This window comes from Johannesbaptistia floridana, assembly GCF_057440575.1.
In genome coordinates this window covers 1-57,671 of the sequence record NZ_JALKVM010000280.1, presented here as the reverse complement: position 1 = coordinate 57,671, position 57,671 = coordinate 1, and the positions used below count along the sequence as shown (strand labels likewise).

Annotated in this window: 44 protein-coding genes and 1 pseudogene (1 of these 45 running past the window's edge); 37 read left to right on the top strand and 8 right to left on the bottom strand. The window is 35.5% G+C overall.

The window, feature by feature from the left end; translation table 11 throughout:
* Together nifH and MW688_RS17350 are read right to left on the bottom strand one after the other, a co-directional pair.
* A protein-coding gene (nifH, locus tag MW688_RS17355; protein ID WP_486737272.1) for a nitrogenase iron protein crosses the window boundary here: on the bottom strand, positions 1-717 show its 5' portion. Its footprint begins 162 nt before the window's first position; only the first 717 of its 879 coding nucleotides appear in the window; the start codon lies at positions 715-717; the stop codon falls past the left edge of the window.
* A gap of 1,140 nt (positions 718-1,857) precedes the next feature.
* The gene (locus tag MW688_RS17350; RefSeq protein WP_486737271.1) at positions 1,858-2,784 is read right to left on the bottom strand and encodes a cation diffusion facilitator family transporter; all 927 of its coding nucleotides are present in this window, start codon (positions 2,782-2,784) and stop codon (positions 1,858-1,860) included.
* 186 nt (positions 2,785-2,970) lie between these two features.
* On the opposite strand from MW688_RS17350, the gene leuS reads away from it, so the two are divergent.
* Both leuS and MW688_RS17340 read left to right on the top strand, forming a co-directional pair.
* Entirely contained in the window at positions 2,971-5,568 is a 2,598-nt protein-coding gene (gene leuS, locus MW688_RS17345) for a leucine--tRNA ligase (protein WP_486737270.1), read from the top strand.
* Between the two features lie 684 nt (positions 5,569-6,252).
* The gene (locus MW688_RS17340) at positions 6,253-10,365 is read left to right on the top strand and encodes a CHAT domain-containing protein (RefSeq protein ID WP_486737269.1); all 4,113 of its coding nucleotides are present in this window, start codon (positions 6,253-6,255) and stop codon (positions 10,363-10,365) included.
* Here the strand turns inward: MW688_RS17340 and MW688_RS17335 are convergent.
* Positions 10,362-11,663: a DUF1822 family protein gene (locus tag MW688_RS17335; RefSeq protein ID WP_486737268.1), complete on the bottom strand. Its 1,302-nt coding sequence runs from the start codon at positions 11,661-11,663 to the stop codon at positions 10,362-10,364. The genes MW688_RS17340 and MW688_RS17335 overlap by 4 nt on opposite strands.
* Before the next feature lie 327 nt (positions 11,664-11,990).
* Here MW688_RS17335 and MW688_RS17330 point away from each other — a divergent pair, with 327 nt between their 5' ends.
* Together MW688_RS17330 and MW688_RS17325 are read left to right on the top strand one after the other, a co-directional pair.
* A complete protein-coding gene (locus MW688_RS17330) occupies positions 11,991-12,404 on the top strand; it encodes a glycine-rich domain-containing protein (protein ID WP_486737267.1) in 414 nt (137 codons plus the stop codon).
* A 90-nt stretch (positions 12,405-12,494) separates the two neighbouring features.
* Positions 12,495-12,653 carry a hypothetical protein gene (locus tag MW688_RS17325; protein WP_486737266.1) on the top strand — a complete coding sequence of 53 codons (159 nt, stop codon included), beginning with the start codon at positions 12,495-12,497 and terminating at the stop codon, positions 12,651-12,653.
* Between the two features lie 63 nt (positions 12,654-12,716).
* Here MW688_RS17325 and MW688_RS17320 read toward each other — a convergent pair whose 3' ends face one another.
* On the bottom strand, positions 12,717-15,167 hold the full coding sequence (locus MW688_RS17320) for an NB-ARC domain-containing protein (RefSeq protein WP_486737265.1): 2,451 nt from the start codon (positions 15,165-15,167) through the stop codon (positions 12,717-12,719).
* A gap of 427 nt (positions 15,168-15,594) precedes the next feature.
* On the opposite strand from MW688_RS17320, the gene MW688_RS17315 reads away from it, so the two are divergent.
* From MW688_RS17315 to MW688_RS17235, 17 genes are all read left to right on the top strand, one after another.
* Positions 15,595-16,203, top strand: a complete 609-nt coding sequence (locus MW688_RS17315) for an RNA polymerase sigma factor (RefSeq protein ID WP_486737264.1) — start codon at positions 15,595-15,597, stop codon at positions 16,201-16,203.
* Positions 16,196-16,435: a hypothetical protein gene (locus MW688_RS17310; protein ID WP_486737263.1), complete on the top strand. Its 240-nt coding sequence runs from the start codon at positions 16,196-16,198 to the stop codon at positions 16,433-16,435. The genes MW688_RS17315 and MW688_RS17310 overlap by 8 nt, the downstream gene beginning before the upstream one ends.
* Before the next feature lie 353 nt (positions 16,436-16,788).
* A complete protein-coding gene (locus MW688_RS17305) occupies positions 16,789-18,939 on the top strand; it encodes an AAA family ATPase (protein ID WP_486737262.1) in 2,151 nt (716 codons plus the stop codon).
* 34 nt (positions 18,940-18,973) lie between these two features.
* Positions 18,974-19,651, top strand: coding sequence for a hypothetical protein (locus MW688_RS17300; protein WP_486737261.1), 678 nt, complete (start codon positions 18,974-18,976; stop codon positions 19,649-19,651).
* 12 nt (positions 19,652-19,663) lie between these two features.
* On the top strand, positions 19,664-19,984 hold the full coding sequence (locus MW688_RS17295; RefSeq protein ID WP_486737260.1) for a hypothetical protein: 321 nt from the start codon (positions 19,664-19,666) through the stop codon (positions 19,982-19,984).
* 43 nt (positions 19,985-20,027) lie between these two features.
* Positions 20,028-20,351, top strand: a complete 324-nt coding sequence (locus MW688_RS17290; protein ID WP_486737259.1) for a hypothetical protein — start codon at positions 20,028-20,030, stop codon at positions 20,349-20,351.
* Between the two features lie 3 nt (positions 20,352-20,354).
* Positions 20,355-20,951, top strand: coding sequence for a hypothetical protein (locus MW688_RS17285; protein WP_486737258.1), 597 nt, complete (start codon positions 20,355-20,357; stop codon positions 20,949-20,951).
* Between the two features lie 284 nt (positions 20,952-21,235).
* The gene (locus MW688_RS17280) at positions 21,236-21,619 is read left to right on the top strand and encodes a hypothetical protein (RefSeq protein ID WP_486737257.1); all 384 of its coding nucleotides are present in this window, start codon (positions 21,236-21,238) and stop codon (positions 21,617-21,619) included.
* Positions 21,620-21,767: 148 nt separating this feature from the next.
* Positions 21,768-23,522, top strand: a complete 1,755-nt coding sequence (locus tag MW688_RS17275) for an Hsp70 family protein (RefSeq protein ID WP_486737256.1) — start codon at positions 21,768-21,770, stop codon at positions 23,520-23,522.
* Between the two features lie 49 nt (positions 23,523-23,571).
* Positions 23,572-23,898: a hypothetical protein gene (locus MW688_RS17270; protein ID WP_486737255.1), complete on the top strand. Its 327-nt coding sequence runs from the start codon at positions 23,572-23,574 to the stop codon at positions 23,896-23,898.
* Positions 23,899-24,020: 122 nt separating this feature from the next.
* Positions 24,021-25,121, top strand: coding sequence for an ATP-binding protein (locus MW688_RS17265; RefSeq protein ID WP_486737254.1), 1,101 nt, complete (start codon positions 24,021-24,023; stop codon positions 25,119-25,121).
* A gap of 141 nt (positions 25,122-25,262) precedes the next feature.
* Positions 25,263-26,333 carry a C39 family peptidase gene (locus MW688_RS17260; RefSeq protein WP_486737253.1) on the top strand — a complete coding sequence of 357 codons (1,071 nt, stop codon included), beginning with the start codon at positions 25,263-25,265 and terminating at the stop codon, positions 26,331-26,333.
* 404 nt (positions 26,334-26,737) lie between these two features.
* Positions 26,738-27,289, top strand: a complete 552-nt coding sequence (locus tag MW688_RS17255) for a hypothetical protein (RefSeq protein ID WP_486737252.1) — start codon at positions 26,738-26,740, stop codon at positions 27,287-27,289.
* A 360-nt stretch (positions 27,290-27,649) separates the two neighbouring features.
* Positions 27,650-29,653 (top strand): dynamin family protein, encoded by a 2,004-nt coding sequence (locus MW688_RS17250; RefSeq protein WP_486737251.1) that lies wholly within the window; start codon positions 27,650-27,652, stop codon positions 29,651-29,653.
* Entirely contained in the window at positions 29,646-31,193 is a 1,548-nt protein-coding gene (locus MW688_RS17245; RefSeq protein WP_486737250.1) for a dynamin family protein, read from the top strand. Before MW688_RS17250 ends, MW688_RS17245 begins: the two co-directional genes overlap by 8 nt.
* A gap of 214 nt (positions 31,194-31,407) precedes the next feature.
* Positions 31,408-31,656, top strand: a complete 249-nt coding sequence (locus tag MW688_RS17240; RefSeq protein ID WP_486737249.1) for a DUF1902 domain-containing protein — start codon at positions 31,408-31,410, stop codon at positions 31,654-31,656.
* 2 nt (positions 31,657-31,658) lie between these two features.
* The gene (locus tag MW688_RS17235) at positions 31,659-31,856 is read left to right on the top strand and encodes a type II toxin-antitoxin system HicA family toxin (RefSeq protein WP_486737248.1); all 198 of its coding nucleotides are present in this window, start codon (positions 31,659-31,661) and stop codon (positions 31,854-31,856) included.
* 78 nt (positions 31,857-31,934) lie between these two features.
* Here MW688_RS17235 and MW688_RS17230 read toward each other — a convergent pair whose 3' ends face one another.
* Positions 31,935-33,650, bottom strand: a complete 1,716-nt coding sequence (locus tag MW688_RS17230; protein WP_486737283.1) for a peptide ABC transporter substrate-binding protein — start codon at positions 33,648-33,650, stop codon at positions 31,935-31,937.
* Positions 33,651-33,713: 63 nt separating this feature from the next.
* Between MW688_RS17230 and MW688_RS17225 the strand changes: the two genes are divergently transcribed.
* From MW688_RS17225 to MW688_RS17210, 4 genes and pseudogenes are all read left to right on the top strand, one after another.
* Positions 33,714-34,388, top strand: coding sequence for a DUF1449 domain-containing protein (locus MW688_RS17225; RefSeq protein ID WP_486737247.1), 675 nt, complete (start codon positions 33,714-33,716; stop codon positions 34,386-34,388).
* 27 nt (positions 34,389-34,415) lie between these two features.
* A complete protein-coding gene (locus tag MW688_RS17220; protein ID WP_486737246.1) occupies positions 34,416-36,521 on the top strand; it encodes a flotillin family protein in 2,106 nt (701 codons plus the stop codon).
* A gap of 253 nt (positions 36,522-36,774) precedes the next feature.
* Entirely contained in the window at positions 36,775-37,488 is a 714-nt protein-coding gene (locus MW688_RS17215) for a hypothetical protein (protein WP_486737245.1), read from the top strand.
* Between the two features lie 501 nt (positions 37,489-37,989).
* Positions 37,990-38,090: pseudogene (locus MW688_RS17210) on the top strand (IS6 family transposase); the annotation flags it as partial.
* Positions 38,091-38,099: 9 nt separating this feature from the next.
* Here the strand turns inward: MW688_RS17210 and MW688_RS17205 are convergent.
* Entirely contained in the window at positions 38,100-38,348 is a 249-nt protein-coding gene (locus MW688_RS17205) for a type II toxin-antitoxin system HigB family toxin (RefSeq protein ID WP_486737244.1), read from the bottom strand.
* An 828-nt stretch (positions 38,349-39,176) separates the two neighbouring features.
* On the opposite strand from MW688_RS17205, the gene MW688_RS17200 reads away from it, so the two are divergent.
* The 6 genes from MW688_RS17200 to MW688_RS17175 all read left to right on the top strand — a co-directional run bounded on the left by MW688_RS17200 (position 39,177) and on the right by MW688_RS17175 (position 44,908).
* Entirely contained in the window at positions 39,177-39,464 is a 288-nt protein-coding gene (locus tag MW688_RS17200; protein WP_486737243.1) for an HU family DNA-binding protein, read from the top strand.
* Between the two features lie 14 nt (positions 39,465-39,478).
* Positions 39,479-40,549: a threonine-phosphate decarboxylase CobD gene (gene cobD / locus MW688_RS17195; RefSeq protein WP_486737242.1), complete on the top strand. Its 1,071-nt coding sequence runs from the start codon at positions 39,479-39,481 to the stop codon at positions 40,547-40,549.
* Positions 40,533-41,888, top strand: a complete 1,356-nt coding sequence (locus MW688_RS17190) for an FAD-dependent oxidoreductase (protein WP_486737241.1) — start codon at positions 40,533-40,535, stop codon at positions 41,886-41,888. Before cobD ends, MW688_RS17190 begins: the two co-directional genes overlap by 17 nt.
* A 20-nt stretch (positions 41,889-41,908) precedes the next feature.
* A complete protein-coding gene (gene tmk, locus MW688_RS17185; RefSeq protein WP_486737240.1) occupies positions 41,909-42,556 on the top strand; it encodes a dTMP kinase in 648 nt (215 codons plus the stop codon).
* A gap of 725 nt (positions 42,557-43,281) precedes the next feature.
* Entirely contained in the window at positions 43,282-44,112 is an 831-nt protein-coding gene (locus MW688_RS17180; protein WP_486737239.1) for a sulfotransferase family protein, read from the top strand.
* The gene (locus MW688_RS17175; protein WP_486737238.1) at positions 44,105-44,908 is read left to right on the top strand and encodes a hypothetical protein; all 804 of its coding nucleotides are present in this window, start codon (positions 44,105-44,107) and stop codon (positions 44,906-44,908) included. Before MW688_RS17180 ends, MW688_RS17175 begins: the two co-directional genes overlap by 8 nt.
* 48 nt (positions 44,909-44,956) lie before the next feature.
* Here MW688_RS17175 and MW688_RS17170 read toward each other — a convergent pair whose 3' ends face one another.
* Positions 44,957-47,008, bottom strand: a complete 2,052-nt coding sequence (locus MW688_RS17170; RefSeq protein ID WP_486737237.1) for an EAL domain-containing protein — start codon at positions 47,006-47,008, stop codon at positions 44,957-44,959.
* Between the two features lie 95 nt (positions 47,009-47,103).
* Between MW688_RS17170 and MW688_RS17165 the strand changes: the two genes are divergently transcribed.
* The gene (locus MW688_RS17165) at positions 47,104-48,585 is read left to right on the top strand and encodes a TldD/PmbA family protein (protein ID WP_486737236.1); all 1,482 of its coding nucleotides are present in this window, start codon (positions 47,104-47,106) and stop codon (positions 48,583-48,585) included.
* Between the two features lie 63 nt (positions 48,586-48,648).
* On the opposite strand, the gene MW688_RS17160 is transcribed toward MW688_RS17165, so the two are convergent.
* Complete coding sequence (locus MW688_RS17160) at positions 48,649-49,518, bottom strand: FG-GAP repeat domain-containing protein (protein WP_486737235.1); 870 nt, start codon at positions 49,516-49,518, stop codon at positions 48,649-48,651.
* Positions 49,519-49,766: 248 nt separating this feature from the next.
* Here MW688_RS17160 and MW688_RS17155 point away from each other — a divergent pair, with 248 nt between their 5' ends.
* The 5 genes from MW688_RS17155 to MW688_RS17135 all read left to right on the top strand — a co-directional run bounded on the left by MW688_RS17155 (position 49,767) and on the right by MW688_RS17135 (position 57,570).
* Complete coding sequence (locus tag MW688_RS17155) at positions 49,767-50,741, top strand: phytanoyl-CoA dioxygenase family protein (RefSeq protein ID WP_486737234.1); 975 nt, start codon at positions 49,767-49,769, stop codon at positions 50,739-50,741.
* Between the two features lie 46 nt (positions 50,742-50,787).
* Positions 50,788-51,807, top strand: a complete 1,020-nt coding sequence (locus tag MW688_RS17150) for an NAD(P)-dependent alcohol dehydrogenase (protein ID WP_486737233.1) — start codon at positions 50,788-50,790, stop codon at positions 51,805-51,807.
* Positions 51,808-51,844: 37 nt separating this feature from the next.
* On the top strand, positions 51,845-53,350 hold the full coding sequence (locus MW688_RS17145) for a hypothetical protein (protein WP_486737232.1): 1,506 nt from the start codon (positions 51,845-51,847) through the stop codon (positions 53,348-53,350).
* A gap of 152 nt (positions 53,351-53,502) precedes the next feature.
* Positions 53,503-54,000, top strand: coding sequence for a cytochrome b6-f complex iron-sulfur subunit (gene petC / locus MW688_RS17140; RefSeq protein WP_486737231.1), 498 nt, complete (start codon positions 53,503-53,505; stop codon positions 53,998-54,000).
* 120 nt (positions 54,001-54,120) lie between these two features.
* Positions 54,121-57,570: a helicase-related protein gene (locus MW688_RS17135; RefSeq protein ID WP_486737230.1), complete on the top strand. Its 3,450-nt coding sequence runs from the start codon at positions 54,121-54,123 to the stop codon at positions 57,568-57,570.
* The last annotated feature ends 101 nt before the right edge of the window (positions 57,571-57,671 follow it).

The window sequence follows — 57,671 nt, the reverse complement described above, 5'->3', positions numbered from 1 at the left end:
AGTACGATATTCTTCAGCTTGAGGATGATCTGGTTCGTACTCAATCACAGTCATACGACGCAATTCTGCCCGTTGCACAACGTTGTCGCGAGGAATGAAGTGAATCATTTTAGTTCCGAGTTTTTCTGCTAAAGCCTCGATTAATTCCACTTCACGGTCAACTTTACGGCTGTTACAGATTAAACCGCCTAGGCGAACACCACCAGAGTGAGCATATTTGAGAATACCACGAGCAATGTTGTTAGCCGCATACATGGCCATCATTTCCCCAGAAGTAACAATGTAGATTTCTTGAGCTTTTCCTTCACGGATAGGCATAGCGAAACCACCGCAAACAACGTCACCTAATACGTCGTAGGAAACTAACTCAATATCGTCGTAGGCACCTTCTTCTTCTAGGAAGTTAATCGCAGTAATAATACCGCGACCTGCACAACCTACTCCTGGTTCTGGACCACCGGATTCAACGCAACGAACGTTATTATATCCAGTTAGTAACACTTCTTCTAGTTCTAGGTCTTCTACTGAACCTCTTTCTGCTGCTAAGTGCAGAATAGTAGTTTGGGCTTTACAGTGAAGCATGAGGCGAGTAGAGTCAGCTTTGGGGTCACAACCTACAATCATTACTTTTTGAGTTTCTGAAAGGGCAGCAATAGTGTTTTGAGAAGTAGTGGATTTACCGATACCGCCTTTTCCGTAAAATGCAATCTGTCTCATAGTTTTTTCTCGTTTTTAATTACTTGTGTTTAGAAGTTAATGGAATCTAATTTGATTTTTATTTTTGAAGTGTTTTACTCTAAAAATGTAAAACCAAAGATGAGATGTTTGAGTTGTTATTAAATTTATATCACCAAGATTTTTACCCTAAATAAAATGTGTACTCGGTTAGTTTGATTAAATTAATTTAAAGAGTACTCAATCCCTGAAACTCCTAATTTATCTAGTAATTGATGAAGAGAAAAAATTTTTAGGGGTATGGGTTCTAGTATTTTTAGGATGGGTTGTTAGTATTTATTTCCTGAGACTCTGGTATTTAACTATTAGACCTAAACTTCCTCAAAGCCTTAGTATATATAGATTATAATCATTAATCAGCTCTAGAATCGAGTGCATTCAAATTGAATTTTGCTTTTCTTTTTAGGTTTGTTACAATAATAACAATTAACTCCACAAATGTATTTATTATTGCTTTTTAAAAAGCCTTTAATTGCTTTTAGTAAAAAATTATACAAAAGATGTTGTGAAAAACATCTTTATTTTTTTATTTCTAATTTGAAAATACTAAATTCCCTTCATGTGGAGTTTGGACCTGTCTATTGCTATACAACGCAAAAACTATAGTATATGGTCATAAAATTAATGTTAATGTTGGGTTTCGTGACAAGGGCCCAACCTACAGATGGCTTTTGAAGTAACCGGAACTAGTATTATGGTTATCTCATATCTTGCACCAGTACTTATGTACTAAATTAACCTCAGAAAAAGTTCATTTCTCTTTACCCTAAGATCTTGCACTCGGTCAACCAATTTTTAAGGGTTGAGCATTAATTCTTTAACTCATTACTTCAAAACTTCAAAACTTCCTCAGTCATTACTTCTTATTTCAAGACTTCAAGACTTCTTACTCATTACTCATTACTCATTACTCATTACTCATAATTCATCCACAACCAATAACTTTGGGTAAAGATGCGAGGGTCTGAGTTATGGAGTCGGCGATCGCCCCGCCAACAGTAAAAATCTTTTTCACCAATCTGGGAAGGTGCTATAAAAGTGTTGATGCAGAATTTTAGCTTAACGCAAGTTTTTATCAAGATTTTTGCTGCACTCCAGACCGCTTGCTTGAAAAGGCAATTATCAACTGTCGTATTCACAAGTGATGGAGCGGGCCTCAATAAAGATACGTTTGACATCACTATGAGCAGCACGAATGGTGTCTTCAATTCGACGGATAGCTAATTCGATTTGATCAGAAGATAAATCATCTTGAAACTCAATATTTAAAGCTAATAAAATATCCCTTGGCCCGAGTTGAAATGTGATCGGGGATTCTACCTTAAGGACAGCTTTATCTTCTGTCACTAACTTCGTGATACTTTGTCTTATTTGAGGATCAGCACTTTCTCCTACTAATAATCCTCTGGTTTTAGCCACCAGCATAATAGCAACAATGGTGAGAATAACTCCAATAAAAATAGAGGCTAAGCCATCATAAAAAATGTTCCCTGTAAACTCACTCAAGAATACACCCAACAGAGCCACTGCAATACCTAGTAAGGCGGCGCTATCTTCAAAAATCACCACGAAATTAGCGGGATTTTTACTGCGCTTAAGAGCTTGCCAGAAACTGATGTCTTTGTCAGAACGTTCTTTTTTAAACTCTCTCAAGGAAATCAAAAGGGCTGTTCCTTCAAACAGGGCAGCAACACAGAGAACTCCATAACTCACCATAACGTTAGTTGATTCTCTAGGATGCTCAAAAGACGTAAATCCCTCATAGATTGAGATCCCACCTCCTAAACCGAAAATTAACACGGCTACAATCAGAGACCAGAAGTAAATCTCTTGGCCATGTCCTAGGGGGTGGTCCTCATCAGGCTCTTTTTTGCTTTGTTTGAGACCGTAAAGCAATAAGACCTCATTAATCGAATCAACAACTGAATGAATTCCCTCAGATAACATGGCTGAACTACCGCTAATTCCAGCCCCAATAAATTTGGCTACCCCAATAGCAATATTGGCAATCATAGCGGCATAAATTGAGCGGGACGAACCTTCTGACATATTAGCAATAAGAAATTTGAAACTCTTTGGATTTTACAAAATAAACTTTCTTAACTCTCAACATTATACCGAATTGTCATTTTTTGCGGGGTCTGTTGCCAAAACTCCCCGTGGTCACGTACCGATGTTAGAATATAAAAGGCAAAATTGAGTTAAAATAAATAAAAATAATTGAGAGAATAGGCAGTGGAGTCCCGATACCAAGCAGCAAAAATTGAGGCAAAATGGCAAGAAAACTGGAAAGAATCAGGGTTAGACGAAACACCCCTGGCATCTACAAATAAGCCGAAATTCTACGCCTTATCTATGTTTCCCTACCCTTCAGGAAGCCTACACATGGGCCATGTGCGTAACTATGTAATAACAGATGTAATTGCTAGGGTAAAACGGATGCAGGGTTATCGAGTTCTCCATCCCATGGGTTGGGATGCCTTTGGATTGCCCGCAGAAAACGCAGCGATTGACCGTGGTGTGGCACCAGCAGCATGGACAAAACAAAACATAGCCCAAATGAGGCAGCAATTGCAGCAGCTAGGTTTATCCTTAGATTGGAATCGAGAAGTGGCTACCTGTACACCAGAATACTATCGCTGGACTCAGTGGTTATTTTTACAATTTTATGAGATGGGATTGGCCTATCAAAAGGAAGCAGCAGTAAATTGGGACCCCATTGACCAAACGGTATTAGCTAATGAACAAGTAGATAGTAATGGATACTCCTGGCGCAGTGGTGCAAAAGTAGAACGCAAACTACTAAAACAATGGTTTCTAAAAATTACTGACTACGCAGAAGAATTACTACAAGATTTAGACAAACTAAAGGGTTGGCCAGAAAGAGTAAAACTAATGCAGGCTAACTGGATTGGTAAATCAGTAGGAGCATATTTGGAATTTCCGGTAGTGAATCAAGAAGAAAAAATAGCAGTATTTACTACTCGTCCTGATACAGTCTACGGAGTAACTTATGTGGTGTTAGCGCCAGAACACCCCCTAACCCTAAAACTAACTACCCCAGAACGCCAAGAAGTGGTAAAAGCGTTTATCGAAGAAATGAAAAACAAGGGCGAAGTAGAGAGAACCGCAGAAGATAAACCAAAACAAGGGGTATTAACCGGGGGAATGGCAATTAATCCCTTTAATGGGCAACAGGTACCTATTCTAATCGCCGATTATGTACTGTATGAATACGGTACAGGTGCAGTTATGGGAGTACCAGCTCATGATAGTAGAGATTTTAAATTTGCTACAGAAAAGAAGCTAGAGATTAAACAGGTAATTGTACCTTCTGGTACAGAGGCAGGGACAGAGGCAGGGACAGAAGCAGGTACAGAGGCAGGTACAGAGGCAGGAGAGTTAAAAGAAGCTTATACAGACCCAGGTATACTGATAAATTCAGATCAATTTGATGGTATGCCTTCAACAGAAGCTAAAGAAGCGATAATCGCCTACGCAGAATCGGAAAAGTTCGGCAAAAAACGCATACAATACCGTCTACGAGACTGGTTAATCTCCCGTCAACGCTACTGGGGTGCGCCTATACCGATTATTCATTGTGATGACTGTGGCAGTGTACCAGCTACAGATTTACCTGTAACTCTACCAGAAAACGTAAAATTTACCGGACGTGGTCCCTCTCCTCTAGTTCAATTGTCAGAATGGGTAAATGTAGATTGTCCTCAATGTGGGAAGGCCGCTAGACGCGAAACCGATACCATGGATACTTTTATTGATTCCTCTTGGTATTTCCTCCGCTACACCGACGCAGGAAACAGTGAATCAGCTTTTAGTAAAGACAAGGTAAATGATTGGATGCCCGTAAATCAGTATGTGGGGGGAATAGAACACGCGATTCTACACCTACTATACTCCCGTTTCTTTACTAAAGTGTTGCGCGATCGCCAACTGTTAGATTTTGATGAACCCTTTGAACGTCTCTTAACCCAAGGCATGGTTCAAGGTATAACTTATAAAAATCCCGTAACAGGTAAATATATACCAAAGACTCAAGTAAATTCAGAAAATCCCACAGACCCTAATACCGGAGACTCTCTAGAGGTATTCTATGAGAAGATGTCTAAATCTAAGTACAATGGTGTAGATCCTCAACAGGTAATTAGTAAATACGGCGCTGATACAGCCAGAATGTTTATCTTGTTTAAAGCACCCCCAGAAAAAGATTTAGAATGGGATGATGCAGATGTAGAGGGACAATTCCGCTTTCTTAATCGGGTTTGGCGTTTAGTAGATGATTATAGTAGCCAAAATCAGCAACCAAGCCAGAAAACTGATCAAAAGGCAGAAAAAAACCTGAAACGCAGTATTCACACCGCAATCAAAGAAATATCTGAAGATTTAGAGGGTGAGTATCAATTTAATACCGCAGTTTCAGAATTGATGAAGTTGAGTAATGCCTTAGGTGAATTTAAATCCCCCACAACAAAAGTGTATAAAGAGGGGATTGAAACCTTAGTTAAGTTAATTGCACCTTTTGCACCTCATTTAGCAGAAGAATTGTGGCAAAAACTAGGCTACAGTGAATCCATACATCAACAAGAGTGGCCCCAATTGGACCCTCAAGCCTTAGTGGTAGATGAAATTACCCTAGTGATTCAAATTATGGGTAAAACTCGCGGGACAATCCAAGTACCAGCAAAAAGCGATCGCGCTACCCTAGAAAAATACGCTAGAGAATCTGAACCCGGACAACGTTATCTAGAAGGTAAAACAGTGAAAAAGGTCATTGTTGTTCCTGATAAGTTAGTTAATTTTGTAGTAACAGGGTAATGAGTAATGAGTAATGAGTAATGAGTTAAAGAATTAATGCGATCGCGCTTAAAAATTGATTCTCGCCTGTTGGCCAATTTCTGTACTTTTTTAGGAGTGCAAGATATGAGTAGGTGTTTCAATAAAGCAAACATTAGTTTAACTTTAATCATGATTTCTCAACTGTAGTTATAAAACCCAGTGATTATCATTCGATAAGTTTGTAGTAGGGCTTTAGCCCCAATACTGTTCGGTTAAGAGAAAATTATTGATTAGAGTAAGGTTGAAAGGAGATTAGGTACAAAGCCAAAAACCCCTCTGTTGAAGCTCCCGTGCTCCGGTGCTCCCTGCTTTCTCAGAAGGAATATGTTTGATTCAAAACCTACGCAGTATTGGCTTTAGCCCTATCAAACTCAGAAATCTTACCGCGCCGATGGGGTCATTTAATCTTTTCTGTATATTTACAGACCTTTAGTTCAGACCAAAGCATCTTTTCCACTCATTTACTGGTGATGATTGAGTCTTGAAGTTTTGAAGTCTTGAAGTTTTGAAGTAATGAGTTAAAGAATTAATGCGATCGCGCTTAAAAATTGATTCTCGCCTGTTGGCCAATTTCTGTACTTTTTTGGGAGTGCAAGATATGATTCTAGTAGTATATACTGGAAAAGAAAAAGAAATTTAAGTATGTAAGAACGGCCAATTATTTTGAATAAAGACGTAGTTTATCAAGGCAATCAAAAACCTCAAATTGAGCTAAAACAAGGGACTTCACTAACATTTCGTCAGATTGATTCCCTTTTTCAATCGGGACTATGGAGATTCAAGGGGAAAAACCAAATAATTTTTCAACCAACAACTTCACTTTTTCAGAGACTATTTCCCTTAACATCTACCTATACAAAATTTGACACAATTTTTAAATTTCGATCTGAAAAAATTATTGAGTTTGAACAAGTTTTTTTCGATGGAATTATACAACAAGAAGATAAATTCTTAATTCTCGATGGGATTTATAGTTTATCAACTCCTTGGGAACCTCTACAAATTGCTAGAATTATTCAAAAGCTAGAACCTACATCTCTGACAATGGATGAATTTGAGAAATGTGGGAAATTAGCCACCAATTCCTCCCTAAAATCAGATGAATCTTTAGCTACTCTTAAAGATGCGGAGCAATTTAAATTAGAAATAGATCCCTTACCAATAATTAAAAACTATCGCGTTCTGTTGGAAGCAAAGATAAACAACAATTCTTTTAATTCTTTAGAAGCTATTTTATTTATTACTTTTCCCCTAGAAAGTGAAAAACCTAATAGTATTCAATTATCTCCCAGAAATTTATCCGAGGGGTTACAACCTGGCCAGGTAAGTTTGAATTGTGAATCATTAGAACAATTTTCAGAGGGTGATTGGTATTCCATAACAGAAACAAAAGAAACTAATTCTAAATTAATTAATATTAACTTAGACTATCAACAGAAATTACCTAAAACTAATTGTACTTGGTTTAGTAAAACAGAAAATGATTTAGAATCACAGATTCTTCTGGTAATGGGAGAACATATAGCTGTTAATTTAACAATTAATGGGGAGATGGTTACGGGTAGTATCAATGCTTCTGGATATGATCTTAAAAATATCAACCCTAGTAATTATCAAGCAACAATAGTTGGTGAAATAGAAAAAAGTCCAGTAGTAGAACAATTACGCCAATATCTTGAGGCAGAAAACTCAAAATTTACTGGATGTTGGTCAACTGATATAGCAAACATAGGGGAGATAAAATTACAACAAAATAGTAATAAAGTCTTAGGAACTTATCATCCTCAAGGAGAAGCTTTAGGAGGAGAGATTATCGGAACTGCTGAGGGGAATTTTTTAGAATTTAACTGGACTAACAGCGAACAAAAAGGATGGGGATATTTTCGCTCTCTCAATCAAGGTGGTATGTTATCTGGAATGTGGGCATCAAGTGATTTTCCCAATAAATCCCAAGGAGTTGTTGCTATTTGGCAGTTACCTATCAATGTTGAAACTGCATCTCAAAATGATGACATATTTTTAAGAGAGTTGCGCTGGTTAGGACATCGATTAGCTGTTGAAAATCGATTTGAACAAGCAGTTACTGTATTAGAAGAAGTTTTAAGTTTATATCGTCATCAACGACATCAACTAGATATATCGTCTCAAGATGAATTGTCCTATTTACAGGCTGAGGCTTTTACCCTAGTATTTTGTCTGCTACAGTGCAATATTTACTCTGGTAAATATAATAAATTAATTGGCAATTTAGATCATCTTATTAAAGTAATACAATTATTAGGCCCGGAAGAAAGTGCCAGTAGATTATTTAAAGAACGTACAACTTCTATTAGACAAAATTTAATTAATTTTCAACAAAATTGTCAACTTTATATTGAAGATTTAAAAATAAATAAATTTTTACTAGATAATGAAAACAGTCGAGGTTTTATTGGAATAAATTGTATACGAAAAAACGAGGATAGCGATATTATTATTAATAAAGTTTTCCAAGACAGTCCCGCAGAATTAGCAGGAATTGTCCCAGGAGACATCTTAATTCAAATAGGAGAAATTGAACTTAAAGAGATTTCTAATCAAGAATTTTATCAGCTATTATTAGGTCCAGCTAATACCGAGATTAATATTATTATTCAAAGAAAAGATAGAAGAATTGCCTTTAACTTAACCCGCAAGCCATCTCCAACAAATCCTTTGGTTCAAAAACCGGAATTTGACTATTTTATTAATAATTTTGAAAAATACTATCATAATTTAATCACTGCAACAAAAAAAGAATTAAATAATTTAGAAATATTAAGTGAGAAAATCGCTAAAGCAGAAATAGATTTTATTGAAGCTTGGATTATTTTACGTAATTATCTGGATATATTTGGAGAACAAATTAATTTAAATATTCAACAGTTTTTAGAGTGCAAAGAAAAAATATTTGCTGAATATCCAAATTTTTTAGAAGATGTTAATTTATCAATCACTTTCATTAGACAATTAGGAGAAAATCTCAAAAACAAAAATAATTATAACCATACTGGTCAAGAATTAGACAGTAGAGAAATTCTAGAATTAGACCGAAGAATTGAAAAATTTTTATTAGATAATCCCGATTTATCTAAGATAGAAACTAATTTATTTCGTCACTACTTACACTCTTTTCACATACTGAATAACCTTAGCTTTGAAATCGACCTTCAACATAACTTTATGTCAAGAATAGATATAGTCAAAAGTTTTGAAGAAAATCAACAAAACTCTCGAACAATGCTATCAAATCTAACTCATCACCTTGAAAGATGGCGCAGTAAATTAGTCAATGATTTAGAAAAAATTGATGCTTTAGAACAAGCACAGCCTTTGTTTGCTAAAGTTCTGGAGATATCAGTTGCTTTAGGAGATACTAATGAAGCACTAATTCTTTCGGAAAAATCTAGAGCGAGAGCTTTTGCCGACCTTTTAGCAACACGCTTTAATCGAGATGTTAGTCAAGATTTAATTAATTTTCCTCTTACTAGCCCAGAAATTAATTTTGAGCAAATTCAACAATTAGCTCTAACTTATTCGGCGACGATTGTTGAATATTTTGTCGTTAAGCAAGAAAAAAGCGAAGCAAAAGTTTATATTTGGGCAGTACAGACGAATGGTTCTACTATTTTGAAAACCATTGAATTAAATTCTGAGCCCCAACAGCCAAATTTTTGTTTATCAAATTTGATTATTAGACTTAGAGAAAGTTTTAGTAATAACTTAGATAGCTCTTTTGACAATTCATTTAACTCTGCTTCCTCAAGGGAATTAGAAAAGAGTCGAACCTTATTAACCGAACTATATCAACTGTTAATTGAACCAATAGAATCTTTTTTAAACACATCTTTGACAAAACAAGTCATCTTAATTCCTCATGAAACTTTATTTTTAGTTCCTTTTGCTACCCTGCTCGACCCCAAAACTAATAAATATTTAATCGAGGAGTATTCAATAATTTTATCCCCCTCGATTCAAACCCTCAATTTAACTCAGCAAAATTTTATGATTACGAAGGAAGTACAAAATGTTTTAGTAGTAGGAAATCCCGAAATGCCCTCTTTTGGTTCACCACCCCAACCATTACCACAACTTCCATATTCAGAAACTGCGGCTAAAGCAATATCAAATTTATTTAAAATAGAACCACTTTTGGGAAAACAAGCCACAGTCAGAGAGATTCTCACTCAACTTCCGAAGGCGAGAATAATCCACTTTGGGACTCATGGTGAATTTAATGACCTGCAACCCTTAGACAGTGGAATTGCCCTAGCCGCTGAAGGAGAAGAACAAGGCTTTCTCACGGTAGGAGATATTTTAGCTCGGTTCGCACCTCCTCAAACCTTGTCTTTAAATGCAGAATTAGTGGTTTTGAGTGCTTGTTCCACAGGATTAGGAAAAATTACAGGAGACGGGGTAATTGGTTTAGCTCGTGGTTTGATGGCGGCTGGAGTTAAAGCTGTGTTGGTATCTCTGTGGGAAGTGCAAGACTTTCCTACTGCTTGTTTGATGTTGCAGTTTTATAAGTATCTTCACACTGGAAATACTCCCAATGCGGCCTTAAAACAAGCACAAGTATGGCTGAAAAATTTAACTAACAAGGAATTAAGTACATGGATGCGTCAAGAGAAATTACCTCTTAAGTCAATGGAGAAACAAAAACTAAGAAATTGGCTACAACAAGAACAAACACAAGGAAACTCATATCCATTTCAACATCCCTATTATTGGGGGGCTTTTTATTTAATTGGGTCTTAAACCTGAAAATTTTTCTGTAGCATTGTATTTTCTAAACTGATTTGTAAGATAAATCTGTCTCCTGGTACTCCCCAAAAACTAAAGTAAATATAGCTTTGTTCGTCGTTGACCTGTCGAGTAAAATCAATATCGTCCTGCCAAAAATCTGCTCCCGATTCTTCCAGGATTTTAGCTTCTAAACCTATAGGTAAATAATCATCCCAATCAGGTCTTATTTCTACTAAAATATCAACGAAATCATCTTCACCATTTTTAGTGGCGATAATTAGTTCTAAAGAAGCATCCCCTAATTCTATAGTTTGTTTTTGTGCTTTAGCTTGAGGGGATTCTTCAGGGGCAATTTGGGACAAACTTAAAGCAAGTTGCCATTGAGTTTCAATATCTTCTGTTGTCTTTAGTTTTTCTTGTAAACTATTGATTACTTCAGGAGTATTTACTTTAATTTCGCCTAATTTTTGGGCAGATAAACGCACTATATTGATATCTTCACTATTGAGACTGGTTAATAATTCAGGAATTAATCTATTTAACTCTTCTTGGTTACTAGTATTCATTACCGAACCTAAAGCAGAAGTGGCAAAAAAATCGGGATTGGTTTTTAAAGCGGCAATCGTTCCACCAACTATTTCTTCTAAATCCCAGTCAGGGGGGATGTTAGATTGTATCCAACTTCTTAAATTAGTCCAAATATTATCTTGTGTTATTATTTCTACTGAAGAAACATCTGTAATAGGTATATCTAATATTTCTGTCAATTCCCCAGCATCAAATTGAGATTTAATCCTTTGACAACCTTCTAATGAACCAGTTATTGTTAATTTGATACTACCATCCTCTATTCTAATTTTTATACCATCTTTGCCAAAAAACTTTGTAATTGTTCTCAAAATATTTAACATAAAATTAAAGTTTAATTTTAATGGGTCAATCTGTAGAGTAATAATAATTTTTCCTTGCTCTTTATTTGGAAAGTACGGCCTATAGTTTCCTTGCCAAGATAAAATTTGCGCAAATTGATCTATGAGTATATCGTATATATATTTATTTAATAGTCTTTTTAGTTCTTGACTTATTTCTTTAGCATTCAAATCATTAGGCAATACATTGTGCTTTTTGAGTTCTTTACAGACTTTGGTTATATGTTGGGAAACTGTATTTGGCTTCATGCCAAGCTTTTTGCCAATTTCTTGGTAATTATCTGCACACATAAACTCTTTTAGTACCTCTTGAGTACGAGGTGTTTGGTTTAAAAAAACTTTAATAATTGCCCATCTTTCTGGATTGCTTATATTGTTCATTTTTATAGGTAAAGTTAATAAAAAAATTAGCTACTTAATCAACATAAATAATAGATTTGTATTGATTATTTATGTTTTAGTTTTTTGCATAATCGCCATTTTATACTTTAAATAATGTGCCAATTTATAAATAATCTATTTTTATACATAATGACTGTCTCTTTTTGTGTGAGTTTGATTTAATATTTTTGTTTTTTACATAATCTTCATTTTAGACTTTAACTAATGTGCAAGTTGATAAAGAATCTATTGTTATACATAATATATGGCCCTTTTTTTCTGAGTTTGATTCAATTGGTTTAGTGACGAAATTAAAAACGAACTCTGATGAATTCCAATACCTTAACAACCCCATCTAAACAAAAACAGCAGGAGTTTATAAGTCGTTTAAACCAAATTGACTTCGGCTGTATAGCTTTTAAACTCATGAACCCTGAAGAGGGTACTGCTTGGACTTTAGAACAAGCAACACAAGCTATAGAACAGTATCGACTGTTTCTCATCCTTAATTACCTTTACCCCAATGAAACAATTGTTCCTTCTAGGGTAATAGATCGCGTATGGCATACACACATACTTGATACTTATAAGTATAGAGCAGATTGTCAAACTTTATTCGGTGATTTTCTAGATCACTTTCCATATTTTGGAGTTAGAGATGAAAGCGATCGCCACTCTCTAGAAGGCGCATTCAATAAAACCCAAGCCCTTTGGGTGAGGCATTTTGGGGTAGAAATGTAGTTCATCGGGGGTTGTTAAGGTAAAATCATTTGTCACTCGTGAGTTGTTTAAGTTAGTCATTTAGTACACTACCATTTTAGGAGTAATTTCATGAATAGCACAAGAATGAATCAAAACAATCAAGCTGCCTTTTGCTTTTTAGTTCAGAAATCTGCCTTTTGTTTTCTTTCTCAGGAAGATAGCCAAAAATTACAACGTCCTAGTGTCAAGTTACACTTGAGTGATTTAACTAAATCTGTTCAGTTGTAATTGGAGTAGGTAAATAGAGTGGGCATTAATTGCCCACTTTTTTGTATATTTATTCAGCAAGTCCTAGTTAGATATTGCTGAAAATTTCTCCATCTTAGCGGCTTCTGCTTCCATTCCTAAGTTACTAAATCCTTCTTTCGCTAAACTAGCATAACCCATTGCTGATTCTACATCTTCTTGCTGTTTGGCGACTATCGCTAAATACTGATAACAAAAAGCTTCAGAACGTCTATCTCCGTGTTGTTTTGTAAGCTTTAAAAGCGAGAGTAATTCTTGTTTTGCTTCTGCCAACTTATTTTGCTTAATTAAAATTACCGAAATTCGCGAACGAACATAAGCAATACCTCTTTGATAATCGCTAGTTTTGGCAATCTCTAAAGCTGTTTGATAAGTGTCTAAAGCTGTGTCGAGTTGTTGAGATTGGGTATAAATTTCGCCTTGATAATAAAATAGTTGACATTTTTTTTCTGAGTAGGTGGGAATCGTTTCTGGTAAAGTATCAAATAATTTTTGGCTGCTATTGAGCCATGTTTTCACTGTTTTCCTATAATTGGGTTTTTGTTTACGAATATGAAGAGCGGTAATATATAATGATAAGTCTAATTGCCAATCAGCAGCACAATATTCTTTTAAATTCCAGGCTTCGAGAGCAAGTTTCATTGCTTCGCCACTAGCATCGCTTTGATCAATTCGAGCTAAGGTTTGGCTTTGATGAAATTTGGCTTCAGCTATCATTAGTTTATCTTCTTTGTCTTGGGCCTTTTCTAATAACCAAACTAACCAGATTTTTCTTTCCCTCCAATATCCTAATATACTAGTAAATCCTTTTAAACCTTGCCAAAAGTTCTTAACATCTAAATAGCGATCGCTTACAATACACCACTCAACCACTGAACGCAAATTAATCCATTCTGTTTCTAACTCTTTGTAATCATGCCATTCATTGGCAGAAAGAGAACGATAGGGTTCCACTAATTGTAAATACCATTGTACTTGGCGATCGCGCACTTGGGTTTGATAGTCAGGTTGTTGGTTTAATTCTAGTTGTAAATATTCTTGAGTGAGAGAATGAAGGCTATATTGTTCTGTTTTTTCAGGAAATAATAGATATAAGTTGGTTAGGTGTTCTAGATGAACAGAAGTTATCTTTTCCGTGGTTTGATTAATATAGGCGATCGCTTTTGTACTAGCAAATTGAGTAAATAGAGAGGCAATCAATAGACATTGATAGGCGGGAGTTTGAGAGAGAGATTTAACTAAATCGGCAAAACAAAATTTTAGTAATTCATCGGGTGTTTTATTGATCACCATGGGAATTAGCTCGTTAGGAACTCCTGTGGTGATAATTTGTGCTACTAAATAGGTAATAGCTAAAGGTAATCCTCCCGTCTGCTTATAAATTGAGCTGATTTGGTTTGGAGACAGGATTCTTTGGCACTTTTTTGCTAAATCATCGATTAATTCTGCACCTGGCTTGGGTTTTAAGTGAGTTAGAGAAATCGAACAACTGTTTGGTTGAGCAAAAGGTATGCGACTGGTAATAATAATTTTAACGGTTTCAGGAAAATTAGAAATAAGGTTGGCGATCGCATCTCGATCTCTCACTGTTTCCAAGTTATCAATAATTAAAAGAACGAGTTTATGATTGAGATGATTGATTAAAAGTTGTAATTGTTTGATAAAGTCTAAAGAGGGTTCGAGAGGAAATTTTAAAGTGTCGCTCATCGTCCGCAGGATATCACTTAAACATTGGTCTGCCCCCAATAATTTAGGCATGATACTACTTCCTACTATATGAGTAGTTTGAGCCGAAGTAAAAATTAGTGCATCAAAAGAAAGAGGATGAGTACGATCTTTACTCACTTCTAGACAATAATGAGCTACTTCTAAAGCCAGAGAAGTTTTACCACTTCCTCCCATTCCTTCAAGACAAATTATCTGTTCTCTGCATTTAGGGGATAGTAATTTCAAGAGACGATTAAATTCCTTTTCATAGCCACGTAGTTTTGTATAACGACGAGAAGGAAGATTATGAAAAATAAGTTCTTGTGTCGGTTTAGTTTTATATATTTTCTGCCAATGTTGGTCAAAAGCTCTTAAATTCCTGTCAATATAGGCCAATTCTTCTGGTGAGAACCAAAGTTTTAGGGTAAATCTCCAGTATCGAATTCCTCTAACGTTCTTTACGTTCTTTATTTTGTTTTTAACTCGATTATCTTCTAAAAGTTTTAGGTTTTCTTTGAGTATCCTGTTTAGAAGATATCTCAAGTGATCTTTAGACTTATCTTTAGATTGAGAGGCAGGGGAAGTTGATAATGTTTCCTTAGGTTCAAATATTTTTGTAATTAATAAGTCCTCTAAAGTTGTATATACTTCAAGATTAGTTTGAGACCATTTAGTTTCTAGATTGAGTGACGATTCTGAGGACGGATTTTGTTGCCTGTCATAAGTGAGCAGGTTTTCTAATAGTTTACGTATTTTTTGTTTAAGTAGTTCTGATTTTGAGCTAGGCATTGTAAGGCGATTAAGACAATCAGTTGGTTTGATTATACTTAATCGCCTAAGTTTTTATGTATCAAAGGTTTCACTCAGACCAAAGCATATTTACTCAAAGTTACTGGTTGGGGTTGAGTAATGAGTTTTGAAGTAATGAGTTAATGCTAAACGCTTAAAAATTGATTCTCGCCTGTTGGCCTATTTAGTACTTTTTTAGGAGTGCTTTGGTCTAAACCTATTTTCTAATAGTTTATTTCTTAATCGCCTGAACTCTTTATGTATCTAAGGTTTCAGCGAAAGGTCGAAAAGTTTGACAGATTCTGTTCGTTCTCTCATGATCGCAGTGTGACCAAAACCATAAGTTATGGACACCAAGAGTAAAACCAATATTTACTCCTCAACTCCTAATCTTAGTAACCGAATAGAAATACTGTGAAAAGTTAGAATGAATAATAGATATAAAAAATACGAACTAAAAAGCGATCAGGAAATTGTTCGCCAAATTATTGAAGGAGATGAATGGGCAGTAGCCTATCTCTTAATAGTAAGATGTGGTTCTCGTCTGAGTTTTCTAGCAAAAAGAAAGTTTCAAACTTTAGGAATTGAGTTCGATGATCTTGTTAATGAGCTTTTTATTCAGCTTAAAAAAAATGATTGGAAAGCTCTCCGGGATTTTCGAGGACAAAGCCAGTCAGGAAAAGCTTGTAAACTTGAAAACTACATAAGCTTAATCGCTTCTCGACTTCTTTTGAAGAAAATGGATCGGGCTGTGAAAGATATTGATTGGATTGTTTCTCTACATGAGGTAGAGGGTTGGCTAATTCCCGAGGAATCAGCTAAGCGTCGCCAACTAGTGGAATCTATCAGGGAAGCGATCATGTCTTTAGAAAATAGTGTCGAACGGGAAGTGCTTCTACTTTACAAAATCGAAGGACATAGCGTGCAGGAAGTGGCACAAATATTGAAGATTAGCACTGGGAATGTCTATACCAGATGCAGTCGTGCTTTGAAAAACCTTCGTACATTGCTGGAGGAAGCATGTCTTTATGTGTAGTTGTCCCAACGAACAAAAACTAGCTCTCTTAATTGAGGGAAAGCTAAGTGATACGGAAGGGAGAAAAATTCTTCAACACATAGCCGAATGCCAGCAATGTGCTCATTTGTTAATATCTTTTATTGAACTTAAAGATTTAGAAGTAAATGGTTTGTTACCTAAAATTACTCAACAAACCCAAAACAAAGCTTTTCAGGCACTGGAAAAACTGATCGGAAGGTCTCTATTTTAAGATTTTGCTAAAGATACAAGATATTAAAGAAGGGAAAAGAATAAAAAAAATATTCGAGCTTTGTAAGAAATAACAATCTAAACTCCTCTTAATTATCAGAGAACGATAATTCAGTAAATACATAGTTTGAACAGGAGGTTAAAAGTAATAAATTGTTTGGACTGAGATCTTGCCCTGGATGAAACAAAAATGAAATTGGTAGAAATAATTAAATGTGGCTACGGTAAATGCTCTGCTTCTGAGTGTAATTGCAAGGCTTATGAGAGAAGTGGTAAAACTTGTGGCAATTGTAAACATAATTACGACCGTCATTGGTAAATTATCGTTATTTAAAAATACTAAGAGATAAAATAATGATACAAGAAACGAAAATAAATAAAGAGCAAATATTCTCTGTTTTTCCTTATAAACCTAAGCATATTGGTCAAAACATGGTTATCATGTCTCAATCAATATATGAGCAATTACAGAAAACCAGTGATAGCGAATATTTCTTTGTAGAAGTTAGTTCTATTGATGGGGAAAATAAGGGTTATGGTTTTGCTTGGCATGAGGAAGAACACGATAAGTTTCAAGGTGATTCTGAGTCCAATTACCTTGGTTTGGAATCTCCGTTAATGGATACTTGTTTATTAAGTCCTGATGACTCGGTAAAAATTAGAGTTTTACCCTCTGATGATATTCAAACTGCTACCAGTATTCAATTACAAGTAGTAGGAGATGATGTTAACAAACTTCAGACAGAAGATGACTTACGAAAACTCAAAAATAGAATTTCGGGTGGAGATGTTGTCTTAGGAGAAAATACTCGTTTTGTTGTTCCCTTTTCTGCTGATAGTACAACTTATTGGATTACCTTACGAGTTGTTAAAGCTGAACCTGCAAAAGTACCTGTTAGATGTAATGAAAAAACAAGCATTACCTTTGATGGAGTCTCACTGAAACCAAGACAAACAGATGTTAGTTTTGCGGATGTTGGTGGTTTAAAAAGACAAATTAGCTTACTTCGTGAGGTGATTCAATTACCGTTAGAACATCCTGAAATTTTTAGACAATTAGGAGTTAATCCCCCTAGAGGAATTTTACTTTATGGTCCACCGGGCAATGGTAAAACCATGTTAGCAAGAGCTTTAGCTAATGCGATCGACGCTAACTTTTATATCATCAATGGACCTGAATTAATGTCTAAATTTGTCGGAGAAGGTGAACGCAAATTAAGAGAGGTATTTGAAAAAGCCAAGCAAAACGCCCCTAGTATTATTTTCTTTGATGAGATTGATTCATTTGCGGGGAAAAGAGACTCTTTTACGGCTGAATTTGAAGTCAGAATTGTTGGTCAATTATTGTCAATGATGGATGGATTGGCAGATCGGGGCAATGTGGTTATTATTGCCGCTACTAATCGCCCCAATGCGATCGATCCTGCCTTAAGAAGACCAGGAAGATTTGATCGAGAAATTGAAGTCAGTTTACCTTCAGAGTCAGATCGCTTAGAAATTCTTTCTATCTATGTCAAAAACATGGATTTAGCCTCTGATGTTGATTTAGCAGTTTGGGCGAAAAAAACATCGGGATATGTGGGAGCAGATTTAGCAGCCTTAGCAAGGGAAGCGGTTATTCGTTGTTTAAGACGTATTTTTCATCTTTCATCAGAGGGAAAATATGAACAATCTGAGCCTCTTGTTGTCTCCAATGATGATTTTTATCAAGCATTTAAGGAGTTACAACCAACTACCTTAAGAGATTTACCTCATCAATTTAATTCTCTAAGTTGGGATCAACTCTTAGCAGTGGATACCGTTAAACAAAGATTAGTTAATTTGATTGAGCCTTCCCTAAAATCCCCGGAGCAATTAAAAGCAATGGGTTTAACACCACCCACAGGAATTATTTTAGTAGGTGCATCACAATCAGGGAAAAAATCCTTAGCTTCTGCTTTAGCCCGAAAACTGGGAGTACAGTGTATTTTTGTTAGGGCTTTAGATTTTATTTATCAGGAATCAAATCGAGGAGGTAAAACCTTAGCAGAAATTTTCCGCAAAGCAAGATTGTCTTCTCCTTCAATTCTTTTAATTGACAAAATTGATTTAGCCTTTTCATCTCAGATTAAAGAAACAAGGGAAAGTTTTTTATTTGCTGAAAATCTAATTGATGAAATTCGACGCAACCGACTTTATGACAATATTTTTGTCATTGCCACTGCGAGAAGTCTTGATGATTTACCACTAACTTTGCTTGATTCTTCAGTGTTTGGGCATTTAATTGATATTCCTATCCCTTCAATTCAAGATTATGAATTGATCATTCAATCTCAACTAAAAAATTACTTAAGTTCGGAGACTAATTATCAAGAACTGGCTAATTCTTTACAAGGTTTATCCATTGGAGAAGTGTTTTATGTTTGTGAAGAATGTCTGAGAATGTTTCTCCTTCACGGCTCAATTCAACTTAACCATTTTCAACAAGCATTAGCCACTGTTAAAAGTGGAAAAATTCTTAATTAATGATTGTAATTCAATAAAATAAGGAGTAAATTTCATGAATAACCAAGGACAAAAACAAGAACAGTTACAATTTAACTTACAAATATGTGATGATACTTGGGAGCGTTTGCTTTGTGCTTTAGAGCGACTAGAATATGTAGCTGAATATCAGAAAAATTATGATATTCCTCCTGCTGTGGCTACTCGTTTAGATCGTCATAAAGACAAAGGAAATATCCAAGAATCTGCAATTGAAGTTGAATTAGAGGTTCAGCTACAGATTCAATCTTTCAAATTTATTGTCAAAACAGTTCAAAGTGAAACCGAAGCATGGTTATTACAAGACTTTATTTCTTGGTTAGCAGGAAGGGAACGCAAAGAAATGAGACGTGATCCTTTACCTGTAAATATTGTGGATGAGTATGCCATTCCTATCTTGCAATGTATTTTAGGTGAAAAGTTTAATTTACCTAAAATTCCTGACATAGCTTCTGCTCCTCGAACTGAAAAAGATATTACAAAAACAATGGAAGTTTTAGGAGCAGCCACCCAAGAAACAGATCAAATTGAAAAAGGATTTCAAGATGATCCTAATGCGAAAGCCTCTCAGCATAAACATCCGCGGGGTGAATTCCAAGATGGGATGGAACGTTTAGAAGCGATCGCTAAATCATTTAGAGAAGACCGTTGGTTTGAGCGTTTTGTTCAAGAAAAACGTTGGCAAAATCGTTAGAGATTCTAAATCATGACAACCTATTACACATTAAAAATTTCATGTCCTGCCTGTATTTATCAGGGTAAGACAGGAGGTGTTCCTTCCTATTGGTATCACAGTGATTGTGGCGGAAGGCTAGAGGTTGGTGATAACGGTTATTATCGCTGTTCTAAATGTGGCTATAAAAGCCATATAAAAAATTGGCGCTATGCTTGTCAATCCCATCAAGGTAGTTATCAAGATACAGATGCTACTCACTTCGCTGCTGCAACTACTATAGCTGCCCAAGTAATGAATATTGGCGGACGACAATGGCTTCTTAATCTCCTTTCTAACTTGGGGGATTGGTAATTATTTTTTTCAACACATTAAACACATTAAAGAGGAATTAAAAATGGCAACTTACTTTGATCTTAAAATTCGCTGTCCTGCTTGTATTGCTCTGGGAGAAGCTGGAGGAGCAGAGGCTCAATGGTATCACAATAATTGTGGTGGTAAACTTCAGATTGGTGATGACGCTAATTATAAGTGTCTTAGTTGCGGTGAATCCTCTCATATCAAGAATTGGCGCTATGCTTGTAAAGTTCATACTACTGATTTTCGACCAACTACAACTGCTCATTTTGCTAGTGCTATTTCTACCGCAGGTCAAGTAACAAGTTTTGCTGGTAAACAATGGCTGATAACTTTACTGAACAATTTAGGAGATGACTGGTAAAGGATGAATTTAATAATTAGTATTTTTTTACTGATTTTTCTTGTTTTCTTTTTCAGAAAGTATATTGCGATGATGATTCCTAATGCCAAAAATTGGGTGATATTTTTTCCTTTGGAATATGTCAAGATTGAAGACGATAATATCACTGATAATGATACGGACATTATCGATATAACTTCTAAAAAGACTAAACTAAATCAGTCTAATAACACAAAACTGAACACAAACATATCAAAGAAACAAAACAGCCGAAATAAAGCAAGGAGAATTATTAACATTATGAGTGAAGAACAAAACAGACAAACTTACGATTTAATCGTTAGTCACCCCGATCAGTTATCATCGCCACCTTATCAATGGTTACACTATCAATGTGAAGGTAATCTACAAATCAGTGACGACGGCACAATTAGCTGTGCAAAATGCGGTGTCCAACAACCTGCTTTAAACTGGTATATTTCAGATGATAATCATTTACTAGAAAAACTACCAGAAGTCAAACCTCTTGATTTTTCTACTTTATCAGCATTAGCAGGACAGTTAGCAAGTACAGCAGGTCCTAAATGGTTGCAAAAATTCCTCAGTAATATTGAGGATTAATTATTAGATAAACAATGAAGGTAGTGAGGTAAATCTGTGGAAAGATAGATAAATTATGAGGAAACAATAAAAAAAATTCTTCGAGCTTTGTAAGAAATGACGAGCTAAACTCCTCTTAATAATTAGAGAATGATAATTCAGTAAACACAAAAATAATGACAGAAGAGTGTTGATAGGATGGCAACACTGTAAAAACATATTAGTGACATAAAGCCTTTTCAGTAGACTCTAATTTCTATCAACATTCTTGCTGCACTACTAAAAAAATGCAATGAGGAAAAAACATGAATACAAAATTGAAAAATACCAAAAAATATTATTTATCCTTGGCAGTAGCTATCAGTTCAGCCCTATGCTTCTCAAATGCTTCTCTAGCTAATACTTCTGATTTAGTCAAAATAAATGCCGGACCAGAAGAAACATATCAATTAGCGGAAAAAAGCCTAAATAACTTGCCAGTTCAAAATCAACCCTGTTTGCCGGCTAATGATATTACTACAACATCTGAACTATTATTAGCAGGAGAAATTATTATTGATAGCCGCCCATCCTTTGATTCAAGATGTGGTGATTATTACACTACTCAGAAAAATGGTGATTGGTACGAATGTATTCAATGTGAATATAATAGGTACCCTTATTGCTGGAAAATACATGGCGGAAACTAATAATAGGCTAAATTCGTGACCATTTAAAGCTGTTAGTAAATATACAAAAAGTCTTGATTTAGACCAAGCTTCTTAGCATAATACCTACAACAACAGCGAAAAAATGGAATGAATTTATTTTATAAATAAAATTACCTTTTGATGATTCATGCCTCTAGGAATAGACTTTGGAACTTGTAACTCTAGTGCTGCTCTAATCATAGATGATGATTTACGCTTAGTCAAAGAACCTGCTAAACAGGGTTACTCTTTTCCTTCTAGTGTTTATCTAGCTGAAACCGGAAAATTTCTCGTTGGTCAGTTAGCCGAAAGCAGGAAGTTTAAAGATATTACTCGATACCGTCGAGAGTTTAAACGTGACTTATTACAAAACTACCCCTACATTCTAGGCAGTCAGGGAGAATATCAATTTACCCCTCAACAATTAGTAACGGAGGTATTAAAAGCATTAAAACAAGAAGCAGAAAAAATTACACTGGCTTTAGATAAAGGGACAATTACTGATGTCGTTATCACTGTTCCTGCTACTTACAAAAAAAACAAAAAGGATTTAATGAAAGAAGCAGGAGAGAAAGCTGGATTTACTTCAGTAGAACTCTTAGAAGAACCTGTAGCCGCTGCTAATTATTATAATCATCAGAATCCTAATAGTTTTCAAGAAGGAGATATTATTTTAGTTTATGATTTGGGAGGAGGAACATTTGATGCAACTTTAATCCAAAAAAGAGATAAAAGTTTTCAAGTTTTAGGGCAACCTGTAGGGGAAGAAAATTGTGGAGGAATTGATTTTGACCGTGCTATTTTTGAAGATTTAAAAAATAATTGTGATGAACAATTAAAAGAGAGTTTAAAAACGAAAGGTAACTCTCCTGAGAAAAATTCTGTTATTAATTTTTGTCGAGAGATAAAACATCAACTTAGTGGAGTTTCGGAAGCTGTTGGTCACATTCCAGTTAATCATCAACTTTATGAATTAAGTCGTAATGATTTTAATAACATGATTTATCCTTATGTGGAAAAAAGTATTGTTCTTTGTGAAGATTTAATTAAGAGTACTGGTTTGACTAATAAAGATATTACTAAAGTCCTCATGGTAGGCGGTAGTTGTAGAATTCCTTATGTTTCAGAAAGTCTCGGAAATCGGTTACAATCTTCAGTTTTATTAATTGATGAACCTGAGTTAGCGGTATGTCAAGGGGCAGCGATTATCGAAAACAACTTAAGGGGAAAACGAAGTAAAGATATTAGGAAAGAAACTATGGAAAATACAGGAAACAAAGATTTTTTAAAAAGAGCAAATGAATGCTTAAAAAAAGGAGATTTTGAACAAGCCGTTTTTTTTTATGAAAAACAACTCAAACTAAATAGAGACGATTATGAAGCTTTATTTAACTTAGGATTAGCTTATTTTTACCAAAAAAACGATTCAAAATCTAAGAAAAACTGGCAAAAACTTTTTAAAAAAAATAAAGATTATTTCGAGTATCGTATGTCAAAAATTAAAGTGAATTTGGAGGGAAACCAAAATATGCATTTGTCACAAAACTTATTAGAAATTTTACAGCAAATATTTAATTCATTGAATCCTGCCAATGTTTTTAAAGATTGGTTCAGTAGTTCATCACACTCTGATTTACCTATAGAGGATAAGATTGTAAATACTTACACCTATGAAGAATTTATAGGTTATTTTCGCTATAGTCGTCCTAAAGATGATAGGGTAAAGAAGGGAGCTATTATTAGCAAAGATGGATTAATAACTTTACTGTTCTTAGATGAATTAAATCAGATAGTTTATGATAGTAATAAACACCCTTATGGACGTCGTTTTCGCATTTCAGAATTAGATGATAAATTAGAGTATTTACTTAAAGATAACGAAGTTTATTATATTGAATATTGATTATTACTAAAAATTTTGATTCTGAGAAAACTATTGAGGAAAATTTACTATGGATCCTATTACTATTGGGTTGATTGCTTTTGGACTACTTGCTGGTGGATCATTAATTGTAGCATTGGCTAGTATTACCATAAGATATATTGTTGATTGGTTTAAAAATAGGAAATCTAAGCGAGCACTGGTTTTCGATGGAGGATTAGTGGATACGATAAGAAAAAATCCACAAACAAAAAAAAATACTGTGGTATGCGCTGAATTAGATGAGAATGCAAATCCTGTAAAAGATACTATTAAGATAGTTACTTCAGATGAGATAGAATCATCTCTTGAATCAAAACTAAAAGAAAACGATGGAGTTATTTATCTTGAAAATTAAAACTTTCTAATACAGTAGATGTATCTTCAAGCATCTCTTTCTTCAAAAAAATTTTGGTTTTTTATTAAGGTGCCATTATGACCACTCAAAACATTTATCACATAGAGGGAATACCATCTGTATTGCAAAAAAAAGAAATACAAGATGATTTAATAATTTTAGAAAAAATTATTAGAGAAATTCATGAAAAAAGTCAGGTAAAAGAAATTGCCATAACCATTAGCAATAAAAAACTTAATCGTCAAAACATCAAATCAAATCAAACAGAAAATACGGAAAAGAATCGAGATGATATTAGTTTTGAAAAAAGATCTGAACAGTATCAAGCTAAACCATCTTTATTTTCTTTAGATCAATTAATTGTTCCTGAAAACGTTAAAGAAAATATTTTATCTGCAATAGAAACTTTAAAAGTTAAAGATAAAGTTTTCAAAGAATGGAATCTACAATTAATTGAGCCTTTCCCTCGCACAGCTTTAAACTTTTATGGTAAACCAGGAACAGGAAAAACATTAGCGGCACAAGGAATTGCTAAAGAGTTAGGTAAACCGATTATTGTTGCTAGTTACGCTCAGATTGAAAGCAAGTTTCATGGAGATGGACCTAAAAATGTAGAAGCCTTATTTTATGCTGCTCAAAGAGATAATGCCGTTTTATTTATTGATGAAGCAGATTCTTTACTATCAAAAAGATTGACAGATGTTAATCAAGGTTCAGAAAGAGCGGCTAATTCTATGACAAGTCAACTTTTGATTTGTCTAGAAAAATTTGAAGGAGTAGTAATTTTTGCTACAAACTTAGTAGAAAATTATGACACAGCATTTGAAACGAGAATCAAGCACATTCAGTTTCCTATGCCAGATGAAAACGCTAGAAAACATATCTGGCAAAAACATTTACCTTCTGAATTACCAACAAAAGATGTATCTATTGACAATTTAGCAAAAGTTGATGATGTTTGCGGAAGAGATATTAAAAATGCTGTTATTGATACCGCAGTTAGAGCAGCAAGAAAAAATCAAGATTACATTGAGGAACAGGAATTTATAGAAGCAATTAATCGAATAAAATTAGAACGAACTTCTACAAAAGGCATTAGTAAATCATTAACAGAAGAGGAGAAAACCAAAGCAGAAGAGCAAATCAAAAAGGCTTTGCTAAACAAAGACAACTCATCTAATAGTGACAATAATAAAAATCATCATCATCAAGAACAATCTTAAAAAGTCAAGATAAATTCTGGAGAAGAGGGGCTTGATAGTATCAAGCCTTAAATTAATTATTTTAAATAAGTAGTTTTACTTAGAAATGTCAAATAAGCTAAAAGCAAAAATTATTACACCCCGCACTCCATAATCTAAACCATGCTCTACAACAATATATATAACGACTTATCACACGATTTAAATGAAAATGGTATTTCCGATCAGATTGAAATTGAAACGTATCTTGACGGCGATAATATTTCCGATGATTTGTCAATAGACTTTGATGAAACCGAACTTCAATTTATAGACAGCGATTTAGATATTTTTGACCCAAATCCAGATGATGAATATATTGACAACCTTTCAGAATCAGATGCTTTAGAGTCAATAAATATCGAGACTGTAGATATTGCCAATGATCTCGAACATTGGCATCAGCAAAGCTATAATGATACTTGTGCCATTGTTGCTCAAGAATTTGTCTTAGACGACATTGGGGAAGCCTATGGTATTGACTTCACTGAAAATGAATTAGTAAATACTGCTGTAGCTTCTGGAACTTATATCCCTGGTTGTGGAACTCCAATGTTACAATTAGGAGATTTGTTAGAAGCTTATGGTATTGATGTGCAGAAAACTATCCATGCTAGTTTAGAAGATATTAATCTACAACTCGAAGCAGGAAACAAAGTCTTAGTATCTATTGATGCAGACGAAATTTGGTATCCTGACGACATTGATGAGGATGATTTAGTCGCTAATTTACAAGGAATGCCAGGGCAAGAACCTAATCATACAGTACAAGTAATTGGTATTGATAACAGCGATCCTGATAATCCAATGATTATTCTCAATGATCCCGGTACACCAGATGGTAAAGGTTTAAGAGTTTCTGCAAACGATTTTCTTAATGCTTGGGAAGATAGTAACAATTTTATGGTGTCAACTACTGGTCGTAGTGTTGAGTCAAATCCTACTCAGTTTGTTTTCAATAATACTGTTGATATGAATAATGTTTTTGTAGGCAGCGTAGCAGAAGGAGATTCCAAAAAATCTTGGGGTGATTCTTATCAAGATGATGCTGATGGTGCCAGAGGTTGGGCAGAAAGCTACGCTAATAGTGGAAATATTGATAAGGCTTTAGAATTTGAGAAAAAAGCAGCAGAAGCTCAAGAAAAAGCTAATGAATATTATAGTGACGCAAAAGATGCCTATGGTAGTGTATAAAAGCGAAAAACAAATTTGCTTATATTGTTTGAAAACTTTGTCAGACTTTTCTGAGTATTAACCCAAAACACAAAGAGGTCTTTCTCACATCTTGCATCTTTACCTAATGTTACTGGTGGATGAGTAATGAGTAATGAGTAATGAGTAATGAGTTTTGAAGTCTTGAAGTCTTGAAGTTTTGAAGTCTTGAAGTAAGGAGTAATGAGTAATGAGTTAAAGAATTAATGCGATCGCGCTTAAAAATTGCTTGACCGAGCCAGATCTTAGGCTAAAGAGAAATGAACTTTTTCTGAGATTAATTTAGTACATAAGTACTGGTAAAAGATGTGAGTCTTTTAAATATACTGACTCTTTGTAACTCATAACATAAATCACTAATTACAAATAGGACAATCTTTGTTCCCATGACTACCCAACTAGAAACACAACAATTATCTAATACAGAAAAACTGCTAAAAAATATCCGTAAAACTCCCTTATTTATGCAGTTAATCCCTCAAGAAGCAGGTATAGGTTTACCTATTCCATTACGCAGAGATAAAAAAGCCTACGCTATCTTACTTTGCTTTGGGTTTAAACCAATAGAAAAAGGCAAAACTGTTTTATCTCCTCCCATTGCTAAGATTACAGTCCAATGGTCTAATCAAATCCCTGTAGAATACATTAATCTAAAATTTAATAACCCTGCACCAGAATTACAATGGTCTAAACCAATTGGTACATATCCTCATGATGCCATAGCAGGAATGACAAAAAGAGAATATTTAGAAACACGCAGTAAATTGTTAATGATGTATGATGAGATGTTTACCGAACTGGAAAATGGAAATGGTTTATCACCAGAATGGAAAGAGGAATTTAGCCATTTATTCTCAACTTTAATTGAACCTCCTTTAATTCCCTATTATCGAATTTTCGGGAGCAAGTTTTGCGATCGCTTTTTAACTCGACACTGATTAAAACAATAACAATAATTGAAAATAAGGAGAAAATAATGAACTTCTGTGAAAAATTTATTAATACCTCAATCTTAACTTCCATATTAATATTCTGATGGAAGCTATAGCGAACCTTATTATTGCTAAGAATAAAAATACACTGTAAACAATTATTGAAGAGTATTAAACCAAATATAGCCTTTTTAAGGCTGGTGAGGTACAGAGGTTATCCTTTTGAGGCAGAAGGCAGGAGGCAGGAGGCAGGAGGCTCCGAGTTAGGTACAACCTCATGAGTCCGAAAAATGCTATGGTGAAAACCTATTTATCTGGTTATCATTATTGTTTCTGCTCTTCATTATTAATTAGTTTTGTAAAACCATGGAAAATTATCAACAACAAAGACACAAAATCATTCAACTTTTTCAACAAACTCAAGCTCTTGTAACCCAAAGTAAGAGACAAGATATTGCTAAAACTTTACAAGAATCAGGGGAAAGATTTACTAATGGTAAACTATTCGTCGTCATTGCTGGAGAATTTAAACAAGGAAAATCCAGCTTGATTAATGCTTTAATAAATGAACAAGATTTATTTCCTGTTGATATTGACATTACCACTAACTTAGTTTCTAGCATTACCTATGGTAAAGAAGAAAAAATTACTGTAGTTTTAGGTGAACAGGGAAAAGGAAGAACCAAAAATATTAGCAGGGAAGAAATTTCCGACTACGTTACAGAACAAAAAAACAGTAATAACCAGAAGAAAGCACAAATGCTCATTATTGAGTCTCCTAACCCTCAATTAAAAGAAGGATTAGTGTTAGTTGATACTCCAGGTGTCGGGGGATTAAATACAGAACATACTGCTATTTCCTATGCGTTTATCCCCAATGCAGATATAGTTATCTTTGTCAGTGATAATCAAAAGCCATATACGGTTAAAGAGTTAGAATTTGTGGAGATGATTAACCGCCACTGTCAAAACTTTCTTTTTGCTATTACCAAAAAAGACTTAGGTAACTATCAAGAAATCATCAACAGTAATCGAGAAAAACTCACAAAAACCCTTAACTGTAAACCAGAAGCAATTAACCTAATTCCTGTCTCTAGTAAAGCTAAATTAGCTTATTTAAAATCTCAAGATGAGGAAGATTTAGAAGATAGTAATTTTACTGCTTTAGAAACTGAAATTTGGCAGATTCTCGAACAACAAAGAGGCTATATTTTAAGTTTACGAGCTTTAGCGGATTTAGAAAAAGCATTGAGTCAAATCAAAACGCCTTTAGAAGCTGAATGGGAAGCTTGTCAACAATCTCCTGATCAATTAGCTACAATTAAGGAAGAATTTGAGGAAATTGAACAAAGACTACAAACTTTACTCAAAAATAACAGCAATTGGCACAATAAACTAAACGATGGTTTACAGGATATTAGAGAGCAAATTGTAAATACCTATCGACAAGAAATGACCAAAATATATAGTCAAGCAGAACAAGAATTAGACAACCCGAAAATTTTATCTAATCCTGAACAACTCATCAATCAAATTGAGTTAAAAATTAACTCTCTTGTTGTTGATTTGACTGACACTATCAGTGAATTAGCAAGTGACTTAGAACAAGAAATCAAACAAAACACTCAATTGAATATTAATCCTTTTTCTAGTTCATCTTTGGCCACTATAGATAACAATCTATATGAATTTCAAGAGAATAAAATACAACGTAGTAACTTATGGGAAAAAACCCTAAATATAGGTGGAAATGCAAGCTATAAAAGCATGATAGGGGGACTTCTTGGTAATATTGTTGGTGGTTTTGTAGGTGGTGCTATTGGAACATTATTCGGGGGTGTAGGTGCTGCACCTGGAGCTGTAATAGGTTCTCAATTAGGAGCATTTTTAGGTGGCATGGGAGGGGTAGTAACAGGAACTCAAGAGGCTTTATCAAGGGAAAAAGATAAAACTAAGCGTCAAATTTTAGTAGAGGTCAAAAAATTTATCGACCAAATTCAACAACAATATTTCAATAACTTAAATTCCAGTATTAAAGAGTTACAGCGTACTATGCGAGATGAATTAACCATCCAAATACAACAAGAAAAAGAAACCTGTGAGCGCACCCTACGTTCTCTGAAAGAATCTCAAAAACTAACTCAACAACAAACCCAACGTAAAATTGCTGAACTCAAACCTATACTACAAAGAATTAACTACTTAGAGCAACAAATTACTAAACTAGCAGAAAACATAATCGCACAGAAAGAAACAAAACCCTCTAATCAGAGGGGAACTCAAACATCTACTAGAAAAGAAAAAGATCAAAAACCTCCTACTCCTACTGTAACTGTAGCATCTGAAGATGAAGATTGGGCTGATGGATAATCATAACTTACTAGAAACTGTAGAATCTATCTTTAATTCGGCTCTCGCTCAAACAGCTAATCAACCAAACCTAAAAGATTTTCATCACATTTTACAACTATCATATCAAAGACTTCATGAACCAATGCGGGTAGCTATAGTTGGTTTAATCAAAGCAGGAAAATCAACCCTAATGAATGCTTTGTTGGGAGAACAAGTAGTAGCAACAGGTACGGTAGAAGCCACTTTTAATGTTAATTGGCTCAAATATGCTTCTACCCCTTCCCTCATCGTTCATTTTAAAGATGGTAGCTCTCCAGAAACTAAATCTCTAGAAGAATTACAAGCATTGACTGTACGCCCTCAAGAAAATCAAGATTATCTTCTAAGTATTAAATATATTGAAGTCAGATACCCTAACGATATTTTAAAGACCCTTAATCTAATTGATACACCAGGATTAGATTCTTTTTATCAAGATGACTCAGACAATACTAAAGATTTTCTGCAACTTCATGGGCAAGAATTAACTGAAGTTACTCAGCAAGAAGCCAGCAACGCAGATGCAGTAATGTATTTGTTTAGTCAGAGTATTTCTACTACAGACAAATACATTATGGAAACCTTTGCTGGTTCTACTTTGAATCAAGCTACCCCTATTAATGCTATTGGTGTAATGACAAAGGTAGATACTTGTTGGTCAGATTATGATAATCCTATGACAGGAGTAGAAAAGATAGTCACTAGACTATCAGAACATCCTCAAATTAAACGATTATTTTTTAATATTTCGCCTATTTGTGGACTTCTTGCTTTAGGGGCACAAACATTAACCTTTGAAGAATTTGAAATATTAAAAAATTTAGCTCAGGTATCACCTAATTTTCTCGAAAGCAAGTTAAGAGTACAAGAACGATTTACTCAAAGAGAATACCCTGAAATTCCTGTTTCTCCAGAAAGAAGAAGATTAGTTTGGAATAAACTTGGACAATACGGAGTTTGGTTAGCTTGTTCTCTTATTCTTTCAGGAATTGATAATCTAGAAACTCTAAAAATAGAACTACTAAAATCTAGTGGTCTTCTAGAATTAAAAAAGATAATTACTTCTCATTTTGGTCATCGTGCATTTTTAATTAAATTAAATACAGCTTTATGTATTATTAATGATACTTATTTTAAACAACGTCATCAATTACCATCAGAAGCTAGAGAAATTATCGAACAAATAGTAGGACAATTTGAAGTCATCGAAGCAAATGATTTAGGCTTTGCTGAATTTAAAGTATTGCGAGATTATTATGACCAAAAATTAGACTTCGATGAAACAGAAACCGAACAACTCCTACAAATAACAGGAGAATACGGTACTGATATAATAAGTAGGTTAGGCTTAAAAGAATTTTGTAGCCACCAAGAACAAATCACAACAGCCTTGAAAAGAATGCAGTATTGGCAACAAAGGGCTTCAGATTACTTGGGAACAGAACCTAGTTCAGTTGCAGCCGCTAGTGTTTTGGCTCGCTCTTATGAAAGAATTTTGTATCAAGTTTTACAAAAATAGAGGCTAATAAATATTAATTGCGATCGCCAAGTTGGTAAGAAATGCAGGTAGCATCAATTCTCTTTAACCTCACATCTTACACCAGTACTTATGTACTAAATTAACCTCAGAAAAAGTTCATTTCTCTTTAGCCTAAGATGTTGCAAAGGTCAACTTTCACTCAAATCTACGTGATATAAACTAAACTAGAATAGTAAAAAGTAAAGAAATAGGCATGAAAAAACAGAAAGTTTACCATGTACAAGTGATTTGGGATGCTGAAGCAGATGTTTGGGTGGCGACTAGTGAGGAGATTTCAGGGTTAGCAACAGAAGCAGATACATTAGAGAATCTTAATGATAAGTTACGAGAAATGATTCCAGAATTGTTAATCTTAAATGGACTGCTAGAAGCAGATTATCAAGGATTGCTTCAGATTGAATTAATTTGTCATCGTCAAGAGATTATTTCCCTGGTATCTTAAAAATGCCATCTTCATTCACACCTCAATTAAAAAAACTTCTTTCGGATGCAGGATGTTATTTTGAACGTCAAGGAAAAGGTGATCATGAAATTTGGTACAGTCCAATTACACAAAAAAGATTTGTTGTAGATGGGACAATTAAATCTCGTCATACTGCTAATGCTGTTTTAAAACAAGCAGGACTTTCTAAAGCTTTTTAAGACTTTTTTTACGCCAATGAATGAATATTCTAAGTTCTCATTCAACAGTAGCTTGTGGCAAAGGTGGAAGATTTGAGTTTAAGACTTTTTACGCCAATTTTGAATATTCCAAGTTCTCGAATCCCAGGGAGTCAATTCTACCCCTTCAAGACTATTACTAATACCAATAACTTCCGAGCGATGTATTACAGGAATCATCACCGCTTCACTTACTAGTAAATCATTCATAGAGACTAATAAATCTTTTCTTACTTCAGGATCTAATTCTTGAGTTGCCTGTTGCCAGAGAAGATCATAATCTGGATTACAATAGCGATAATTATTATCTCCAGTCCAATTATTCTCCGGTTGAGGAATAGCATCACAAGTAAAAGTCTGGAGATAGGTAGTGGGATCTGGACTTAGATTACCAGTGGTGTACATCTGTAAATCAGCATAGAAGCGCTCAACAGTATCGCTATTAGCGGGGTCTCCAGAAAAGAAGATACTAGCATCAATACTCCTTAACTCTACCTCTACCCCAATCTCCTCTAAAGCCTGTTTAACAATCTGCTGAGTTTTTTGACGTAGGGGATTAACAGAGGTTTGAAAAACAATTTGCATCTTGATACCATCTTTATCTCGAATACCATCATTATCACTATCTATCCATCCTGCTTCATCAAGTAAAGCGGCAGCTTTCTCTAAATTATACTCATAACTATCAGTAGTAGAGACATATATAGGAGGCGCAACCACCACATTAGCAGTTGGTTTTCCCGTTACTCCATAGAGTTGAGTGGCGATCGCCTCCCGGTCAACGGCCAAATTAAAGGCGCGACGGACTCTGATATCTTGGAAAAAAGGATGAGGATATTCTACTGTAGATCTTTGGTCATTAGTTCTACTTGCACTAGGATCTGTATGATTAATCAGTATTCTCTCCATCAAAGCGCCAAAACTAGAGATAACTTGACCATTACCCGCAGCTTCTAACTCTTGGAGAATATTAGCTTCTACTTGGAGATTATAGGCATAATCTGCTTCATTAGTTTGTAAAACTGCCCTTGCCGCTGAAGTTGCATCCCCACCCCCTTTGAGTTCGATTCTTTCAAAACCTAAATTAGCAGCTTCGCGAAATTCTGGATTTGCTGTATATATAATCAAATCACCTGGTCTAAATTCTACCACTTGATAAGGTCCTGTGCCTACAGGTTGCTGATTTCCTGGCGCTTGACGGGCATTTGAACCCAGATAATCAGCAAATTGATGTTCCGGTATAATCATTCCTTCTGGACCTACAAAAACTAAAAACCAAGAGGGATTAACACTTTTAAAATTAACCTTCACTGTGTAGTCGTCAATAGCTTCTACACTTTCTACCGTTTCATAAGTTCCTGATGTAGTTGTACCAACTTCTGGATTACTAATATAATTATAAGTAAACACCACATCACTAGCAGTAAAGGGTTCACCATCTGACCAATTAATTCCTTGTTTAAGTTTCCAGGTCACTGATTTTCCATCTTCAGCTACTCCCCCATTTTCTAAACTGGGAATTTCTGCCGCTAAAAATGGTCTTAAGTTCCCCTCTGCATCGTAGCTTGCTAAAGGTTCTAAAGTAATTCTAGCCGCTTCATAATCTTTATAACCAGTAGACAGATGGGGATTAAGAATAGTTGGGGCCTGCCAATATAGTAGCCTAAGTGTTGTATCTTGTGTCTCTTGACTAGGTTGAGAGTTACAGGCAGCAAAAGTAAAAGTCAAAATTAGAGACAGACAAAATAAACAGATAGTTTGTAATTTACGCATTATTTATTGAATTAGATATATAATATATGTATCGCTACTAAAAGTATTAATGAGACTAACATAGTTATGTTATTTGACTCCGCTAACCTTCCCTACTGGATTTTTTTGGGTCTGGGTGTAAGCTGTTTCCTCTCAGTTATCTTAACAGGTGGAGATAATGAAGATTCCACAGCCACCGAAGAAGACCTAGAACTAGAAATAGATGGGAGTGGTGATTTCTCCCCAGGAGAATTACTAGGATTACTAGGCATTGGGAAAGCCCCCTTAATTTTAATCTTGGGTATAGATTTTAGCACCTGGGGGGTAACTGGTTGGATACTAAATTTACTAGTAGGTAGTTTAACAGGAGAAATTCCCCAGAGATTTTGGGGATTAGGAGGATTAATTGCCCTAGTCTCCATGTTTATTGCCATCGCCACGGGAAAAGTACTCAGCTACCCTCTGGGAAAGATTTTTGCTGAGTTTGGAGAAGATACTAATAGCGATCGCTTAATTGGTTGTGTGGGCACAGTCACCTCCAAAACCATCCCATATCTCCGAGACGGAAAAATCGGTCACGCTGATGTTTTAGACTCCTACAATAACCGAATCACAGTTATGGTGACTTTACCGGGATGGGCCAAAGTAATTCCCCATCGAGGAGAACAGATTCTCATTATAGAACAAAAATCACAAGCTTACCTAGGAATCGCTAAAGACAGTTCTGATGAAGATTACTGGCTAAATAATCACTCAAATTAAACAAAATAATTGACAAGGTGAAAAATTATGCACTTTTATCTGAATCTTATTCAATCATTACCAGCCGTGAATACCTCTCAACTAGAGGTAAAACAAGCTAAGTTACCTAATCCCAATCAAGAATCTACTTTAATCCAAACCTCAACCTCTCAAGTAGCTTTTTTACCCGGCATAAATCAAGTGAGTGGTCCAGTATTTTTCTCTGGATTAATCGCCGGATTAGTAATTTTACTCCTGTTGAGTACTTGGGCTTATACCAAAGTCTTCGTAATCACCCCCGCTAACGAAGGATTTGTGCGCACAGGAGGTATCTTTATTAAAAACAAAAAAGTAATTATCAATGGAGGCTGTGTAGTCTTACCAGGATTCCATGAAATTACAAGAGTACCTCTAAGAGAAATTTCTATCGACGTAGAAAGAACAAATAAACTAGCAGTGCGCACTCAAGACTACTTGAGAGCAAATATGCGGGTAACCTTCTATGTCTGTGTACAACCAAACCAAGAAGATGTTCTAGCCGCCGCCGCTAAACTATCTAAAGATGGCGTCATCTCCGAAAATAACATCAAAGAAGCAATTGAAAAAAGAGCAGATGATGCCATTCGCGCCGCCGCCAAGAAAAAAAGTATCGCGGAAATAGACTCAGACAAAGTCGGTTTTGCTGATGAAGTGTTTAACCAAATTCAGCACGATTTAAAAAAAGTAGGTTTAACTCTCAACAATATAGCCATTTCTGAAATTGAAGAAAGTGATACCTACGATGAAAATAACTTCTTTGATGCTCAAGGTGTACGTTTACGCACAGAAACAATACAAAGATCGACCCAACAAAAAAGAGAAGTAGAACTCTCAACCAAAGTCTCCATTGAACAAAGAGAATTAGACGCAGAAAAACAATCCCTAGAAATAGCTAGACAAAAAGAAGACGCCAAACTCACTCAACAAAAAGAAATAGCTTTACTTCAAGCAGAAAGAGAACGAGAAATTCAAGCAGCTAAAGACCAAGAAACAGCAAGAATAGAAAAAAATAAATTACTACAGACAAAAAACGTTGAAGAAGAGAAAATTAATCAAGAATTAGCAGTTCAAGCTAGTAAAATTCAAGCAGATATCTCTCTAGAAGAAAAGAACAAAGAACTAAAATTAGCCCAAACAAAACAGCGACAAGAAGCAGAAATAGCCGAAATCACTAGACAACAAAATGTAGCAGCTTCTCAATTACGGGCCCAAGTAGAAGTAGCTGAAGCAGAACAAGAATCAAAAATAGCTCAACAGGCAGCAGCAGTGGCGATCGCCCAAAAAGAAACAGAACGTCTCGCCGCAGAAGCAGCAAAAGCCGAAGCCCAAAGTGCTGTAGAAACAGCAACCCAAGTAGAAAAAGCCGAAAGAGAAAAACGACTCTCAATCATCACCGCCGAACAAGAAGCAGAACAAAAACGCATCTCAGACCAAAACGTGGTTGAATTAGATGTTTTCCGCCGTCGTCGCCAAGCAGAAATTGCTCGTCAAGCCGCAGAATTTGAAGCCCAATCAATTCGCACCCTAGCAGACGCTAACCGCTACCAAGCCATGGCTGAAGCCGAAGGAAAACAGGCCCTAATTGCCGCAGAAAATACCCTCAATAACGCTAATCGCACTGCTGAACTAATCAAAACCATTTGGCCAGAATTAGCGCCTCAATTACCAGAAATAGTCAAGCATTTAGCACCTCAGCCTGGTGTACTAGGAGATGCCCGTATTTACGCCTTTCCGGGAGTAAATGGCGGTAGTAATGGTAATGGCAAACAACCATCTAACAACAGTATGGGAGATGTGAGTAAATTGCTTTGGTCTACTAGTGGTTTATCCCTAATCAATAGCTTAATGAGTGAAGGTAAATTAGTAGAATTAATCGCCATGATTCCTACTCTACTTAATTCTCCTCCCCAATCTACAAATATCAATAACTCCCACCCACCAAAAACAACAACATCTACTCAAGAAACAGAAATTGCCAAATCCCCTAATTTTCAAGGCCCAGATTTAACATCCGAAGAAACAATGAACTTTAACCCTGTATCAGATATATCGAATAGATCCGATATAGATGAGCTAGAATTAGAAGACGAACCCTTAAGTCACAATCAAAGCTAAGATTGAATATTCTTATAAAGGAATATAGCTCTTTTTAGAGAAAGCCCACCAACTCAAACAACAACCTGACAACCCTCCGGGTTTTCAAAGGGTGAAACTCTCAGTCTTAAAGAATTAAAAAATAACTAAATCTCTCTGAGAGTAATTGAGTTGGCGCTTTCTAGATAAAACTAAGACTCATATCTTAGCTAAAGGCGAACAATAGAGAGTGGCTTTTTCAGTTTGTTTATCCTAATTCCTATAATGCAAATTTATGTCTGATAAACTCAATTCTATGTGGCCATCCCTCAATCAATCTCAAAATTTATTCAACTTAGTTACCACTAACCATGATAGTGATCAACCCTTTAAGTTTTTAGATATTCAACAAGGTTACTGGTCTATTTTTACTAAAAATATCAAAAGAAAACAGCAATTTTTTCAACAATCAGGAGTTATTCCTGAAGATTGGACAATAACTGAAACAGGTAAAAATTTTCTGCAATTTAATAATGGGGTTAGAGTGATTTTTCGCTCAGATAAAATTAGTTTTTCAGAAATGCTTAAATATCCCCAGAAATCACCAGCAACTCTAACTTTGATTAATAGATACTCTCAAAAATATTCTCAGGATAAATACCAAGGAATAGTAATTACTTTTAAACGATTAGTCTCTCTTCCAGGCAAATTAAACGGTGCTGTAAATTATTTTAAAGGTAATTTGATTAATTCAGAAATCAGCGAAAATTTAATCAGTGGAAAAATTAGCTTAGTTTATCAATTGGCTCAATATGAATTTCCTTTGAATTTGGAAATAGAATCTGTAAAATTTAAACAAGTTTCTACAGGATTACTACCAGCTTTGCTGTTTACAGGTAAATTTAAATATCAAACTCAACAAATAACCCAAATTAATCAACATAGTAATGAGTGGCTAGATGATTGGAAAGTATTTAATAAAATTATTAATAAAGGATTTTTAAAATAAGTTCCCTTTTCCTGTACCTCAGATTTTGCACTTTTTCCAAAAGTTATTGGTAGTAGCCGCATGAAGAATAAAGACATGAAGAATGCGCGATCGCAGCTTGCTAGTCAACCCATATCTTGCACAAAAACAAAAGTACTAAATAGGCCAACAGGTGAGAGGGGGGAGAGGGGGAGAAGGGGAGATGGGGAGAGGGGGAGAGGGGGAGAGGGGGAGAAATATGGTTTTTAAGTATTTGCATCAATATCTCATAATATAACTGATTAAACGGACTTGATATTACTTCAAGACTTCAAGACTTCTTACTTCAAAACTCAACCACAACCAGTAACATGAGCACGAGAAGGGCGCAAGCCTTGCTATTAGACTCAGTAGATCACAAAGTCCCTTCTAGAGAAGGAAATTTTTAAGCAGCGATCGCCTCTTTAAAACTGACTTTGTGATCTACTGAAGCTGTGTAGCCTCCAGAATCACTCGCTTCAACTTTTTCAGCAAGCCCTATGTAGATGCCGTTACAAAATGAGCTACCGAGATGTAGCCGAATATTTTTTATTAAGAAGATTCCAATTTACCATGAAACAGTGAGAGATTGGGAAGAACGTTTTGCCCTATGATCAACAAAACTTAATAAAAATAGTTTGACGAGAATAGTTAATATCAACGATTAAACGATATTTATTTCCCTTAATATTAAAAACTGTGAAATTTCCCACTGCTTCAGCTTTGGGATATCGGGTTTGAACTTCTAATAAATTTTTCCAGTTAGCCTGAGAAGCAAAGTAAAACCAGTCCTTAAGAGCATCTTCAACATCTGAGTGACGTTTCCAAAATTCTCGTAATTTAATCTTACTGATAACGTGCATTGTCGGATTAATTTCATTGCCTAAGACTAAATTGACAGATACTCACCACCCTATTAATCGCCCTCAAGAAATATTAAATATAGCAATGAGCGTTGTAGTGTTAACAATATTTATATTTACAGATCCCCCCAACCCCCCTTAACAAAGGGGGGCTTTTCATGATAACTGTAAACATCTATTTGCGAGCTTGCTATAATTCCAATAGTTTATCTGGTGAGGAGATTTTGCCCAATTTGATTGTTAGTTTAGCACAAATATTGTGAACAATGTTTCTAGTGCTCTTGGGAAAGTGCGATCGCTTCCCAATAACTCAAGATTATTGACCAAAAAACAGCCTCTAAGGCGCTCTCCGCTTTCGCTGGCAATTTTGAGTAAGTTTATTGCACCCCTGCCCCCTGCTCCGGTGCTTCTCCTCACCATTTTCTTTGTCAAGAACAAAACAGCCCCCCTTAGTAAGGGGGGTTGGGGGGATCATTGGTGATAAATGTTGTTAACACCACTGCGGTCACTGCTATAAAACAGTGATTTTTTGCAATTCGTTACTATTTTTAACACATTTTCACTAAGTAAATTTTGAGAGATATGAAAGAGCTTAAACCTTGTTGCAGTAAAGGTTTCACCTAATTGGTAAGAGCATTGGTACCAAAAAAATTGACAGAAAAAACGCAAAAATAACAGTTTCAGCGATCCACAAAGGTTATACAAGGATTAGAATAATTCAGTGAAACGTTTAGCCTAGGGATATTTGAGCGATTTATTTAATAAATCATTAATCTAACCTAGGCTAGATGGTAAATAACCCAATTGTAATCTAATGGAGATGTTTACATGAACAAAGGCGAATTAGTAGATCAAGTTGCTAAAATGGCCAACAAAAGCAAAAAAGATACAGACGCAGTAATAACAGCAACCTTTGAAGCAATTATGGAAGCAGTTTCAGAAGGAGATAAAGTAACCTTAGTCGGTTTTGGGTCTTTTGAATCAAGAGACCGCAAAGCCAGAGAAGGGCGTAATCCTAAAACCAATGAAAAAATGCACATTCCAGCAACGAAAGTTCCTGCTTTCTCCGCAGGGAAACTGTTTCGGGAAAAAGTTGCTCCTCCAAAAGAAGAGTAATAACTAAAAAGATTGTGAATAGACCAAATCATGGAGGGAATTTAAACTGGGCAGCTTCTATAGCAAACTGCCCAACCTCTTTGATTTTGGATTTTTCCGCCAGCATAAACCCCCTAGGCCCCCCTAGGAGTGTTATGATGGCAATTACAGAAAATTTGCAGTCAATAAAAACTTATCCAGATCCCAATTATCCTCAACTGAAACAAGCACTAGCCAATTGGCACCAATTATCCCCAGGGCAAATACTCCCCGGCAACGGCTCCGCAGAATTACTCACTTGGGCAGCTATGGAGTTATCTAATTTAAACTATACTTATTTGTTAACTCCCGCTTTTAGTGATTATCAGCGCTCCCTTTCTGCCTTCGGCGCTACAATTAAAACCTCCCCCCTGAATTTCTCTACAGGTGTTTGGGAAATTCCTAGAGGTGTACAAAAATCAGGGGGGTTAATTATTAATAATCCCCATAATCCCACAGGCAAACTATTAACTAGAGAGAAAATCTGTTCCTATCTTGAAGAATTCGCCCTAGTGATAGTAGATGAAGCCTTTATGGACTTCTTACCACCCTCTCAACAAGAAAGTGTCATTGATTTAGTCTCCACTTACCCAAATTTAGTAGTTTTGCGCTCCCTAACTAAATTCTATAGCTTACCAGGATTGCGTTTAGGCTATGCGATCGCTCATCCCCCTCGGTTAGAAAAATGGCAAAAATGGCGCGATCCTTGGCCTGTAAATAGTTTGGCTATAGCCGCCGCCACCGCCGCTATCCAAGATACTCAATTTCAACAACACACTTGGCAATGGTTATTTCAAAACCGTCAAGAACTATTTGAAGCTATAAATACAACAAAAACATTTCAAGTTTTACCAAGTTCAGCTAATTTTTTACTAGTGAAAACTAAAATTCCTGGATCTCAACTACAACAACAACTGCTAAAAAAATACCAAATTTTCATTCGTGACTGTCTCAGTTTTCCTGAGTTAGGAGAGGAGTATTTTCGCCTGGCGATTCTATCCTCAAAAGATAATCATAGATTGGTTGAAGCTTTAAAAGCAGAAGAAACCCATGTCAGTAGACTATGACTTAGTAATTATTGGCCATACTTCAGAAGCTTTGTTTGCTGCCAAAATAGCTAGAGAGTGGCAAGCAAGGGTAGCTTTAGTTTTACAAGTCAATGGGGAGAATAGTTGGAAGCGTGATAGTCTCTATTTAAGAATTCTGCAACAAAATTCTATTTCTCTCCACGAGATAGATGAAATTGTTCAAGAATTAATTGCCAAAGAAGAAGATAGTCTTACTAGTTTAGCTACTATGGGTGTAGATATTATCGCCGATTGTGGAGAATTTGTCCGTCTTCCTAGTCTCGCCTTTGTGACTCCTCAACGGAAACTGCGATCGCGCAGTTTCCTGTTAGCCACAGGTTGTGATTTTACGATTCTTCCTCATCCTGACTACCTAACTATCTTTCAACCCTCACACCTAGAAAAACTCTCCTTACTAGGCGATAAACTAGTAATCACAGGCAAGAATCATCAAGCTATAGAAATCGCTCAATATCTCCATAATCGCGGTAAACAGGTAACTCTAATTACTCAACACCAGCAACTATTACCGGAAGTAGATGCAGAAGCTTCTTCAGTTTTACAAGCAATCCTCGAAGCAAAGGGAATAGAAATATTTACTAATTCCCCTATTTCACAAATTAAAATTATAGACGGAGAAAAATGGCTACAGGCAGGGAATCAAGCCTTAACCGCTTCTGAAGTTTTATTGATTCCAGCAACAACTCCAAGTTTACAAGGATTAAATTTAACGAGTGTTGGAGTAGATAGTCAAGACAATCAGCTTATTGTTAATGATAAGCTACAAACGACTAATTCTCGTATTTATGCCTGTGGGGAGTTAATTGATTCTCCGAGTAATCAAGAGATTTGTCAATATCAAGCAAAAGTAGCCGTAAAAAATGCTTTATTTCTGCCGATATCTAGGGTAAACTATCAAAATATTCCTAGGGTTATCTTTACTAATCCTCCTTTAGCTACTGTGGGTTTAGGGGAAATCCCCTCTCAAGAAACTTATGGAGCTCAAATAACTGTACTAAGAGAATACTATAAAAATAATATAAAATCTGAAATCGAAGAGCAAACTAGTGGTATAGTTAAATTGATAGTGAAAAAAAATGGGGAAATAGTGGGAGGACAAATAGTAGGAGTAGTAGCAGAAGAAATGATTGGGGCGATCGCCACAGCTATACAGTCTAAAACTACTATATCTCAAATGCTCTATAGTTTTCCTGACTATAGTTTTTCTCAACTCTTAGGGAAAATTGCTTGGCAATGGGAGAGTCAGAAGATTAAAACTAATCCTTGGTTAAGTTGGGCCAAAACCTGGTTTAATTGGCGACGTAAGAGAATATCATAAAAAATATCTACCAAAAAGATATGAAAGCATCATTTATTGTTTTTGAAGGTTTAGATGGTTCAGGAACTTCTACTCAAGCCGAGTTACTGTTACAATACTATGTTAATCATAACTATCAAGCTATTATTAGTCCTGAGCCTACTAGTGGGCCTATAGGTAAATTTATCAGAACTGTTCTCAATCAGCAAGTGGATTTAGAACAAAAAACAACTGAAAGTTTCGATCAACAAATGTCTTATTTATTTGCAGCAGATCGCTACTATCACCTCTATAATAAGACCAATGGAGTGATTGAGTTATTACAAGACCACATTACCGTTATTAGTACTCGTTATTATTTTTCTTCCTTTGCCTATCACTGTCATCAATCTCAAGACTGGGAATTAGTTAAAAGACTTAACCAAGGGTTTCCCCCTCCAGATGTAGTTATTTACCTAGATATTCCCCTAGCAGTCTCTCTAGCTAGATTAGAAACAAGATCCCAAAGAGAAATCTATGAAAATCAGCACAAGTTAACTCAGGTAAAAGCCAATTATGAAAAGGTTTTACGAGAATATACAGGTTTAAAGTTACAGTTAGATGCCACGCAAACTAAAGAGGTGATTCATGAGATGATTGTAGAGTTTATTAATAGTAAATTATTAAGAGGGTCAACTTCTGCGGGCTGAAGCCGCGCAGCTTGGACGGCCCAAAGTCTGACTAAGAGTTGGCTAGACCACGAGCCAAAAGCCATAACACTTCCGGGTATTTCCCTAGCTCGGACTATTTGTTGGCTTCCTTGGGTGGAAGCACTGCGTAATTGCAGGACACAAGGCTTTTGGTGGTCTTAGGGACTTACAACTTGTAAAACAAGGATTATCTCTTATGTTGCGAGTACCAGTTCAAAATCCCGATGGTTCTCCGGCAATGCCTACCAAAGCATCGCGGGCACGCCGTTGCTCACATCTTGCATCTTTACCTAATGTTACTGGTGGTGGTTGAGTAATGAGTAATGAGTTACGGGCGACTTTAGTCTCATATCAAAGCACCAGAACTTATGTACTAAATTAACCTCAGAAAAAGTTCATTTCTCTTTCGCCTAAGATCTTACACTCGGTCAACCAATTTTTAAGCTTTGAGCATTAATTCTTTAACTCATTACTTCAAAACTCATTACTTCAAAACTTAACCACCACAAGTAACTTTGGGTAAAGATCAAGATCTGAGTAGTCGTCGGTTCGCCTTTCCTCCCCGCACTAAAGTTACGGGGATTCCAGGCTTTCAATTACTTCTGTTGAAAATATTTCCCTTGTCTATCTTTTGGACTAAAGTCCAACTACGAACCTAGTTTTTTTGGTGTATATAAACAGGATTTAGTATAATGTCGAATCAGTATACAAATAGTTAAACAAATATGACCAGCACGATTAAATACATATTAAGAAATTTAATCACTTTGAGAGAATTTTGTCCTAGCTTATCAGACCATTTATTTCTTATTTTCGGTTGTCAAAGAAGCGGCACTACCTTACTTCTCTCTATTCTCAATGCTCATTCACAGATAAATACCGTGGATGAAACTGAATTTCCCTCACCCTATCCTTTTCCCTCAGCTCAAAGATTAGTTTACAACAAAATCTTCAACTATTATTCCTGTTTTAAAATTTTAGAACATTCTCATCAAGTTGAATTTTTACAAAAATATTACCCCAAAGCTAAAATAATTTGGCCGATTAGAAATCCTTTTAGTACTATATTATCAATGCAAAATCTCACTAATTCTCAAGGAAACTGGATCGAAAGATGTGGCCAAACAGAAATTAACCGACTAGCTAACTATTATCCCAACCAATTAAAAAATCTCGACTTTTCTCAACTATCTGATACAGAAATTGGGGCACTTTATTGGTTGTATAAAAATAAATTTCCTCAGGTTTTAAGAGATTATGGTTTTAAAGTATATATATTTAAATATGAAAACCTTTTGCAAAATACAGAAATACAGTTAAAAAAAATTATTAATTTTCTTGAGCTAAATTGGGATAATAAAATTATCAATTTTGCTCAAAATAATCCCAGTAAAACCCTAGCTGGAGGAACTCAAACAGACCAACCCATTGATCCTAAAAGGATTAATGATTTTCAAGGCTTAACTACCGATAAAATTAGCATAATCAACTCAATTTGTCAAGAGCTAATTACTCAATACAATTATAATTTGGAGACAATGTTATCAAATGAATAGTGAAAATTGCGGTGTATTTTACGTAGCGGCAGGAAAAAAATATGTTGATGAAGCCTGTTATTCAGCAAGTAGTCTCAGAAAAATTAATCCTAATATCAACATAGCAATAGCTTGTAATGAAGAGCCGAAAAATAAAAACTTATTTAATCATATAATCATAGTTGATGAAACAGTCTCCTCCAGAAATGAAGGCTTACTATTCAAAGTAAAAACTCTTTACTTCCTCTCTCCCTATGAAAAGACTCTATTTGTAGACACAGATACATTTTTCACGGCAGATTGTGTCAGTGGCTTTGAAATTCTCACATATTTTGATATTGCTATGTGTTTAGCGCCAGTAGATACTCACTATCCTCGTCTTGAATCAGGGGATAAACTAGAATGTAAACCTTTGAATACTGGTGTTATTTTCTTTAAGCAAAATAAAGTCAATCACTATCTTTTCCAGCGATGGATTGATATTTACTCAGATAAATTAGCAAAAAATAATAACTTACGAGAAAGCGATCAAACTTCATTTGTAGAAGCTCTAATCTCTTCTCAATCGAGACTATATCCTTTGCCTAGTGAGTGGAATGCCAGATTTTGCTTTATCAATGTTTTTTGTGAGCCTGTGAGAATTTTACATGGCTATTCTAGACGATTAGAAAATATTGCTTATCTGATTAACCTTAACTCCAATGCTTCCAGGGCATGGATTCCCCATTTAAAAAAAGCCATAGTCTTTAAACCTTATACTTGGAGACACAAAGCAGGTAAAATTAGAGATAATTTACTGAAATTCTTTGAGAAATAAGCTTCTATCGAAGCTGATTTGATATGTAGAGCCAGAAATAAACAATTGTCAGTTAAGAGCTTCAACTAAACCAACTCCGTAACCTTGGACATAGTTAACGCCCATTTCTGCTAACTTATTCCGGGTTTTTTGATTTTCTACGCATTCAGCGATAGTTTCGATTCCTAATAACTGAGCGATTTTTTGAATAGATTCTACAATGATATAACTAAGTTCGTTTCTATCAATACTTTTAATGAAGCTTCCGTCAATCTTGATATAATCAACAGGTAAATTTTGTAAATAGATAAAAGAAGACATCCCAGTGCCAAAATCATCTAGTGCAAATTGACAACCAAAAGTTTTAAACTTTTTAATTAACTTTTTTGCCTGGGTTAAATTACTAATTGCCGCTGTTTCAGTTATTTCAAAACAAACTGATTCTCCCGGTAAAGTTTTATTACTGAGTAATTTTTCTACATGGTCCAAAAATTCTAAGTTTCCAAAGCTATTACCAGATAGATTAACTAAATATTTAGTAGAAACAATACCATGACTATTAATAAATTCTGCCAATTTTTCAATGACTATTTTATCTATACTAGGCATTAATCCAAATTCTTCCGCCGTAGCAATAAAATCCCGAGGATATACTAATTGTTGCTCTTCTGATACCATACGTACAAAAATCTCATACCGTGTTAAAACTGAGATGCTTTCATCAATAACAGTTGGTTCAATTTTTTGCCGATAGAGAACAAAATTTTTCTCTTGAATAGCTCGATTAAGAATTGTAATTATTTGATGCTTACTACGCATCTTAATTAAAGTATGTTCAGTGGATTTATAGGATTGAATACTCCCTATACCTATCTTTTTTGCTGTCAAACAAGCAGCATCCGCGGAACTTAGAATGATAGAAATATCAGAAGTATTCTTATTTATCTCCACTAATCCGAAGCTGGCAGTTATTTTGATGATTTTTTTTTGCCAAACAAAGTTAAACTCCTGAATTATTTTTCTGAGTTGAACAACTTTTTCGTAGGCATTAGTTAAGTTGCAATCTGGCATAAGTAGGACAAATTTGTCACTACTTAAATGAGCGAGAATGCCATAGTTTTTAGTTTCCTGTTGTAAAACCTGACTCAAGTCTATGAGTAATTTATCTCCTCCTTGATAACTACAGTTATCGTTAATCGCTCTAAAATGATTGATATCAAAGTAACAAAGGGTATGAATTTTATTTTCTTGGTTTGCTGTTTCAATAGCATAAGATAGACATTTTTCTAAATAGATACGATTGTATAATCCAGTTAAAGTATCTCGCTCTGATTGGTAGTTTAGTTGTCCTAATAAAGTATCTAAATCGTATTCATTATTAAATATTATTGTATAACCTGTAGTTTGATAGTTATTTTCATCAATTTTTCTTGTAGTTAAAGTAATATCTATTTTTTGATTAGTATTATTTACCAAGTAATACTGATTATCACAGCTAGTTAGAGAATTAATTCTCGAAAATATCGTTAGATAATTATCTACCATTTCATCATTAGTTCTCTTTCTTAGCTTAAAAACTTCCTGGAGATGATTATTAATGGCTTGGTTATAGTTGAATCCTATTAATTCGCAGGCTTTGTGATTGAGATAGGTAATATAGTATTTAGAATCAGTGATAATTACAGCATCTCCCAAAGTTTTAAGGGCGACTTCAGCAAGTTGTTGTTTTTGCTCAATTTCTTTTTGTAAATTAACTGTATCAGTAAGGTCTGCTACAAAAGAAAGAATTGAAAGTAGATTTCTTTGGTGATCAAAAAGTAGAGAATTATACCACTCACAGTTAATTACTCGGCCATCTTTTGTATAGTTACGATTTCTAGAAATATTATTAGTAACCTGTTGATTGAGTAATTCTCTCATAATTTCTGACACATTGTCTTGATCTTCTATATAAACAAAATTCCAATCAAAAGGATTTTTAGAGAGAATTTCAGACTTTGTCCAGCCAAATATAAGTTCGGCCATTTTTGACCACCGAATTACTCGAAATTGATTATCCCATTCGATTACACCCAGGGGAAGATTATCTAGGTGAGAGTTTAGTAAATTGATAGAAGTCATCTCGCACTTAATCGATTAATTAAAATTTTAGATTAGTCTTTATTTTAATATCTTAATTAAGATATTAAAATAAAGAAAACAAAACTTGAAAATATATGGTACAAGCAGCACAAAAAAGTGATAATTTAGCCCTAGCACAAGCAGCCGTGGAGTTGATAAAAAAAAATGGTTGTGAATATGGAGATATACGTATCAATCGCTACCGCCAACAAAATCTCATGGCAAGAGATCGCTCTTTGAATCAGTTAGCAGATAATCTTAACTCAGGCTTTGGAATTAGAGTACTATATAAGGGAGCTTGGGGATTTGCCGCCAGCTCACAAATCGACCCTGAAACCATTACTAGAACTGTTAATTTAGCAGTAGATATAGCCAAAGGGAGTTTACTGTCTCAACAACAACCAGTGAAATTAGTACCCGTAGAAGCTAGTAAAGACACCTACATCACACCCATTATCATAGATCCCTTTACAGTGTCTGTAGCAGAGAAAGCAGAATTATTGTTAGAGATTAATCACCAATTACTAGAATACGAAAATCAGGGAATAAAAAAAGCCTATAGCTTTTTAAGCTTCACCCAAGAAACAAAAAGCTTCGCTTCCACAGAAGGTTCAGTGATAGAACAAATTATCTATCGTAGTAATGGGGGTTACGGGGCTACAGCGATCGCCAACGGCGATGCCCAAAGCCGCAACTACTCCCTCAATCCCCTGAATATAGGCTACGAAAACATCAATAAACAGGATTTACTCAATAATATAGATAGAGTGGCCCAAGAAGCGATCGCCAAAGTCAAGGCACCAGAAATTCCTGCCCAAGTTACTAATTTAATCTTACAACCCACCAATCTCTGGTTAACTATACACGAATCTGTAGGACATCCCACCGAACTAGATAGAGTGTATGGATATGAAGCCAACTTCGCAGGCACTAGTTTTGCCACCACCGATAAACTAGGAAAACTGCAATACGCAGCTCCCTGGGTTAATTTTAAAGCAGATCGCACCCAACCAGGAGGACGCAGTACTGTAGGTTATGATGATGAGGGGGTAAAATCCCAAGAGTGGTATGTAGTCAAAGACGGTATCTTAGTAGATTATCTCACAGATAGAGAAACAGCCTATCGTTTAGGACGCGGTAGTAGTAATGGCTGTGCTTATGCTGATAGTTGGTCAAGTATTCCTATGGTGCGTATTCCTAACCTCGGTTTAGAACCAGGTAAACCCGATGATAGCCATACTGCCACCCTTGCAGAAATGATTAGTGATACTGAAGAGGGGATTTTAATCGATGGCATTGGTAGTTTCTCTATCGACCAACAAAGACGTAATTTTCAATTTGGTGGCGATGCCTTCTGGAAAATAGAAAAAGGTAAAATTGTGGGGATGTTAAAAAATGTAACTTATCACTCCATGACCACTGACTTTTGGAATAGTATTGATGCGATCTCCCCTGAAGATGAATGGGAGCAATGTGGGGTCAATTTATGCGGCAAAGGCGAACCCATGCAGATAGCTCAAATGAGTCATGCTTGTGTTCCCGTGAGAGTTAGAGATATTCAGATTGGCAAAAATTAGTTAAAAAAAAGAGGGTATTGTTATAATACCCTGGGAAAAAAATAATTTTTACTTTCAATACTTTTAATGGTTACGGATTTGCCAATCAGTATTAGGTTCAGTTTCAAAAGCTACTGTAGCTAGACGTCCTAGCTCACCATCATATAGCCAAACACCGTTGTTACCATTAGCACCATTGCGCCAAACAATGTCAGCGAAGCCATCACCATTGAAATCACCAGTACCACGAATAGCCCAGTCTGGGTTAAGTTCTGAGTCTAGAACAACGACTTCGTCTACATTTTGACCAGCTTCACCACCCATTAACCAGATACCATTTTCTCCGGTTGTTCGGTTGCGCCACAGGATATCAGCCGTGTCATCTTCATTAAAGTCATCGATCCCTACCATTTCCCAGTCTGTGTTAGACTCTGATTGAATGGCAACTTTTGCTACCACACCCAGGTCTTCATCTAGGTACCAGATACCATTATCACCAGTTTCTGAGTTACGCCAGAACAGGTCGTCATTACCTTCTTGATTAGCATGACCTGCGCCAGCTATGTACCATGCTGTGTTTCTTTCTGCCTCAAATTGGCGGATACCTTGGCGTTCACCATCTCTCATCAACCAGACAAAGTTTGCCCCTGTGTCAAAGTTGCGCCAAATAATATCTTCTGTACCATTGTCGTTGAAATCACCAGTACCAGAAATTGCCCAAACAGGGTTATTTTCTGAGTCAATACTAACTTTTTCTTGAGGACCGAAGGTACCCCCTTCATCAGCATCATTCATATACCAGAAGCCATTATCTCCACTGACTCGATTGCGCCATACTAAGTCAGAGATACCGTCGTCGTTAAAATCAGCTTTTACTGGTTCGTTTTCTTGATTGAATATTTCTGATTCTATTTCTGATTCTAAGATTTCTAAGCTAAATTCTTGATCAGCCATTTTTGTTTAAGCCTCCTCACACTAAAAATGAGATTATCATTGCTTTTTGATGACTATCATAGTATATTACCATGTTTATTAGCAACAATTTACTTTAAATTTAATTTTTATTTAAGTTAATTTTTGTTTAATTTACTTAAACAGATCCTTAACTTCTTCCAAAAGATATAGATCAGTAAGTTAATAATCTTTATGCTAGAATATCTTTTAATTTTTTTCTATTTCTCTAGGGATACTCAAATATTAATATGTTTTTAACTACTAAACTTACTAATTATATAATAGTCAAAAGCCAAACATTAGCTTATAAACTTAAAAAAACTCCAGAAAAGTTACTAATTTTTGTGAAAGATTTGGTAAAGTTTAACTATCCTAAATCCAAAAGAGTTATTTATGAGGGACTCTGTCATATTGTGAATTTCCCTACTTACTTAAAACGTAAATATTTAGGACAAAAGCTTATTAACCAAACTTCTTTAGAAGCTTTTCAACCTATATCCAGGGAAACAGGTTTTAGTTGTTATTCTCAACTGGATTTTCCACCATTAGATACAGCAATTGACTTTGCTAGAGAAAGACTATCTCAAACTAATCTCCAAGAATTACTGGACAAAGCTGAGGGGAAACATAAGTACTTGTTAGCCTTGCCAATTAAACACGAATTAACCCTAGATTCTCCCTTAGTAAAATTAGCTTTACATCCTGCTCTCTTAAGTATTGTAACTCAATACATAGGTGTATTGCCAATTTTAAACTCAGTTAATATTCTCTACTCCGCTAATCAATCAATTCATGAACATAGTTCCCAGTATTCTCACTTAGATCCCGAAGGAGTAAGACAAATCAAGGTTTTTATCTATCTTAACGAAGTAACAGAGGAAGCAGGACCATTTACCTTGATTCCCGCTAAGAAATCTCAAGCAATTTATCCTGTTTACAAAGGTGGGAGGCTTACAGATGAATTTATAAGTAAATTTGTAGAACCAGAAGATTTTACCCCGATAACAGGGCCAGCAGGGACTATGATACTAGTAGATACATCTAGCTGTTTTCATTTTGGCAGTAGACCAGGTAAATTAGATCGTCGAGGTATTTTATTACAATACGTTTCACCCTTCGCCATGATTTTTCCTCGTTTCGGCTGGCAAAGAAAGACAAGACTCGCTCATTTAGCTAGAGAGGATTCATCAGTATTGATAAAATGTTTATTGGGAGTGAATTAACGTACCCTATATAATAATCTTAAAATTAATCAGAAAACAAGAAAAAATGGGAGGAGCAATGAAATTTACCGCCTATGCAGCTTTAAAACCCCAAGAAAAACTACAATTATGGGAATATGAACCCGCACCCTTAGAAGAAAATCAAATTGAAATCAAAGTAACTCATAATGGTCTTTGTCATACAGATATTCACATGAGAGACAATGACTGGGGAGTGAGTCAATTTCCTCTAGTGGCAGGTCATGAAGTAGTAGGAGAAGTTACAGAAGTTGGGAGCAAAGTAACCAATTTAAAACCAGGCGATCGCGTGGGCTGTGGTTGGATACGTAATTCCTGTCGCACATGTGACTATTGTTTGTCTGGAGAAGAAAATATCTGTCGTCAGGGTTATACTGGCTTAATTGTCGGTAATCATGGTGGTTTTGCTGATAAATTAAGAATCAATGCAGATTTTGTTTATAAAATTCCTGAAAAGTTAGACTCTGCTAGTGCCGCACCCCTATTATGTGCCGGAATTACCGTCTATACACCTCTACGTACCCATATTAAACATCCCGCTACCCGAGTGGGAATAATCGGTATAGGTGGTTTAGGACATTTAGCGATTAAATTTGCTAAAGCAATGGGTGCAGAAGTCATAGCTTTTTCCTCTTCCCCAGGTAAAGAAGCAGAAGCTAAAGAATTCGGCGCCCATCATTTTGTTAAATGGGGCACGGCTGAAGAAATGAAGGATTTAACAAATTCTTTAGATTTATTGTTAACTACTTCTTCGGCAGAATTAGACTGGGACTTAGCTTTTAGCTTATTAGCAAATAATGGTGTTTTATGTTTCTTGGGAATTCCTGTATCTAGTATTAATGTTCCCCTAATTCCCTTAATCTTTGGACAAAAATCAATCGCAGGTAGTGTAGTTGGCGGACGAAAATTTATGCAGGAAATGTTAGAATTTGCTGCCCTTAATCAAATTACACCGATGATTGAAACTATGCCTATAGGTGAAATTAATCAAGCGATGGACAAGGTAGCGGCTAATAAAGCTCGTTATCGCATTGTTTTAGTTTCCTAAAATTTATACTTGAGGAGGTGATTAAAGGCTCTATTCTATGATTAGCTTATTTAGTGCCAATAAATCTAAAGTTTCGCTAATTTTGCTCTTTTTTCTGGTTATTTGTGCCAATTATGCTAGTCAAATTCATCTTTGGGGTGATGAAACTATTGCCATTTTGCGTGCTAATAATGATTGGAGGGACATTTTAGCTGATGCTGATAATCATACTCCTACTTATTTTTTATTGCTAAAGTTATTAACTCCAGTTATCTCAAGTAATAGTATTTTTTGGTTACGTCTACTTCATGTTGTGCCCTTTTTAGGGGGTTTATATCTTGGTTATTTGACTTTAAAACAAGTATTTCCTCACTCTCCTATTCCCCTATTAACCTTGGCTATTACTATTTTTTTACCTAACTATATATTTTATGCCACCAATATTAGAATGTATAGTTTGACTTTTTTAGCTGCCATGGCTTTTATCTATATAGTTATTTTACTATTACTAGAAAAAGTTCAAAAAAACTTGGTCTATTTATTGGCTTTATTTTTAATATCCTTAGCTTTGACCATTAGTAGCTTTACTAGTTTAATTTATCTATTTCCTGGATTATTTATTTGCTTATATAAGAAACATTATCGCCCATTTTTTGCAATTTTAAGCGCTTTTTTTATAGGTTTTGCTGCGGTAGTAATTGTTTGTCCTGGTGATATCGGGGCTATAGTCAATTGGCAAGTAGTTTTATCTCAAGGTATTAGTACTGATAAATTTACCTTAATTAGCTTTGCTAAGCAAGTTTATTTTGGCATTAGACCGGGTTTAGATTTGATTTATCCGGCAGGTTTACCTGTAGTAATCGCTTTAGGTTTACCAATTCTGCTGATGATAGTTTATTTTATTCAGTTAGGACGTTTGGGTTGGCAGAATAAGTCTAATTTAGCTTTACAATTTATGTTAATTAATTCTTGTATTTGGTTGCTAGTCGCTCCCACAGGCTATGCTTTTACTCGTTTTTTTCTTCCTAGTCAGTTTTTTATGGTAGCTATCTTGGTAGCAGGAATTTATAGCAGTAAAAAACTCTGGATGCTTATTTTTAGCTTAGTGGTGATAGCCATGGTGATGATTAATATTAAAGAAGTGGTGCAGCCAACTCTACGTCTATATAGTATGATTCCTTATGAGGAGATAGCAACTGATGTAATTAAACAAAGCAAGGTTAATGATGTAGATACAATCATCCTGGCCCATAATTCTCTAAATACTAAATCAATTGAATACTTTCTTAAAGAAAAGTTAGAATCAACTTCTATTAATTTAACTATCTTATTTTGGAATCCTGAGTTAGATATGCCCGCAATTCCACTGATTTATATCTCCCATCTAGCAGAAAATGAAGAATTTACCTCCGGGGAAACTATCGCTGAAAAGTGGAATTTAACCCCAGAAAAATTGCAAGGATATATAAAAATAGAGAGATTGCCTTATAATTTTTTATGGAGGCAAAGAATAAGCGATCGCGCCTTACAACCAGAAGCTGTTATTACTTATATACTCAGATAAACTATCGCTGAAAAGTGGAATTTAACCCCAGAAAAATTGCAAGGATATATAAAAATAGAGAGATTGCCTTATAATTTTTTATGGAGGCAAAGAATAAGCGATCGCGCCTTACAACCAGAAGCTGTTATTACTTATATACTCAGATAAACAAGATGAATCTCAATAATAACTCCATACCAAGAAGACAAATACTCAACTTTTTTACTGGCGCCGCCGTTGCTTTCTGTTTAAATTCCATTAGCAAATCAATCTCAGTAAAAGCCACTGAAGCGATTATCGCTAAAGATAATCAAGGTAATCCTCTCTCAGCTAAAGAGATGTTAGCACAACCTCCAGGAACTAAAATTTTAATTGCTGGTTTAAGAGGAGATCCGACATATTTAACTATTAGTGATGAAGGGAGTTTACAACCTTGGGGAGTAGTAAATATCTGTCCTCATGCCGGATGTGATGCTGATTGGAGTAGTGAAAATAGTTATTTTGAATGTCCCTGTCATAATTCTCAATTCGATTCCCAAGGTAAAGTCCTTCGTGGTCCCTCAGGTTACCCTTTAGAATTAGTTAGTGTTAGAGTAGCTGATGATTATATTCAGGTTTCTCCCTGGGAAGGAAGCGATCCTCGTACGGGTGAAACTCCCTGGTGGATGTAGTGTAGTCGGTTTTGAGTATCTAAATTGAACAGGAAACACCTTAACACCTTAACAGGTAAGGGTTTTTTGACCATTTCAAAACTTTTTCTATTTTACGTTTAATTTCGCCTACCTACTTAGATGATTGATAAGGCTCAATACCAAACTTTACAAAATATAGCACAGTTAAAACCAGACCTAATTATTAGAGGTTCCTTGTTTCCAGAACCTGTATGTATAATTACGGTCATACATACAGGAGATAATAGCTGTAAATTAATCGGTCAAGGATTAAATACCAACCAAGTATATCAGCCGATTCTTACTACAGCTCAAATACAAGAATTACAAATAGAACCTGATACAGAATCTTTTGACGGAGATTCTACCCTATTTCGTCTAGGGGTTGAAGCCATGCGGTGGAGTTTAGCCCATGAATACGACCCCTATTTCTCCTTGGCTATGTCACGGGTTGACCCCCTTCCCCATCAACTAGAGGCAGTATACGAGTATTTTCTCAAACTCTCTAGAATTCGTTTTCTCCTTGCCGATGACCCAGGCGCAGGTAAAACTATTATGGCAGGTCTTCTCCTTAAGGAATTAAAAATTAGAGGTTTAGTACAGCGGGTTCTGATTCTTTCTCCTGCTAACCTGACTTTTCAATGGCAGAGAGAAATGAAAGATAAATTTCGGGAAAACTTTGAGGTAATTAGAGGGGATATCTTGAGGGCTAATTATGGTCAAAACCCTTGGCAAGATAAAACTCAAGTTGTTACCTCTATTTCCTGGGTATCAGTGATAAAAGATGCTAAAAAAAGCCTTCTTAGGTCCCATTGGGATTTAATTATTGTCGATGAGGCACACAAAATGAGTGCCACTACAAGAGAAAAAACTTTAGCCTACCAGTTAGGGGAAAAACTCTCAGAAATAACCGACCATTACCTGTTAATGACCGCTACTCCCCACAAAGGAGACCCCAATAATTTCTGTCTCTTCTTAGAACTTTTGGATAAAGATGTTTATGGAGATATCAAAAGCTTAGAAGAAGCAATGGCGCGAAATTCTGCTCCTTTTTACCTACGTCGCACCAAAGAAGCGTTAATGACTTTTCCCGATTCTGATACCGGAGAAGTTAAAAAACTATTTACTAATCGTCGCGTAGAAACTATCGCTTTCCAAATTAATAACTACGAACTTGACCTTTATTGGGACTTAACTGATTATGTACAAGACCAATCCATCAAAGCTATTCAAGAAGACCCCATTAGAGGGAGAGCTTTAGGCTTTACTATGGCAATGCTGCAACGTCGTTTTGCTTCTAGTATATATGCTGTTCGTCGTTCTCTAGAAAGAATGAAAAACAAACGGGAGAAGATATTAGAAGACCCTGATACTTATCGTCAAGAGCAAATAAATAAGAAATTACCCCATGATTTTGAGGAAATGACTGAAGGAGAACAAGAAAAAATTATTGGGGATTTAGAAAATATAGTTGTTTCTGTTAATACTCAAGATTTACAAAATGAGATTAGAAAGTTAAAAGAGTTAATTCATTCAGCTAGAGAGTTAGAAAAGCGAGAGATTGAAACTAAATTAGTCAAACTAAAAGAGGTGATTACTCAACAGGGGATTTTCCAAGACCCAAACATGAAATTACTGATTTTTACCGAACATAAAGATACTCTTGATTATTTAGTAGCTAAATTAAGAGACTGGGGTTTAACAGTTACCCAAATTCATGGGAGTATGAAGATTGGCGATAGAGATACACCAGATACCAGAATTTATGCAGAAAAAGAATTTAGAGAGGATTGTCAAATATTAGTAGCCACAGAAGCTGCTGGTGAGGGGATAAATCTTCAGTTTTGCTGGTTCATGATTAATTATGATATTCCCTGGAATCCTGTACGTTTAGAGCAACGTATGGGCAGAATTCACCGCTATGGTCAAGAGAAAGACTGTTTAATCTTTAATTTTGTGGCTAATAATACTCGTGAAGGCGCAGTGCTTGATAAACTGTTTGAACGGATTAAGAATATTGAAGCAGATTTAGACCCAGAGAAAACAGGTAAAGTGTTTAATGTTCTTGGTGATATTTTCCCCTCTAATCAATTGGAGAAAATGTTAAGAGAAATGTACACTAAGAATTTAACTGAAGAAGCAATAGTAGAGCGTATTGTTAAATCTGTTGATATTGAACATTTTCAGAAAATTACCAGCTCCGCTTTAGAGGGATTAGCCAAGCGTGAGTGCAATTTAATTAAGCAGCTTGGTAAACATATCGAAATGAAAGAGCACCGACTTGCCCCTGAAAGTATCGAAGAGTTTTTCCTAGCCGCGGCACCTAGGGTGGGTATTTCCCCTAAACAGGTGGGAAAAGATTCTCATATTTTTCGTATTGGTAAAATTCCTAGTTCTCTATGGTCAATAGGCGATCGCCTGGAGTCAAAATTTGGTAAACTTGGTAGAGAATATAAACAAGTCGTATTTAACAAAGAGATTCTCAAAGAGAATCCTACCCTAGAATGGGTAACACCCGGTCATCCTCTGTTTGAGACTGTTAGAGAGGCAATAGAAGTTAAATCACAAGATAATTTAAGAGCTGGTGCCATCTTCTATGACTTACATCGCTCACAACCAGTTATGCTTGATGTTTTCTCCGGCAGCATCACTGATGGACGAGGAAATGTTCTCCATAAGAAGCTTTTCGTAATTGAGAGCGATTTCAACAGCCATATTATTCTCAGACAACCAACTATCTTTTTAGACTTAATATCTACTGAAAAAGATATAAAGCCCTTAGATACTAGTAATTTACCAGGTAAACAGCAATTAGAGCAAAAATTAATTACAGAAGCTTTACAACCCCTGTTAGAAGAAGTGAAACTAGAAAAACTCAAAGAGGTTGATACTATTACTAGACATATAGAAATTAGTCTGAAAACCATTATTGATAGAGAAAATTGTAAGTTAGCTGAACTATTAGAACAAAAAGAATCAGGCTCAACGGAAGCAGGATTAGATGGGAGAATCAAGCAAGTAGATGACAGACTCTCAGAGTTAAATTATCGTCTAGAAAGCCGACTGCAAGAATTACAACAAGAAAAAAGCCTTACCATTTCTGATATACATCACTATGGTCGCGCTTGGGTATTGCCACATCCAGACCGAAATTCTCCTCAACTAGCTGAAATGGTGAGTAATGAAGAGATTGAGAGAATTGCCGTAGAGGAGGTGATTAAATACGAAGAAAATAGAGGGAGGAGAGTAGAGAGTGTCGAGAGAGAAAATCGAGGATTTGATTTAATCTCCAGACTTCCACACCCAGAAGACCCCCAAACTGCCAGAGATATTAGATTTATTGAAGTAAAAGGGAGGTCTGCTGTGGGAGATATCGCCTTAACTACTAATGAGTATAAAACTGCTCAACGGCTAAAACAAGACTATTGGCTTTATGTGGTGTTTAATTGTGCAACTAAACCAGAAATCCACTGTATTAACGACCCTGTTAAATTAGGATGGAAGTCTGTTTCTAAAATCCAGCATTATCAAATTAATTCTCAAGAGATAATAGAGAAATTTAGTATTTAGTATTTAGTAGGGTGCGTTAGGGCGAAGCCCGTAACGCACCGTTAGTTGAGTAATGAGTAATAAGTAATGAGTAATGAGTAAGAAGCCAGTAACCTGTAGGT

Coding starts and splice junctions, on each gene's coding strand:
- MW688_RS17310 (WP_486737263.1), top strand. CDS start 16,196: ATGTGTAGTTGTCCCAACGAACAAAAACTAGCTCTCTTAATTGAGGGA.
- MW688_RS17135 (WP_486737230.1), top strand. CDS start 54,121: ATGATTGATAAGGCTCAATACCAAACTTTACAAAATATAGCACAGTTA.
- MW688_RS17245 (WP_486737250.1), top strand. CDS start 29,646: ATGGATAATCATAACTTACTAGAAACTGTAGAATCTATCTTTAATTCG.
- MW688_RS17285 (WP_486737258.1), top strand. CDS start 20,355: ATGAATTTAATAATTAGTATTTTTTTACTGATTTTTCTTGTTTTCTTT.
- MW688_RS17175 (WP_486737238.1), top strand. CDS start 44,105: ATGAATAGTGAAAATTGCGGTGTATTTTACGTAGCGGCAGGAAAAAAA.
- MW688_RS17200 (WP_486737243.1), top strand. CDS start 39,177: ATGAACAAAGGCGAATTAGTAGATCAAGTTGCTAAAATGGCCAACAAA.
- MW688_RS17295 (WP_486737260.1), top strand. CDS start 19,664: ATGACAACCTATTACACATTAAAAATTTCATGTCCTGCCTGTATTTAT.
- petC (WP_486737231.1), top strand. CDS start 53,503: ATGAATCTCAATAATAACTCCATACCAAGAAGACAAATACTCAACTTT.
- MW688_RS17335 (WP_486737268.1), bottom strand. CDS start 11,663: ATGAACAATATAAGCAATCCAGAAAGATGGGCAATTATTAAAGTTTTT.
- MW688_RS17330 (WP_486737267.1), top strand. CDS start 11,991: ATGAATTCCAATACCTTAACAACCCCATCTAAACAAAAACAGCAGGAG.
- MW688_RS17205 (WP_486737244.1), bottom strand. CDS start 38,348: ATGCACGTTATCAGTAAGATTAAATTACGAGAATTTTGGAAACGTCAC.
- MW688_RS17180 (WP_486737239.1), top strand. CDS start 43,282: ATGACCAGCACGATTAAATACATATTAAGAAATTTAATCACTTTGAGA.
- MW688_RS17225 (WP_486737247.1), top strand. CDS start 33,714: ATGTTATTTGACTCCGCTAACCTTCCCTACTGGATTTTTTTGGGTCTG.
- MW688_RS17280 (WP_486737257.1), top strand. CDS start 21,236: ATGAATACAAAATTGAAAAATACCAAAAAATATTATTTATCCTTGGCA.
- MW688_RS17220 (WP_486737246.1), top strand. CDS start 34,416: ATGCACTTTTATCTGAATCTTATTCAATCATTACCAGCCGTGAATACC.
- MW688_RS17165 (WP_486737236.1), top strand. CDS start 47,104: ATGGTACAAGCAGCACAAAAAAGTGATAATTTAGCCCTAGCACAAGCA.
- MW688_RS17190 (WP_486737241.1), top strand. CDS start 40,533: ATGTCAGTAGACTATGACTTAGTAATTATTGGCCATACTTCAGAAGCT.
- MW688_RS17155 (WP_486737234.1), top strand. CDS start 49,767: ATGTTTTTAACTACTAAACTTACTAATTATATAATAGTCAAAAGCCAA.
- MW688_RS17300 (WP_486737261.1), top strand. CDS start 18,974: ATGAATAACCAAGGACAAAAACAAGAACAGTTACAATTTAACTTACAA.
- tmk (WP_486737240.1), top strand. CDS start 41,909: ATGAAAGCATCATTTATTGTTTTTGAAGGTTTAGATGGTTCAGGAACT.
- MW688_RS17170 (WP_486737237.1), bottom strand. CDS start 47,008: ATGACTTCTATCAATTTACTAAACTCTCACCTAGATAATCTTCCCCTG.
- MW688_RS17260 (WP_486737253.1), top strand. CDS start 25,263: ATGCTCTACAACAATATATATAACGACTTATCACACGATTTAAATGAA.
- MW688_RS17150 (WP_486737233.1), top strand. CDS start 50,788: ATGGGAGGAGCAATGAAATTTACCGCCTATGCAGCTTTAAAACCCCAA.
- MW688_RS17305 (WP_486737262.1), top strand. CDS start 16,789: ATGATACAAGAAACGAAAATAAATAAAGAGCAAATATTCTCTGTTTTT.
- MW688_RS17350 (WP_486737271.1), bottom strand. CDS start 2,784: ATGTCAGAAGGTTCGTCCCGCTCAATTTATGCCGCTATGATTGCCAAT.
- MW688_RS17320 (WP_486737265.1), bottom strand. CDS start 15,167: ATGCCTAGCTCAAAATCAGAACTACTTAAACAAAAAATACGTAAACTA.
- MW688_RS17275 (WP_486737256.1), top strand. CDS start 21,768: ATGCCTCTAGGAATAGACTTTGGAACTTGTAACTCTAGTGCTGCTCTA.
- MW688_RS17250 (WP_486737251.1), top strand. CDS start 27,650: ATGGAAAATTATCAACAACAAAGACACAAAATCATTCAACTTTTTCAA.
- MW688_RS17145 (WP_486737232.1), top strand. CDS start 51,845: ATGATTAGCTTATTTAGTGCCAATAAATCTAAAGTTTCGCTAATTTTG.
- MW688_RS17290 (WP_486737259.1), top strand. CDS start 20,028: ATGGCAACTTACTTTGATCTTAAAATTCGCTGTCCTGCTTGTATTGCT.
- MW688_RS17325 (WP_486737266.1), top strand. CDS start 12,495: ATGAATAGCACAAGAATGAATCAAAACAATCAAGCTGCCTTTTGCTTT.
- MW688_RS17270 (WP_486737255.1), top strand. CDS start 23,572: ATGGATCCTATTACTATTGGGTTGATTGCTTTTGGACTACTTGCTGGT.
- MW688_RS17235 (WP_486737248.1), top strand. CDS start 31,659: ATGCCATCTTCATTCACACCTCAATTAAAAAAACTTCTTTCGGATGCA.
- MW688_RS17215 (WP_486737245.1), top strand. CDS start 36,775: ATGTCTGATAAACTCAATTCTATGTGGCCATCCCTCAATCAATCTCAA.
- MW688_RS17255 (WP_486737252.1), top strand. CDS start 26,738: ATGACTACCCAACTAGAAACACAACAATTATCTAATACAGAAAAACTG.
- MW688_RS17240 (WP_486737249.1), top strand. CDS start 31,408: ATGAAAAAACAGAAAGTTTACCATGTACAAGTGATTTGGGATGCTGAA.
- MW688_RS17315 (WP_486737264.1), top strand. CDS start 15,595: ATGAATAATAGATATAAAAAATACGAACTAAAAAGCGATCAGGAAATT.
- MW688_RS17160 (WP_486737235.1), bottom strand. CDS start 49,518: ATGGCTGATCAAGAATTTAGCTTAGAAATCTTAGAATCAGAAATAGAA.